The 53332-nt window shown below is 69.7% G+C and carries 59 protein-coding genes (2 of these 59 only partly in view); 35 read left to right on the top strand and 24 right to left on the bottom strand.

The features are described 5' to 3' along the window. From AVS7_RS16780 to AVS7_RS16765, 4 genes are all read left to right on the top strand, one after another. On the top strand, positions 1 to 115 hold the 3' portion of the coding sequence (locus tag AVS7_RS16780) for a 3-oxoacid CoA-transferase subunit B (RefSeq protein WP_020230763.1). The gene continues 530 nt to the left of window position 1, outside the view; only the last 115 of its 645 coding nucleotides appear in the window; the start codon falls outside the window, past its left edge; it ends in the stop codon at positions 113 to 115. Between the two features lie 76 nt (positions 116 to 191). Continuing rightward, positions 192 to 1394: a 3-oxoadipyl-CoA thiolase gene (gene pcaF / locus AVS7_RS16775; RefSeq protein WP_020230762.1), complete on the top strand. Its 1203-nt coding sequence runs from the start codon at positions 192 to 194 to the stop codon at positions 1392 to 1394. An 82-nt stretch (positions 1395 to 1476) separates the two neighbouring features. Next, entirely contained in the window at positions 1477 to 2190 is a 714-nt protein-coding gene (locus tag AVS7_RS16770; protein WP_020230761.1) for an SDR family oxidoreductase, read from the top strand. 33 nt (positions 2191 to 2223) lie between these two features. Continuing rightward, positions 2224 to 3207: a tripartite tricarboxylate transporter substrate binding protein gene (locus AVS7_RS16765; RefSeq protein ID WP_020230760.1), complete on the top strand. Its 984-nt coding sequence runs from the start codon at positions 2224 to 2226 to the stop codon at positions 3205 to 3207. Between the two features lie 58 nt (positions 3208 to 3265). Here the strand turns inward: AVS7_RS16765 and kefC are convergent, their stop codons facing one another. Beyond that, complete coding sequence (gene kefC, locus AVS7_RS16760; RefSeq protein ID WP_020230759.1) at positions 3266 to 5101, bottom strand: glutathione-regulated potassium-efflux system protein KefC; 1836 nt, start codon at positions 5099 to 5101, stop codon at positions 3266 to 3268. 84 nt (positions 5102 to 5185) lie between these two features. Here kefC and AVS7_RS16755 point away from each other — a divergent pair, with 84 nt between their 5' ends. The 3 genes from AVS7_RS16755 (at position 5186) to AVS7_RS16745 (ending at position 7049) form a co-directional block, all read left to right on the top strand. Next, on the top strand, positions 5186 to 5824 hold the full coding sequence (locus tag AVS7_RS16755; protein WP_020230758.1) for a LysE family transporter: 639 nt from the start codon (positions 5186 to 5188) through the stop codon (positions 5822 to 5824). Between the two features lie 81 nt (positions 5825 to 5905). Further along, entirely contained in the window at positions 5906 to 6532 is a 627-nt protein-coding gene (locus tag AVS7_RS16750; protein ID WP_020230757.1) for a ParA family protein, read from the top strand. Between the two features lie 49 nt (positions 6533 to 6581). Next, positions 6582 to 7049, top strand: a complete 468-nt coding sequence (locus AVS7_RS16745; RefSeq protein ID WP_020230756.1) for a MaoC family dehydratase — start codon at positions 6582 to 6584, stop codon at positions 7047 to 7049. A 4-nt stretch (positions 7050 to 7053) separates the two neighbouring features. On the opposite strand, the gene AVS7_RS16740 is transcribed toward AVS7_RS16745, so the two are convergent. Both AVS7_RS16740 and AVS7_RS16735 read right to left on the bottom strand, forming a co-directional pair. Further along, entirely contained in the window at positions 7054 to 7545 is a 492-nt protein-coding gene (locus tag AVS7_RS16740; protein WP_020230755.1) for a tRNA (cytidine(34)-2'-O)-methyltransferase, read from the bottom strand. Positions 7546 to 7617: 72 nt separating this feature from the next. Further along, a complete protein-coding gene (locus tag AVS7_RS16735) occupies positions 7618 to 8337 on the bottom strand; it encodes a ComF family protein (RefSeq protein ID WP_020230754.1) in 720 nt (239 codons plus the stop codon). 35 nt (positions 8338 to 8372) lie between these two features. Between AVS7_RS16735 and AVS7_RS16730 the strand changes: the two genes are divergently transcribed. The 7 genes from AVS7_RS16730 to AVS7_RS16705 all read left to right on the top strand — a co-directional run bounded on the left by AVS7_RS16730 (position 8373) and on the right by AVS7_RS16705 (position 14532). Continuing rightward, the gene (locus AVS7_RS16730; protein ID WP_020230753.1) at positions 8373 to 9281 is read left to right on the top strand and encodes a hypothetical protein; all 909 of its coding nucleotides are present in this window, start codon (positions 8373 to 8375) and stop codon (positions 9279 to 9281) included. Between the two features lie 493 nt (positions 9282 to 9774). Then, entirely contained in the window at positions 9775 to 10944 is a 1170-nt protein-coding gene (gene coxB / locus AVS7_RS16725; RefSeq protein WP_020230752.1) for a cytochrome c oxidase subunit II, read from the top strand. Positions 10945 to 10977: 33 nt separating this feature from the next. Next, a complete protein-coding gene (ctaD, locus tag AVS7_RS16720; RefSeq protein WP_020230751.1) occupies positions 10978 to 12615 on the top strand; it encodes a cytochrome c oxidase subunit I in 1638 nt (545 codons plus the stop codon). A 27-nt stretch (positions 12616 to 12642) separates the two neighbouring features. Next, positions 12643 to 12753, top strand: coding sequence for a cytochrome oxidase small assembly protein (locus AVS7_RS25235; protein ID WP_020230750.1), 111 nt, complete (start codon positions 12643 to 12645; stop codon positions 12751 to 12753). A 13-nt stretch (positions 12754 to 12766) separates the two neighbouring features. Beyond that, positions 12767 to 13387, top strand: a complete 621-nt coding sequence (locus AVS7_RS16715; protein WP_024001724.1) for a cytochrome c oxidase assembly protein — start codon at positions 12767 to 12769, stop codon at positions 13385 to 13387. Positions 13388 to 13395: 8 nt separating this feature from the next. Next, positions 13396 to 13608, top strand: a complete 213-nt coding sequence (locus tag AVS7_RS16710) for a DUF2970 domain-containing protein (RefSeq protein WP_034691783.1) — start codon at positions 13396 to 13398, stop codon at positions 13606 to 13608. Between the two features lie 42 nt (positions 13609 to 13650). After that, on the top strand, positions 13651 to 14532 hold the full coding sequence (locus AVS7_RS16705; RefSeq protein ID WP_020230747.1) for a cytochrome c oxidase subunit 3: 882 nt from the start codon (positions 13651 to 13653) through the stop codon (positions 14530 to 14532). A 75-nt stretch (positions 14533 to 14607) separates the two neighbouring features. On the opposite strand, the gene AVS7_RS16700 is transcribed toward AVS7_RS16705, so the two are convergent. Beyond that, positions 14608 to 14835, bottom strand: a complete 228-nt coding sequence (locus AVS7_RS16700; protein ID WP_020230746.1) for a twin transmembrane helix small protein — start codon at positions 14833 to 14835, stop codon at positions 14608 to 14610. Positions 14836 to 14884: 49 nt separating this feature from the next. Here AVS7_RS16700 and AVS7_RS16695 point away from each other — a divergent pair, with 49 nt between their 5' ends. From AVS7_RS16695 to AVS7_RS16675, 5 genes are read left to right on the top strand one after another with little or no spacing between them, the layout of a single operon-like run. Beyond that, positions 14885 to 15589, top strand: coding sequence for an SURF1 family protein (locus tag AVS7_RS16695; protein WP_369799119.1), 705 nt, complete (start codon positions 14885 to 14887; stop codon positions 15587 to 15589). Next, positions 15540 to 16286: a hypothetical protein gene (locus AVS7_RS16690; protein WP_020230744.1), complete on the top strand. Its 747-nt coding sequence runs from the start codon at positions 15540 to 15542 to the stop codon at positions 16284 to 16286. The genes AVS7_RS16695 and AVS7_RS16690 overlap by 50 nt, the downstream gene beginning before the upstream one ends. Further along, complete coding sequence (locus AVS7_RS16685; RefSeq protein WP_020230743.1) at positions 16283 to 17443, top strand: heme A synthase; 1161 nt, start codon at positions 16283 to 16285, stop codon at positions 17441 to 17443. The genes AVS7_RS16690 and AVS7_RS16685 overlap by 4 nt, the downstream gene beginning before the upstream one ends. Then, positions 17440 to 18354: a heme o synthase gene (gene cyoE, locus AVS7_RS16680; RefSeq protein WP_020230742.1), complete on the top strand. Its 915-nt coding sequence runs from the start codon at positions 17440 to 17442 to the stop codon at positions 18352 to 18354. Before AVS7_RS16685 ends, cyoE begins: the two co-directional genes overlap by 4 nt. After that, a complete protein-coding gene (locus AVS7_RS16675; RefSeq protein WP_049696953.1) occupies positions 18354 to 18965 on the top strand; it encodes an SCO family protein in 612 nt (203 codons plus the stop codon). The genes cyoE and AVS7_RS16675 overlap by 1 nt, the downstream gene beginning before the upstream one ends. A 41-nt stretch (positions 18966 to 19006) precedes the next feature. On the opposite strand, the gene AVS7_RS24520 is transcribed toward AVS7_RS16675, so the two are convergent. Next, entirely contained in the window at positions 19007 to 19795 is a 789-nt protein-coding gene (locus tag AVS7_RS24520) for a hypothetical protein (RefSeq protein ID WP_024001721.1), read from the bottom strand. A 230-nt stretch (positions 19796 to 20025) separates the two neighbouring features. Here AVS7_RS24520 and AVS7_RS16665 point away from each other — a divergent pair, with 230 nt between their 5' ends. Together AVS7_RS16665 and AVS7_RS16660 are read left to right on the top strand one after the other, a co-directional pair. After that, entirely contained in the window at positions 20026 to 21594 is a 1569-nt protein-coding gene (locus tag AVS7_RS16665) for a methyl-accepting chemotaxis protein (RefSeq protein ID WP_020230739.1), read from the top strand. After that, positions 21591 to 23348 (top strand): bifunctional diguanylate cyclase/phosphodiesterase, encoded by a 1758-nt coding sequence (locus tag AVS7_RS16660; RefSeq protein WP_020230738.1) that lies wholly within the window; start codon positions 21591 to 21593, stop codon positions 23346 to 23348. Before AVS7_RS16665 ends, AVS7_RS16660 begins: the two co-directional genes overlap by 4 nt. Positions 23349 to 23391: 43 nt before the next feature. On the opposite strand, the gene AVS7_RS16655 is transcribed toward AVS7_RS16660, so the two are convergent. The 3 genes from AVS7_RS16655 to rpoH form a co-directional block, all read right to left on the bottom strand. Next, on the bottom strand, positions 23392 to 24096 hold the full coding sequence (locus AVS7_RS16655) for a Crp/Fnr family transcriptional regulator (protein ID WP_024001720.1): 705 nt from the start codon (positions 24094 to 24096) through the stop codon (positions 23392 to 23394). Positions 24097 to 24190: 94 nt separating this feature from the next. After that, positions 24191 to 25162, bottom strand: coding sequence for a tripartite tricarboxylate transporter substrate binding protein (locus tag AVS7_RS16650; RefSeq protein WP_020230736.1), 972 nt, complete (start codon positions 25160 to 25162; stop codon positions 24191 to 24193). 67 nt (positions 25163 to 25229) lie between these two features. Continuing rightward, on the bottom strand, positions 25230 to 26168 hold the full coding sequence (rpoH, locus tag AVS7_RS16645) for an RNA polymerase sigma factor RpoH (protein ID WP_020230735.1): 939 nt from the start codon (positions 26166 to 26168) through the stop codon (positions 25230 to 25232). A gap of 167 nt (positions 26169 to 26335) precedes the next feature. Between rpoH and cutA the strand changes: the two genes are divergently transcribed. Next, a complete protein-coding gene (gene cutA / locus AVS7_RS16640; protein WP_020230734.1) occupies positions 26336 to 26659 on the top strand; it encodes a divalent-cation tolerance protein CutA in 324 nt (107 codons plus the stop codon). Here cutA and AVS7_RS16635 read toward each other — a convergent pair. Beyond that, positions 26656 to 29301, bottom strand: a complete 2646-nt coding sequence (locus tag AVS7_RS16635) for an EAL domain-containing protein (protein WP_020230733.1) — start codon at positions 29299 to 29301, stop codon at positions 26656 to 26658. The genes cutA and AVS7_RS16635 overlap by 4 nt on opposite strands. Before the next feature lie 27 nt (positions 29302 to 29328). Continuing rightward, a complete protein-coding gene (gene ftsY / locus AVS7_RS16630) occupies positions 29329 to 30441 on the bottom strand; it encodes a signal recognition particle-docking protein FtsY (RefSeq protein WP_020230732.1) in 1113 nt (370 codons plus the stop codon). Between the two features lie 29 nt (positions 30442 to 30470). Between ftsY and AVS7_RS16625 the strand changes: the two genes are divergently transcribed. The 4 genes from AVS7_RS16625 (at position 30471) to coaD (ending at position 34347) form a co-directional block, all read left to right on the top strand. Next, a complete protein-coding gene (locus AVS7_RS16625) occupies positions 30471 to 31898 on the top strand; it encodes a pitrilysin family protein (RefSeq protein ID WP_020230731.1) in 1428 nt (475 codons plus the stop codon). 2 nt (positions 31899 to 31900) lie between these two features. Further along, positions 31901 to 33247: a pitrilysin family protein gene (locus tag AVS7_RS25230; RefSeq protein WP_234450029.1), complete on the top strand. Its 1347-nt coding sequence runs from the start codon at positions 31901 to 31903 to the stop codon at positions 33245 to 33247. Beyond that, a complete protein-coding gene (rsmD, locus tag AVS7_RS25225; protein WP_020230729.1) occupies positions 33244 to 33804 on the top strand; it encodes a 16S rRNA (guanine(966)-N(2))-methyltransferase RsmD in 561 nt (186 codons plus the stop codon). Before AVS7_RS25230 ends, rsmD begins: the two co-directional genes overlap by 4 nt. Before the next feature lie 63 nt (positions 33805 to 33867). Next, complete coding sequence (coaD, locus tag AVS7_RS16610; RefSeq protein ID WP_020230728.1) at positions 33868 to 34347, top strand: pantetheine-phosphate adenylyltransferase; 480 nt, start codon at positions 33868 to 33870, stop codon at positions 34345 to 34347. Positions 34348 to 34360: 13 nt separating this feature from the next. Here the strand turns inward: coaD and AVS7_RS16605 are convergent, their stop codons facing one another. The 6 genes from AVS7_RS16605 to AVS7_RS16580 form a co-directional block, all read right to left on the bottom strand. After that, a complete protein-coding gene (locus tag AVS7_RS16605; RefSeq protein ID WP_024001718.1) occupies positions 34361 to 35461 on the bottom strand; it encodes a putative zinc-binding metallopeptidase in 1101 nt (366 codons plus the stop codon). Between the two features lie 83 nt (positions 35462 to 35544). Then, complete coding sequence (locus AVS7_RS16600; protein WP_020230726.1) at positions 35545 to 35859, bottom strand: BON domain-containing protein; 315 nt, start codon at positions 35857 to 35859, stop codon at positions 35545 to 35547. Positions 35860 to 35957: 98 nt separating this feature from the next. Beyond that, on the bottom strand, positions 35958 to 36506 hold the full coding sequence (locus AVS7_RS16595) for a bacterioferritin (protein WP_020230725.1): 549 nt from the start codon (positions 36504 to 36506) through the stop codon (positions 35958 to 35960). 52 nt (positions 36507 to 36558) lie between these two features. Then, on the bottom strand, positions 36559 to 36951 hold the full coding sequence (locus tag AVS7_RS16590; RefSeq protein WP_020230724.1) for a hypothetical protein: 393 nt from the start codon (positions 36949 to 36951) through the stop codon (positions 36559 to 36561). A gap of 51 nt (positions 36952 to 37002) precedes the next feature. Beyond that, positions 37003 to 37167 (bottom strand): DUF1328 domain-containing protein, encoded by a 165-nt coding sequence (locus tag AVS7_RS23955; RefSeq protein WP_020230723.1) that lies wholly within the window; start codon positions 37165 to 37167, stop codon positions 37003 to 37005. A 150-nt stretch (positions 37168 to 37317) separates the two neighbouring features. Continuing rightward, positions 37318 to 38655, bottom strand: a complete 1338-nt coding sequence (locus tag AVS7_RS16580; protein WP_020230722.1) for a CHASE3 domain-containing protein — start codon at positions 38653 to 38655, stop codon at positions 37318 to 37320. Positions 38656 to 38805: 150 nt separating this feature from the next. On the opposite strand from AVS7_RS16580, the gene AVS7_RS16575 reads away from it, so the two are divergent. Further along, positions 38806 to 39438, top strand: coding sequence for a response regulator transcription factor (locus AVS7_RS16575; protein ID WP_020230721.1), 633 nt, complete (start codon positions 38806 to 38808; stop codon positions 39436 to 39438). Positions 39439 to 39481: 43 nt separating this feature from the next. On the opposite strand, the gene AVS7_RS16570 is transcribed toward AVS7_RS16575, so the two are convergent. The 4 genes from AVS7_RS16570 to gpmA form a co-directional block, all read right to left on the bottom strand. Next, entirely contained in the window at positions 39482 to 39883 is a 402-nt protein-coding gene (locus AVS7_RS16570; RefSeq protein WP_020230720.1) for a response regulator, read from the bottom strand. A gap of 108 nt (positions 39884 to 39991) precedes the next feature. Then, positions 39992 to 40741: a molybdopterin-synthase adenylyltransferase MoeB gene (locus tag AVS7_RS16565; protein ID WP_020230719.1), complete on the bottom strand. Its 750-nt coding sequence runs from the start codon at positions 40739 to 40741 to the stop codon at positions 39992 to 39994. 64 nt (positions 40742 to 40805) lie between these two features. Next, positions 40806 to 42242, bottom strand: a complete 1437-nt coding sequence (locus AVS7_RS16560; protein WP_020230718.1) for a S41 family peptidase — start codon at positions 42240 to 42242, stop codon at positions 40806 to 40808. Between the two features lie 64 nt (positions 42243 to 42306). Continuing rightward, complete coding sequence (gene gpmA, locus AVS7_RS16555; protein WP_020230717.1) at positions 42307 to 43050, bottom strand: 2,3-diphosphoglycerate-dependent phosphoglycerate mutase; 744 nt, start codon at positions 43048 to 43050, stop codon at positions 42307 to 42309. Between the two features lie 78 nt (positions 43051 to 43128). Between gpmA and AVS7_RS16550 the strand changes: the two genes are divergently transcribed. The 4 genes from AVS7_RS16550 to AVS7_RS16535 all read left to right on the top strand — a co-directional run bounded on the left by AVS7_RS16550 (position 43129) and on the right by AVS7_RS16535 (position 45459). Beyond that, a complete protein-coding gene (locus tag AVS7_RS16550) occupies positions 43129 to 43536 on the top strand; it encodes a rhodanese-like domain-containing protein (protein WP_020230716.1) in 408 nt (135 codons plus the stop codon). Between the two features lie 51 nt (positions 43537 to 43587). Continuing rightward, complete coding sequence (gene grxC / locus AVS7_RS16545) at positions 43588 to 43845, top strand: glutaredoxin 3 (RefSeq protein WP_020230715.1); 258 nt, start codon at positions 43588 to 43590, stop codon at positions 43843 to 43845. Between the two features lie 107 nt (positions 43846 to 43952). Beyond that, entirely contained in the window at positions 43953 to 44408 is a 456-nt protein-coding gene (gene secB / locus AVS7_RS16540) for a protein-export chaperone SecB (protein WP_020230714.1), read from the top strand. A 55-nt stretch (positions 44409 to 44463) separates the two neighbouring features. Beyond that, positions 44464 to 45459, top strand: coding sequence for an NAD(P)H-dependent glycerol-3-phosphate dehydrogenase (locus AVS7_RS16535; protein ID WP_034691771.1), 996 nt, complete (start codon positions 44464 to 44466; stop codon positions 45457 to 45459). Positions 45460 to 45661: 202 nt separating this feature from the next. On the opposite strand, the gene panC is transcribed toward AVS7_RS16535, so the two are convergent. Continuing rightward, a complete protein-coding gene (gene panC / locus AVS7_RS16530; RefSeq protein ID WP_020230712.1) occupies positions 45662 to 46504 on the bottom strand; it encodes a pantoate--beta-alanine ligase in 843 nt (280 codons plus the stop codon). Positions 46505 to 46533: 29 nt separating this feature from the next. After that, positions 46534 to 47415: a 3-methyl-2-oxobutanoate hydroxymethyltransferase gene (gene panB, locus AVS7_RS16525; protein ID WP_020230711.1), complete on the bottom strand. Its 882-nt coding sequence runs from the start codon at positions 47413 to 47415 to the stop codon at positions 46534 to 46536. A gap of 68 nt (positions 47416 to 47483) precedes the next feature. On the opposite strand from panB, the gene nadC reads away from it, so the two are divergent. The 4 genes from nadC (at position 47484) to AVS7_RS16505 (ending at position 52466) form a co-directional block, all read left to right on the top strand. After that, entirely contained in the window at positions 47484 to 48368 is an 885-nt protein-coding gene (nadC, locus tag AVS7_RS16520) for a carboxylating nicotinate-nucleotide diphosphorylase (RefSeq protein ID WP_024001717.1), read from the top strand. Beyond that, positions 48365 to 49474, top strand: a complete 1110-nt coding sequence (nadA, locus tag AVS7_RS16515) for a quinolinate synthase NadA (protein ID WP_020230709.1) — start codon at positions 48365 to 48367, stop codon at positions 49472 to 49474. The genes nadC and nadA overlap by 4 nt, the downstream gene beginning before the upstream one ends. 59 nt (positions 49475 to 49533) lie before the next feature. Then, a complete protein-coding gene (locus AVS7_RS16510; protein ID WP_020230708.1) occupies positions 49534 to 51321 on the top strand; it encodes a chorismate-binding protein in 1788 nt (595 codons plus the stop codon). Between the two features lie 119 nt (positions 51322 to 51440). After that, a complete protein-coding gene (locus AVS7_RS16505; RefSeq protein ID WP_024001716.1) occupies positions 51441 to 52466 on the top strand; it encodes a porin in 1026 nt (341 codons plus the stop codon). Between the two features lie 103 nt (positions 52467 to 52569). On the opposite strand, the gene AVS7_RS16500 is transcribed toward AVS7_RS16505, so the two are convergent. Both AVS7_RS16500 and nadB read right to left on the bottom strand, forming a co-directional pair. Further along, positions 52570 to 52929, bottom strand: coding sequence for a 5-carboxymethyl-2-hydroxymuconate Delta-isomerase (locus tag AVS7_RS16500; protein WP_020230706.1), 360 nt, complete (start codon positions 52927 to 52929; stop codon positions 52570 to 52572). A 37-nt stretch (positions 52930 to 52966) separates the two neighbouring features. Beyond that, positions 52967 to 53332: the end of an L-aspartate oxidase gene (gene nadB / locus AVS7_RS16495; RefSeq protein WP_020230705.1), read on the bottom strand. The gene runs 1215 nt beyond the window's last position; 366 of the gene's 1581 nt are visible here — the last part of the coding sequence; its start codon lies off the right edge, out of view; its stop codon occupies positions 52967 to 52969.

Here is a 53332-nt window from a genome sequence, read left to right as displayed (position 1 = left end):
CACCGACCTGTGCACGCTGGAATGCACGCCCCAGGGCCTGCGCCTGATCGACACCGTGCCCGGCCTCACGCATGTGGAGCTGGAACGCATCCTCGGCCTGCCCATCCAGCAATAAGCATCGAATCGACCTCCAGCGCTTGCTGAGTAAGCGCTGGCAGCTCACTTTTTCATAGTTCCTGCCAGGAGACACCATGACCCAAGCCTTCATCTGCGACGCCGTGCGCACCCCCTTCGGCCGCTACGGCGGCGCGCTGGCCGGCGTGCGCGCCGACGACCTCGGCGCCGTGCCCATCCGTGCGCTGATGCAGCGCAACAGCGGCGTCGACTGGGCGGCCGTGACCGACGTGCTCTACGGCTGCGCCAACCAAGCCGGCGAAGACAACCGCAACGTGGCGCGCATGTCCGCGCTGCTCGCGGGCCTGCCCATCGACGTGCCCGGCGCCACCATCAACCGCCTGTGCGGCTCGGGCCTGGACGCCGTGGGCTCGGCCGCGCGCACCATCAAGGCCGGCGAGGCCGGCCTGATGATCGCCGGTGGCGTGGAGAGCATGAGCCGCGCCCCGTTCGTCATGCCCAAGGCCGAAAGCGCCTTCAGCCGCAGCAACGCGGTGTACGACACCACCATCGGCTGGCGCTTCGTCAACAGGCTGATGAAGGCCCAGTACGGCGTGGACTCCATGCCCGAGACGGCAGAGAACGTGGCCGACGACTTCCGCATCGAACGCGAGGCGCAGGACCGCATGGCCCTGGCCAGCCAGCAGAAGGCCGCCGCCGCCATCGCCGCGGGCCATCTCGCCCAGGAAATCGTGCCCGTCACCATCGCCCAGAAGAAGGGCGACCCCATCGTGGTGAGCCAGGACGAACACCCGCGCGCCACCACGCTGGAGGCGCTGGCCAAGCTCAAGGGCGTGGTGCGCGAAGGCGGCACGGTGACGGCGGGCAATGCCAGCGGCGTGAACGACGGCGCCTGCGCGCTGCTGCTTGCCAGCGAAGAAGCCGCCAGGCAATACGGCCTGACACCGCGCGCCCGCGTGGTGGGCATGGCCACGGCCGGCGTGGCGCCGCGCATCATGGGTTTCGGCCCCGCGCCCGCCGTGCGCAAGGTGCTGGCACTCACGGGCCTGACGCTCGACCAGATGGACGTGATCGAGCTCAACGAAGCCTTCGCGGCGCAAGGCCTCGCCGTACTGCGCGATCTGGGCATTGCCGACGACGACAAACGCGTGAACCAATGGGGCGGCGCCATCGCCCTGGGCCATCCGCTGGGCGCCTCCGGCGCACGCCTCGCCACCACGGCCGTGAGCCAGCTCCACACGCTGGGCGGCCGCTACGCGCTGTGCACCATGTGCATCGGCGTGGGCCAGGGCATCGCCGTCATCCTGGAGCGCGTATGAAACAGAGCCCCCACGCTTCCTCGCTTCGCGTAGTCCGCTGCCCCCCGAGGGGGCCGCTTTTTCATCTTGGGGCGGCCCGGCGATGAAAAAAGAACGCGTCCTCATCACCGGCGGCGGCGCGGGCATCGGCGCCGCCACGGCCGAGCGCTGCCGTGCCGACGGCTACGAGCCCGTGGTGATCGACCGCGCGGTCGATCACGTGCCCGGCGGCATCCAGGCCGACCTCTCCAACCCTGCCGAGACAGCGCGCGCGCTGGAGCAGGCGCTGGCCGGCGGCCCCATCACGCGCCTCGTGAACAACGTGGGCATCGTGGTGCCCGCCGAGGCCGGCGAGCAGACGCTCGCGCAGTTCGACCTGGCCGTGGCGCTCAACCTGCGCTGCGCGCTGCAGTGCATGCAGGCGCTGCTGCCGGGCATGCGCGAAGCGGGTTTCGGGCGCATCGTCAACATGTCCTCGCGCGCCGCGCTGGGCAAGGAGCTGCGCACCGCCTACTCGGCCACCAAGGCCGGCCTGATCGGCATGACGCGCGTGTGGGCGCTGGAGCTGGGGCGCCACGGCATCACGGCCAACGCCATCGGCCCCGGCCCCATTCGCACCGAACTGTTCGACAAGGCCAACCCGCCGGGCGCGCCGCGCACCCAGGCCATCATCGACGCCGTGCCCGTCAAGCGCGTGGGCACGCCCGAGGACATCGCGCACGCCGCGTCCTACCTGCTCGATGCGCGCAGTGGCTTCGTCACCGGCCAGGTGCTCTACGTCTGCGGCGGCATGACCGTCGGCGTGGCCGGCGTCTGACCCCATCCCCCTTTTTCAGAAACAGGAAACGCCATGAACTCCACCTTCCGCACCGCACGCCGCGCCCTGCTGGCCGCCGCCATCGCCGCCACCCTGCCGCTGGGCGCCGCCGCGCAGAACTATCCCGCCAAGCCCATCACCATCGTCGTGCCGTTCTCGGCCGGCGGCACCACCGACATCCTGGCGCGCATCGTCGGCCAGGCCTTGACGACCGAGCTGGGCCAGTCCGTGGTCGTGGACAACAAGCCCGGCGCGGGCGGCAACATCGGCGCGTCGCTCGCGGCCAAGGCGCAGCCCGACGGCTACACGCTGTTCATGGGCACCGTGGGCACGCACGCGATCAACGAGGCGCTCTACAAGAAGATGCCCTTCAATCCGATCAAGGATTTCGCGCCCCTCTCGCGCGTGGCCACCGTGCCCAACCTGCTCGTGGCCAACCCCAAGCAGCCGTACAAGACCGTGCAGGAGTTGATCGCCTACGCCAAGGCCCATCCGGGCGAGGTGAACTTCGGCTCCTCGGGCAGCGGCAGCTCTATCCACCTGTCGGGCGAGCTGTTCAAGAGCATGGCCAAGGTGGACATGGTGCACGTGCCCTACAAGGGCAGCGCCCCGGCCGTGACCGACCTGCTGGGCAACCAGATCCCCATCATGTTCGACAACATGCCCTCGGCCATCCAGCACGTGCGCTCGGGCAAGCTGCGCCCCATCGCCGTGACCACGGCCAAGCGCTCGCCCGAATTGCCCGACGTGCCCACCATCGCCGAGGCCGGCGTGCCCGGCTACGAGGCCACCTCGTGGTTCGGCATGTTCGCCGTGGCGGGCACCCCGAAGCCCGTGCTCGACAAGCTGCACGCCGCGCTGGCCAAGGTGCTGAGCCAGCCCGACGTGAAGAAGAAGATCGCCGATCAGGGCGGCGACGTGGTGGTGGAAACGCCCGAGCAGTTCGCCGCCTTCATCAAGGCCGAGACGGCCAAGTGGGGCAAGGTGGTGAAGGAGTCGGGCGCGACGGCCGACTGACAGGTGCTATCTGAAAAATAGCTGCCAGCGCTTGGTGGACAAGCGCTGGCAGCTTTTTTTATGCTGAATCGCCTCGCGCGGCTTCCTGCGCCTGCATGCGCTCCTGCCGCTCCTTGGCCATCTGCTCGATGAGCTGGCGGCGGCCCTGCTTGGCCACGGCGATCATGGCCTCGCGGTCGTGGTGGTGCTCGTACATGAGGTCGGACAGGTGGATGTTGTGGGCGCGGAAGCGCTCGGCCAGGAACTGGGCCTCCTGCGCGGGCACGCCCGAGAGTTCGAGCACCGTGCGCGCGGTGCGCAGGCTGGACTCGAACAGCTCGCGCTGCACGTGCGTCACGCCCAGGTCGCGCAGCGCGTGCCAGTGCGTCACATCGCGCGCGCGGGCCACGATCTCCAGCTGCGGGAAATGCTTGCGCGCGAGCTGCACGATCTTGAGCGACTGCTCGGGCGCGTCCACCGCCACCACGAGGATGCGCGCGTGCTCTGCGCCGGCCATGCGCAGCAGGTTCACGCGCGTGGCGTCGCCATAGAAGACGCGGTAGCCGAAGGTGTGGGCCACCTCGAGCATCTCCACGCTGTGGTCGAGCACCGTGGCGGGAACGCCCTGCGCGAGCATCATGCGCGCCACGATCTGCCCGTAGCGGCCGAAGCCCGCGATGATGACGGGCGCGGTCTGCGGCTCGGCCATCGCGTCGGCGTGCTGGGGCTCGGCCTTGAGCGTGGCGTGGCGCTTGAGCAGCGCGCGGTCCAGCCACACCAGCAGCAGCGGCGAGAGCAGCATCGACAGCGCCACCGCGCCGATGAGCAGCGAGGCCATCTCCGCCTCGATGGCGCGGAAGCTCACCGCGCTCTGGAACACCACGAACGCGAACTCGCCGCCCTGCGCGAGCAGCAGCGTGAACACCGGCCGCTCTTGGTAGGGCATGCCGGTCGCGCGCGCGAGCAGCCAGATCACCACGGCCTTGGCGGCGAGGAAGCCCACGACCAGCGCGAGCATGGTGAGCGGCTGGCGCAGGATCACGCCGAAGTCGATGCTCATGCCCACGGCGATGAAGAACAGGCCCAGCAGCAGGCCCTTGAAGGGCTCGATGTCGGTCTCCAGCTCGCGGCGGTACTCGCTGTCGGCCAGCAGCACGCCCGCGAGGAAGGCGCCCAGCGCCATGGACAGGCCCACCGACAGCATCAGCATGGCGATGCCCACCACGAGGAAGAGCGACGCGGCGGTGAAGATCTCGGGCGTATTGCTCCCGGCGATCCAGCGCAGCAGCGGGCGCAACAGCAGCCGCCCGCCGAGCACGATGGCGCCCACCACGCCGACGATCCGCAGCGCCTCGGGCAGCAGATCCTGCGCGCCGTGCGCGTGCGCCGGACCACCCACGCCCAGCAGCGGCAGCAGCGCCAGGATGGGAATGGCCGCCACGTCCTGGAACAGCAGGATGGAGAACGCCTTCTGCCCGCTGTCGGTGCCCATGAGGTTGCGCTCGGCGATCACCTGCAGCGCGATCGCGGTGGACGACAGCGCCAGTCCCAATGCGCCCACCAGGCCGACGCGCCACGGCAGCCCCCAGGCCCATGCGGCAGCCCATAGCAGCGCGGCGCAGCCCAGCACCTGCGCCGTGCCCAGGCCGAAGATGGGGCGGCGCATGCTCCACAGGCGGCTGGGCTGCAGCTCCAGCCCCACGAGGAACAGCATCAGCACCACGCCGAACTCGGCGAAGTGCAGGATGTCCTGCACGTTGCTCACCAGCCCGAGGCCCCACGGCCCGATGGCGATGCCCGCCGCGAGGTAGCCGATGATGGAGCCGAGCCCCAGCGCACGCGCGATGGGCACGGCTATGACGGCCGCGGCGAGGTAGGTGAATCCGTAGGTGAGCCAGACGGGGGCGTGGGCCATGGTGGAGAAGGGGCGGGGCAGCGGGGGAGCCGGAAATTTTGCACCGATAGAATCCCGCCTTCGTTTTCGTAGGACTCTCTCCCGATGGACTGGCATACCTGGATGGCTTTCTTCGCGGCATCGTGGGTGATCGCCATCTCGCCCGGCTCGGGCGCGGTGCTGTCGATGATCCATGGCCTGTCGTACGGCGTGCGCAAGACGGGCGCCACCATCCTGGGGCTGGAGCTGGGGCTGCTGCTCATCCTCGTCGTGGCGGGCGCGGGCGTGGGCTCGCTGCTGATCGCGTCGGAGTTGGCCTTCAACGCCGTCAAGGTGCTCGGCGCCTGCTACCTCATCTACCTGGGCTGGTGCCAGTGGCGCGCCGGTGCGAAGGGCACGCTGGGCGGCGACCTCGTGGCCGCGCCCGCGGGCTGGCGCCGCCGCGTGCTCACGGGCCTGCTGACCAATGCCACCAACCCCAAGGGCATCCTCTTCATGGTGGCCGTGCTGCCGCAGTTCCTGACCGACGCGCGCCCGCTGTGGATCCAGCTGCTGGTGATGGCCGTTACCATGCTCTCGGTGGACCTGATCGTCATGAACGGCTACGCTGCCAGCGCCAGCGCGCTGCGCCGCCTGATGCAAAGCGCCAGCGCCATGCGTGCGCAAAACCGCGTGTTCGGCGGCCTGCTGATGCTGGTGGGGGCGGGGCTGTTCTTCGTCAAGCGCGGCACGCAGCACGGCTGATACTATTGAAAAGAGAGCTGCTCGCGCTTGCTGGATAAGCGCCAGGGCCCATTTTCATTGTCATCAATGTTGGAGGCACGCATGCCGGTGGTCGCAGTCGCAAATCCCAAGGGCGGCGTGGGCAAGTCCACGCTGGCCACCCAGATCGCGGGCTATTTCGCCAGCCGGGGCCACACGGTGGTGCTGGGCGACGTGGACCGCCAGCAGTCTGCGCGGCTGTGGCTGCAGCAGCGCCCGGCGGCGGCGCGGCCCATCGGGCTGTGGGACGTGAACTCCGACTGGATCGGCAAGCCGCCCAGGGAGGCGACGCACGCCGTGCTGGACACGCCTGCGGGCCTGCACGGATGGAGGCTCAAGGACGTGCTGCGGCTGGCCGACCGCATCGTCGTGCCCTTGCAGCCCAGCGTGTTCGACATCTTCGCCACGCGCCAGTTTCTCGACGACCTGGCCGAGCACCGGCTGGGCGGCCAGGCGCAGGTCGGCATCGTGGGCATGCGCGTGGACGCGCGCACCCTTGCCGCCGACAAGCTGCATGCCTTCGTGGACAGCCTCGGCCTGCCGGTGCTGGGCTACCTGCGCGATACGCAGAACTACATCCACCTGGCCGCGCACGGGCTGACGCTGTTCGACCTGTCGCCCGGCCGCGTGGCGCGCGACCTGGAGCAGTGGCAGGGCATCTGCGCCTGGCTGGACGGCGCCGGTGCCTGATGTCGCTTGCCGGACAAGGACCGCACGGCCCGCTGGCTACAGTCGCCGCATGAAAACCTTCCGCAGCTATTCCGAGGTGGCCGCCTGCATCGGGCAGGAAGTGGCCGTGACCGACTGGATCGAAGTCACCCAGGCGCAGGTGAACCTGTTCGCCGACGCCACGGGCGACCACCAGTGGATCCACACCGACCCGCAGCGCGCGGCGCAGGGGCCGTTCGGCACCACCATCGCCCACGGCTTCCTGACCCTGTCGCTGCTGCCGCGCTTCATGGAGGCGGCGTTCGCCATCGAAGGCGCGCGCATGGGCGTCAACTACGGCCTGAACCGCGTGCGCTTCCCGGCGCCCGTGCCCGTCGGCAGCCGCCTGCGCGGGCGCCTGACGCTGGCCGCGGCCGAACCGGCGCCGCCGGACGGCCTGCAGATGGCCTGGGAGGTCACCGTGGAGCGCGAGGGCGGCGACAAGCCCGTGTGCGTGGCCGAGGCGCTGGTGCGCAGCTACGGCGCGCCTGCCGGCTGACCGGTCAGGGTTGCGCGGCGGCGGCCGGCGCGGGCGTGAGGAAGCTGTTCTGCCGCCAGGCCTCGTACACCGTAACCGCCACCGCGTTCGACAGGTTCAGGCTGCGCTGCGTGGGCAGCATGGGCAGGCGCAGGCGTTGCGCGGGCGGGAAGGTCTCGCGCAGCTCGGCCGGCAGGCCGCGTGATTCGGCGCCGAACACCAGCCAGTCGCCCGGCAGGAAGCCGGTGTCGTAGACGGACTGCGTGGCGTGCGTGGTGAGCGCGAACATGCGCGAGAGGTCAGGCTCCTCGTCGCGCAGCAGCGCCGTCCAGCCGCCGTGGCGGCGCACGTCGGCGTACTCGTGGTAGTCCAGCCCCGCGCGGCGCATGAGGCGGTCTTCCATCGAAAAGCCCAGGGGCTCCACCAGGTGCAGCATGCAGCCGGAGTTGGCGGCCAGCCGGATCACGTTGCCGGTGTTGGGCGGGATCTCGGGCTCGACAAGGACGATGTGGAACATGCGGCTATTGTCGGCGGCGCGCGGGCAGGCGGGGGCGCTCGTCGTAAAGAAACGTATCGCCGCCGGCCCGCGTCACTCCGTGCGCGCCAGCACCAGCGCCGACACGTGCCGCGCGCCCGCCTCGCGCACCAGTGCGGCTGCGGTGTGCAGGGTGGCGCCCGTGGTCATGACGTCGTCCACCAGCACCACCTGCGTGCCCGCCAGCAGCGGCGCGGCCTGGGGATCGAGCGCGAAGGCGCCGCGCAGATTGCGCAGGCGCTGCGCGCGCGGCAGGCCGCTCTGGGCTTCGGTGGCGCGGCTGCGCAGCAGCACGCCGGCGTGCACGCGGGGAGCCGCCAGCGCGCGGGCCAGCAGCAGAGCCTGGTTGTAGCCGCGCTCCTGCAGCCGCGCCCGCGACAGCGGGACGGGCAGCACCCAGCGTGCCTGGGCCAGCGTATCGCGGGCGCCCGGGGCCTCCCGCATGAGGCCGGCCAGCGCCTGCGCCCAGCCGGGGTCTGCGCGGAACTTGAACTCCGCCAGTGCGCCGGCCCAGGGGTAGCCATAGGGCACGGCGGCGATGCAGGCGTCCAGCGGTGGCGGATGGGCCAGGCATTCGCCGCAGCGGGCCAAGCCCTCGGGCACGGTGCGCGCGCAGGTGGCGCAGCGCGCCTGCGCCGGGACGAACTGGCCGCGGCAGGCCGCGCACACGCGCTGCGCGGGCCATGCGCGGCAGACGGCGCACTGGCTCGGCAGCAGGGCCGCAAGGTGGTCGGCCCAGGGCCGCGAAATCCCCGTGGAGCGCGTGAAACGCATGGGCTCAATATACTCGCGGCCATTTGCGGCCCCCCATGTCCGAACATCTCCCGCCCACCATCGACCCGGCCGCCGCGGCCCGCTGGCACGCCATGGTGCCGCAGGCGTCGCCGTGGCTCCACGAAGAGGTGGCGCGGCGCATGCAGGACCGGCTGCAATGGATCGTGAAGCCCCCTGCCGCGTGGTGCGACTGGGACCCCGTGCGCGGCGGCATCGAGGGCCATGCCCTCGTGGGCCAGCGCTTCGCGCAGGCCGCCAGCCACATTGCGGAAACGTCCTCGCCCGCCGGCGAGGCGGCCGCCCAGGCGCATTTCGGCAAGGCCTGGTGGAGTCCGGCGCGCTGGTCTTCGGCCGCGCCGCGCTTCGGCGTGCCGCCCGATGGCGGCGTGCAGATGCTGTGGTCCAACATGGCGCTGCACATGGCGGCCGACCCACAGGCGCTGATCGCGCGGTGGTACAAGGCGCTGGCCGTGGATGGCTACCTGATGTTCTCCTGCCTGGGGCCGGACACGCTGCGCGAGCTGCGGGCGCTCTATGCCGCGCTGGACTGGCCCGCGCCCGGGCATGCGATGACCGACATGCACGACTGGGGCGACATGCTGGTGCAGGCTGGTTTCGCCGAGCCCGTCATGGACATGGAGCGCATCGTGCTCACCTTCGCCACGCCCGCGCGCCTGCTGCAGGAGCTGCGGGGGCTGGGGCGCAACCTGCATCCGCAGCGTTTTCCCTCCTTGCGCGGGCGGCGCTGGCATGCGAACCTGGAGCAGACCCTCGCCGAGAGGCTGGCCGATGCGCGCCAGGGCGGGCAGCTCGCGCTGACTTTCGAGATCGTCTACGGCCACGCCTTCAAGCCCGCGCCCCGCGTGCGCATGGAGGGCAGCAGCGCAGTGGCGCTGCAGGACATGCGCGACATGCTGCGTGCCGGCAGGCACAGGGAGCGCTGAGCGGCGCACGTGCCATTCGCGCTGTCAATGATTTCCCTCAATGCGCGCTACAATTCTTGGCGATTGCGGATTCGGAACTCTCTTGGGTTGCTGCAGCGCCTGCGCTGCCCAGCCGTCGCATCTCCTGAGGCCCTGAAGGCGCGCTGGCGCCGCCGGGTCTTCTGCCTGCGTCACTCCTCGGCCGCCTTTCCTTGGGACTAATGCGTATTGCCGCTGGGTCCGGGGCTGGGCATGCTGCAAGAGATCGGGAGAGTCCGTGGCGGGGTGCAAGCCCCGCCGATGGATTGCGGAGACAACAGGCTGCCAGGAATGCGGTCTGGACTGATTGGTAAGCCGGGTTCATGGGAACCCAGGCGGGCCTCGGGCAACGCGCGGCGTAGCCGCCGTCCGGGCTGGTCTGGGGGAGGGATTCGCATGGCTTTGCGCGCTGCTGACCCCACGCAGGGGCGCGCTGAGGGATTGGTCAATTGGAGCTTAGAAGTAAGTGAGAACTATGAAGAGCATTTCCAACAAGCTGGCTTCTTCGCTGCTGGTGGTCGGGGCATGGCTGGGCTCTGCGGCCCATGCGGTCCAGGACCTGCCTGGCGGTCCCGCGGTGAACCAGCTCAACCTGCACCCCCCCGTCACCAAGATTGCCGAGGAGCAGCACTTCCTGCATTGGATGATGCTGGTCATTTGCACGGTGATCTTCATCGGCGTGTTCGCGGTGATGTTCTATTCCATCTGGAAGCACCGCAAGTCGCGCGGCGCCCAGGCGGCGAACTTCCATGAGTCTGTGACCGTGGAAGTGGTCTGGACCATCGTTCCCTTCATCATCGTGATCCTCATGGCGCTGCCGGCCACCAAGGTGCTGGTCGCGCAGAAGGACACCACCAACGCCGACCTCACCGTCAAGGTGACCGGCTACCAGTGGAAGTGGGGCTACGACTACATCTCCGGCGAGGGCGAAGGGCTGGCCTACATCTCCACGCTGGATAGCAGCCACCGCCAGATGTCCGACAGCGGCAATGTCTCCCAGGCGCCGGCCGACTACCTGCTGAAGGTGGACAACCCCCTGGTGGTGCCCGTCGGCAAGAAGGTGCGCGTGATCACCACGGCCAACGACGTGATCCACGCCTTCATGGTGCCGGCCTTCGGTATCAAGCAGGACGCCATCCCCGGCTTCGTGCGCGACACCTGGTTCCGCGCCGAGAAGGTGGGCGACTACTACGGCCAGTGCGCCGAGCTGTGCGGCAAGGAGCATGCCTACATGCCCATCCACGTGAAGGTCGTCTCCGCACAGGACTACACGCAGTGGGTCGATGCCGAGAAGAAGAAGGCCGCCGCCAAGCAGGACGACCCCAACAAGGTCTGGACGCTGGAGGCCCTGCTGCCCCGCGGCGAGAAGGTCTATGCTGCCAACTGCGCTGCCTGCCACCAGGCCAACGGCAAGGGGGCGGGCCCGATCAAGCCGCTCGACGGCTCGGCCCTGGTCAAGGACGAGGACCATGCCAAGCAGATCCAGATCGTGCTCAAGGGCGCGGCCAACGGCGCCATGCCTGCCTGGGCGCAGCTGAGCGACACCGACCTCGCCGCCGTGGTGACCTACACCAAGAACGCCTGGTCCAACAAGACGGGCCAGCTCGTGCAGCCCGCGGAAATCGTGGCCCAGCGCGGCAAGTAAATCGCAAGCCCCACGTTATTTGAGGATTCGACAATGAGCGCAGTTCTGGACAACCACGGGCACGCCGGCGGACACGCACACGGCCACGACGACCATCACCACCACGGCCCGACCGGCTGGCGGCGCTGGGTGTTCGCCACCAACCACAAGGACATCGGGACGCTGTACCTGCTGTTCTCGTTCACCATGCTGATGATCGGCGGCGTGCTCGCGCTGCTGATCCGCACCGAACTGTTCCAGCCCGGCCTGCAGCTGGTGAACCCCGAGCTGTTCAACCAGCTCACCACCATGCACGGCCTGATCATGGTGTTCGGCGCCATCATGCCGGCCTTCGTGGGCTTCGCGAACTGGATGATCCCGCTGCAGATCGGCGCGTCCGACATGGCGTTCGCGCGCATGAACAACTTCAGCTTCTGGCTGATGATTCCCGCAGCCATCATGCTGGTCAGCTCGTTCTTCATGCCCGGCGGCGCGCCTGCTGCGGGCTGGACGCTCTATGCGCCGCTCACGCTGCAGATGGGCCCGTCCATGGACGTGAGCATCTTCGCGATGCACGTGCTGGGCGCCTCGTCCATCATGGGTTCGATCAACATCATCGTCACCATCCTGAACATGCGCGCGCCCGGCATGACGCTGATGAAGATGCCCATGTTCTGCTGGACCTGGCTCATCACCGCCTACCTGCTGATCGCCGTGATGCCCGTGCTGGCCGGCGCCATCACCATGACGCTGACGGACCGCCACTTCGGCACCACGTTCTTCAATCCCGCCGGCGGCGGCGACCCGGTGATGTACCAGCACATCTTCTGGTTCTTCGGCCACCCCGAGGTCTACATCATGATTCTGCCGGCCTTCGGCATCATCAGCCAGGTCGTGCCGGCCTTCAGCCGCAAGAAGCTGTTCGGCTACGCGTCGATGGTGTACGCCACCTCGTCCATCGCCATCCTGTCGTTCATCGTGTGGGCCCATCACATGTTCACCACCGGCATGCCGGTGACGGGCCAGCTCTTCTTCATGTACGCCACCATGCTGATCTCCGTGCCCACGGCCGTGAAGATCTTCAACTGGGTGGCCACCATGTGGCGCGGTTCCATGACCTTCGAGACGCCCATGCTGTTCGCCGTGGGCTTCATCTTCGTGTTCACGATGGGTGGCTTCACCGGGCTGATCCTGGCCATGGCGCCGATCGACATCCAGCTGCAGGACACCTACTACGTGGTGGCCCACTTCCACTACGTGCTGGTGGCCGGCTCGCTGTTCTCGATGTTCTCGGCCTACTATTACTGGGCGCCGAAGTGGACGGGCGTGATGTACTCCGAGACGCGCGGCCGCATCCACTTCTGGGGCTCGCTGATCACGTTCAACATCACGTTCTTCCCCATGCACTTCCTGGGCCTGGCCGGCATGCCCCGCCGCTACGCCGACTACCCGATGCAGTTCGCCGACTTCAACGCGCTGGCCTCCATCGGCGCCTTCGGCTTCGGGCTGATGCAGGTGTACTTCTTCCTGTTCATCGTGGTGCCCGCCATGCGCGGCCAGGGCGAGAAGGCGCCCCAGAAGCCCTGGGAAGCCGCCGAAGGCCTGGAATGGGAAGTTCCCTCGCCGGCCCCCTTCCACACCTTCGAAGTTCCGCCCAAGCTCGACGCCTCCGCCACGCGTGTGATCGGCTGAAGCGGTCCCATGCCTGGAACACCCACAATGACCACTCCCGAGCAGAAGAAGTCCAACCTGCGCATGGCGCTGGTGCTGGCATCGGTGGCGCTGGCCTTCTTCATCGGGTTCATGGTCAAGATGGCCTGGCTGCATTGACGGGGCAGAGGCCATGAGTCGGCGCGGCGACAATCTGAAGATGGTGGGCAAGCTGGCCGTGGTGTCGGCCGGCATGTTCGCGTTCGGCTACGTGCTGATCCCCATCTACAAGCACATCTGCGAGCTGACCGGCATCAACATCCTGTCGCTGTCGGAGCGGCAGGTGCCGGGCAACGGCGTGGCCGGGCGGGACGTGAAAGTGCCCGCCAACACGCAGGTGGACCGAAGCCGCACCATCACCGTCGAATTCGACGCCAACGCGCGCGGCCCGTGGGACTTTAAGCCCGCGCAGCGCTCGGTGAAGGTGCATCCGGGCGAACTCACCACGGTGATGTACGAATTCCAGAACGTGCAGGGCCGCCGCATGGCCGCGCAGGCCATTCCCAGCTACGCGCCGCGCCAGGCCGCCGCGCACTTCAACAAGCTGGAGTGCTTCTGCTTCAACCAGTACACGCTGGAGCCGGGCGAGAAAAAAGAATGGCCCGTGGCCTTCGTGATCGACCCGCGCCTGTCCAAGGACGTGACGACGATCACGCTGTCCTACACCTTCTTCGAGGTCGGCGGCAAGACCCCGCCCGCGCCGCAGTCCACTGCCACAGCGCCCGCGGCCTATGCCCTGGAGGCAGGATCGTGAGCCATGCCATGAACGAGCCGCAACGCACCCCACCCGCCCGCAAGGGCTCGCTGCTGCGCACGCTGCGTGCGGTGGCCTGGTCCCTCATCGGGCTGCGCAAAGGCTCGGAATACCAGGCCGACCAGGAGAAGCTGCAGCCGCTGCACATCGTGTTCGTAGGGCTGGTAGCGCTCTTCGCGCTGGTGCTGCTGCTGATCGGGCTGGTGAACTGGGTCGTGTGACCGCCAAGAGACAACTGAGAAATCTGAGAACGAGGAGCTGAAATGAGTGCATCTACCCACGGCACGACGCCTTACTACTACGTTCCCGCGGAGTCCCGGCACCCCGTGCTGGCGGCTGCCGGGCTGTTCTTCGTGATCCTGGGCGCGAGCCAGTGGATCAACGGCCACGGCTGGGGCAAGTATTCGCTGGCCTTCGGCCTGGCCTGGTGGCTGTTCGTGCTGTACCAGTGGTTCCGCGACGCTGCGCACGAGAGCGAGGGCGGCCTGTACGGGCGCAAGATCGACATCTCGTACCGCTGGAGCATGAGCTGGTTCATCTTCTCCGAGGTGATGTTCTTCGGCGCCTTCTTCACGGCCTTGTGGTGGGCGCGCGCGCACTCCGTGCCGGCCCTGGGCAGCCTTGACAATGCGCTGCTGTGGCCCGACTTCAAGGCCGTCTGGCCCAGCATGGCCGCTGGCGTCACTGCCTCGCCCGCGGGCATCGTGGAGCCGTTCCAGACCGTAGGCCCCTTCTGGCTGCCCACCATCAACACGGCGCTGCTGCTCACCTCGGGCGTGACGCTCACCATCGCCCACCACGCGCTGCGCGAAGGCCACCGCGCCAAGACCATCGGCTTCATGTGGGTCACGGTGGTGCTGGGCTTCGTCTTCCTGTGCGTGCAGGGCTACGAGTACTACCACCTCTACACCGACCTGAACCTCAAGCTCAGCTCGGGCGTGTTCGGCTCCACCTTCTTCATGCTTACGGGCTTCCACGGCTTCCACGTGTTCGTGGGCATGCTGATGCTGTTCTTCATCACGCTGCGCCTGCAAAGCGGCCATTTCACGGCCGAGCGCCACTTCGGCTTCGAGGGCGCGGCATGGTACTGGCACTTCGTGGACGTGGTGTGGCTGGGCCTGTACATCCTGGTGTACTGGATGTGAGGCTGCCGCCTTGCGATGGAAAAAGCGCCGCGAGGCGCTTTTTTTACGCGGGCGGCGCTCCTGTTTCAGGGCGCGTCAGCGCGGCGTGGCAGGCAGGCCCGTCGGTTGGATGTACCCTAGATTCCAGGCCGCCAGCAGGCACAGGAAGAGCACGACGGACAGCCCCACGCGCAGCGCCAGGGCGCGCGCCATGCGCTTGCTGCGCTGGGCGTCGTCGCCGCGGCTGCCGCGCATCATGAAAAAGAGCGCGGAGCCCAGGCTTGCGATGATGGCGAGGAACGCCAGAGCCACCAGGATCTTCATGCGACCCATTATCCAACGACCTTTCGGCTTGCGCTTCTGGCTGATCACGATGGCTGCCCTCGCGGCGATGGCGGTCACCGCCTCGCTCGGGCGCTGGCAACTGTCGCGCGCAGCGCAGAAGCTGGCGCTGCAGGCCGCCATCGACGAGCGCAAGGCCCTGCCGCCCTTGGCGCCGGGCGAACTGCTGCAGGGCGGAAGCGACGACGACGTGCTGCTGCACCGCCGCGTGGTGCTGCGCGGCCAGTGGCTGCCCGAGGCCACGGTGTTCCTGGACAACCGGCAGATGCAGGGCCGGCCCGGCTTCTTCGTCTTCACCCCGCTGCGCCTGGAGGGCCGGCAGGCCGTGGTGCTGGTGCAGCGCGGCTGGGCGCCGCGCGACTTCCAGGAGCGCACGCGCCTGCCACAGGTCGCCACGCCGCAGGGCAGCGTGGAGGTGGCCGGCCGCGTGGCCGGTGCGCCCGCGCGGCTGTACGACTTCGCGCCAGCCGGGGAGGGCGAGGGGTCTTCGCGCATCCGGCAGAATCTCGACTTGGCCGCCTACGGGGCCGAGTTCTCCCTGGTGCTGCCGCCCCTGACCGTCGTGCAGACGGGCGATGCCAGCGAGGGGCTGCGGCGCGACTGGGCGGCGATAGACAGCGGCGTCGACAAGCATTACGGCTACGCATTCCAATGGTTCGGGCTTTGCGGCCTGGTGGCAATCCTCTATGTCTGGTTCCAAATCGTCCGACGCTTCCCTGGCCGCGCGCGCGCCTGAAGGCCAGCAGCCGCTGGGCCTCACCGTGCACAGCCTGCCGCCCGCGGGCGACGCGGTGGCGGCGCTGCAGCGCTCGCGCAGCGGCCGCTGGCAGATGTTGGCCGTGCTGGCGGTGTGCGCCGCGCCGGTGATCGCCTCGTACTTCACCTACTACGTCGTGCGCCCCGAGGGCCGGCGCAACTACGGCGAGCTGGTCGAGCCGCAGCGCGCCATCCCCCCCCAGGCGTCCGCCCGCACGCTGGGCGGCGCACCGCGCGCGCTGGAAAGCCTGCGCGGCCAGTGGCTGCTGGTCAGCGTGGCGCCCGGCGCCTGCGCCGACGCCTGTCGCAACCACCTGTACCTGCAGCGCCAGCTGCGCGAGAGCATGGGCCGCGAGAAGGAGCGCCTGGACTGGGTATGGCTGGTGTCCGATGATGCGCAACTGCCCGACGACATCGCCCCCGCGCTGGGCCAGGCCACCGTGCTGCGCGTGGACCCGGCCACGCTCGGCGCATGGCTGCAGCCCGCTGCGGGGCAGGCGCTGGCGGACCACCTCTACGTGGTGGACCCCATGGGCCACTGGATGATGCGCTTCCCCGCTCATATGGACCGCGCCGGAGCCGCCAAGGCCAAGCGCGACCTGGAACGCCTGCTGCGCGCCTCGTCGTCCTGGGACCAGCCCGGCCGCACGGACGGGGCGGGGCAGGAGCAGCCATGACCGACGCCCAGCCGCTCTACGACCTGGCGCCGCTCATCGAGCTGATGGCGCTGGGCGTGGTCATCGCCCTCGGGCCGCTGGCCTGGGTGTGGTGGCGCGGGCGCGGCAGCACGCCCGTGCGGCGGCTGCAGGCGCTCACGGTGCTCACGCTGTTCCTGACCTTCGACCTGGTGCTGTTCGGCGCCTTCACGCGCCTGACTGACTCGGGCCTGGGCTGCCCCGACTGGCCCGGCTGCTACGGCAACGCCAGCCCCGTGGGCGCGCATGCCGAGATCTCCGCCGCGCAGCAGGCCATGCCCACCGGCCCGGTCACGCACGGCAAGGCCTGGGTGGAGATGATCCACCGCTACCTCGCCACCGGCGTGGGCGTGCTCATCATCGCGCTCACCGTGGGCGCATGGCGTCAGAGTCGCCGCGGCCAGCCGCTGGCGCACAGCCCCTGGTGGCCCACGGCCACGCTGGCCTGGGTGTGCCTGCAGGGCGCGTTCGGCGCGCTCACCGTCACCATGAAGCTGTTCCCCGCCATCGTCACACTGCACCTCATCGGCGGCGTGGTGCTGCTGGCACTGCTGTGCGTGCAGGCCGTGCGCCAGACGCTGGCCGCGCGCGGCGCGGCGCCCGTGGCCCTGCCGCGCGCCCTGCGCACGCTGCTGGCAGTGACAGTGCTGCTGGTCGCGGCGCAGGTCGTGCTGGGCGGCTGGGTTAGCACCAACTACGCGGTGCTGGCCTGCACCACCTTCCCGCAATGCCAGGGAAGCTGGTGGCCCGACATGGCCTTCGGCGAGGGCTTCCAGCTCTGGCGCCCGCTGGGTCTGCTGCAGGACGGCAGCCACATCAGCTTCGCCGGGCTCACCGCCATCCACTATGCGCACCGGCTCGCGGCCTACTTGGTGCTGCCGCTGCTCGCGTTGCTGGCCTGGCGCCTGGTGCGCGCGGGCGCGCTGCGCGACCCGGCGCGCTGGCTCGCGGGCCTGGCGTTGCTGCAATTCGCCACCGGCCTGTCCAACGTGGTGCTGGACTGGCCGCTGGTCGCGGCCGTGCTGCACACCGGCGGCGCCGCCGCGCTCGTTGTGGTGCTGACCTGGGCGCTGGCCGCCAGCTGCGCCGTGGCCCATGCCGCACCGGCGCCCTCCATTGCAAGGAGAGTTTCCGCATGAGTGCCGCCCCCGCACCAGCACATCCGCCGTCGCACGCCCTGCCGTCGCGCTTCTCGCAGTTCTATGCGCTGACCAAGCCGCGCGTGGTGCAACTCATCGTGTTCTGTGCCTTCATCGGCATGGTGCTGGCCGTGCCCGGCCTGCCCAGCGGCCCGCAGTGGGCGCTGATGGCCGTGGCCTGTGCAGGCATCTGGCTCGTGGCCGGGGCTGCGGCCGCCTTCAACTGCCTGGTGGAGCAGGGCATCGACGCCCGCATGAAGCGCACCGCCTGGCGGCCCACGGCCAAGGGCGAGCTGTCCAACACGCAGACGCTGCTGTTCTCCGCCGCGCTGTGCGCGGCCGGCTCGGCGCTGCTCTACGTGTGGGTGAACCCGCTGACCATGTGGCTCACCTTCGCCACCTTCGTGGGCTACGCGGTCATCTACACCGTCATCCTCAAGCCGCTCACGCCGCAGAACATCGTGATCGGCGGCGCCTCGGGCGCCATGCCGCCCGTGCTGGGCTGGTCCTCCATGACCGGCGAGGTGGGCCCCGAGGCGCTGATCCTGTTCCTCATCATCTTCCTGTGGACGCCGCCGCACTTCTGGGCGCTGGCGCTCTACCGCGTGGAGGACTACCGCAAGTCCGGCCTGCCCATGCTGCCCGTCACCCACGGCAACGAGTTCACGCGGCTGCAGGTGTTCCTCTACACGCTGATCCTGTTCGCCGGCTGCCTGATGCCCTTCGTCTACGGCATGAGTTCGTGGATCTACCTGGCCGCCGCCATCGTGCTGGGCGCGGGCTTCTGCCTGTACGGCTTCTGGCTGTGGCGCGATTACTCCGACCAGCTCGCGCGCAAGACCTTCCGCTTCTCCCTCATCCACCTGAGCCTGCTGTTCGCGGCCCTGCTCGTGGACCACTACGTGCTGTGATGCAAAAACGTGATGCTCTTAAAAGAATAGCTGCTGGCGCTTGCCTGGTAAGCGCTACGGCCATTTTTTCTGCCTGCTCTCCCCAGGCACCCACGTTCCAGGGCGTGGACGTGACGGGCGCGGAGTACGCCCGGGACCTGCCGCTCACCGACCACAACGGCCAGCCGCGCCATCTGCGCGACTTCGCCGGCAAGGTGGTGGTGGTGTTCTTCGGCTACACGCAGTGCCCGGACGTGTGCCCCACCTCCATGTCCGAGCTGGCCGAGGTCAAGCGCGCCTTGGGCGACCAGGGCGGCAAGCTGCAAGGCATCTTCGTCACCGTCGATCCCGAGCGCGACACGCCCGAGGTGCTCAAGGCCTACATGGCCAACTTCGATCCCAGCTTCCTCGCGCTGACCGGCACGCCCGAGCAGCTGGCTGCCGTCGCCAAGGACTTCAAGATCTACTACAAGCGCGTGGAGGGCCAGACGCCCACGAGCTATACCATGGACCATTCCGCCGGCAGCTACGTCTACGACCCTGCCGGCCGCCTGCGCGTCTACCACCGCTACGGCAGCGGGGCGCAGGCGCTGGCCTCCGACGTGCGCGCGCTGCTGAACGAAGCGCCATAGGTAGTTATTTCATCCGACCTGCCTGACGCTGCACGCCATGGCTAGAACCCGCCGTCGAAGGCAACGAAGTGGGTTACGTCTTCCCCGACAGGCCCTGGCGTGCGCAGGACCGACGCTTCCATCGCTTGGTTGGCGTACGGGAAGATGCTGTCGACCAGGAAGTTCACTGCACCCGATTGCACGATTGTGGCGCTGGTGTCGGTTTCCTCTACCAGGTCAGCCGACAGCATTGCCCACGCGGGATTGGCTGCATGGCGCTCCAGTGTCACACGGACCCAGTACTTGATGCCTTTGCGTAGCGTAAACGATGTGGGCGTAAGGTAGCCATTCGGATCGTAGGAAGATGACAGGCATAGGTTATTGGTCGCGCCTACGGTAACTCTATAGGCGCAGCGGTTGTGAAACTGGTCCCAGGAGTGGGCATCCGGCGGATCATCGTGCAAGCCGGGCTGGTTTCGATCATTGCGGAACCAGAGTTCAAGAGAGAGACCTTTTTCACCTACGAACGCGCCTGCCCCGTGGGTCCATAGAAGCTCGTTTGAGGCGTTCCTCCAGTAGGTGGGATCTCCCTTTTGGGTGAAGGCAACCACGGCATGCTGCTCTGTGCCGACAGGTTCATTCATGGTACCTGCCCATATGAAGCGTGCCTGCAGCTTGACCTTGGCACCGGGATGCAGCGCAGACAGCGGCTTGGATAGGGCGGCTGGATAATAGAAGTCGAACCCATAGTTGACCGCAGGCCGGCTTGTCAAAGTTCCGGCATAGGAGCCTCCATACGTGGCTGCGGACAGGGGGAGTGAGCACACGATTGCGAGCAGATGTTTGATCATGAGGCCTCCTGAAGGTTGCGGAGCGGCGCCGACACTCTAAAACAAAGGCGCAATGATGCAGGGAGCGGAGGATGCGCAGCGTGTGAATGATATTGAAGCCGGCGGCCCGTCGAAATCGCGAAGCGCGTCACATTCGGATGCGATAGCCTCGTGGTGCAAGGCTTGCGCGGTGGCGCGCAGTGATGTGAATCCCTAGAGTGGCGGCGCCACTGTCCAAGGAACCCGCACCCATGCGCCGAAATGAGCCCACCACGCAGCGCGAATACGCCCTGGGCGAGGACGAGACGCTGCTGTCCGTCACCGACCTCAAGGGCCGCATCGTCTATGCCAACGATGCCTTCATCCGCGTCAGCGGCTTCGGCCAGGAGGAACTCTACGGCCATGCCCACAACGTGGTGCGCCATCCCGACATGCCGCCCTCGGCCTTCGCCGACATGTGGGCCACGATCCAGCGCGGGCTGCCCTGGACGGCCCTGGTGAAGAACCGCCGCAAGAACGGCGACCACTACTGGGTGCGCGCCAACGCGAGCCCGCTGCGCCGCGGCGGCGCGGTGGTGGGCTACCTGTCGGTGCGCACCAAGCCCTCTGCGCGCGAAGTGAGCGAGCACGAGGCGGTCTACCAGCGCATCAACGCCGGCGTGGGCCACCTCGCGCTCTACCGCGGCTTCGTGGTGTTCAGCCGCGGGCTGCGTTCCTGGCTAGCGGGGCTGCGCTTCCTGGGCGTGGGCACGCGCCTGTCCGCGGCCGTGGGAGCGCTGGCGGGGCTGGGCGCGCTGGGCATGCTGGCCGTGGCCGCCCAGGCGCATGCCGGGGCGTCCGCCTTCGCTCCGGCGCTGGCGCTGTGGCTCGCGGCCAGCGCGGCCCTGGCCTGGTGGCTGCACCGCAGCGTCGCGCGGCCGCTGGGCGCGGTGCTGGAGCAGGCGCGCGCGGTGGCCAGCGGGCAGCGGGCGCGCCCGCTCTACGCGGGGCGCGGCGACGAGATCGGCGAGCTGATGCGCAGCCTGCAGCAGGCGGGGCTCAACCTCATGTCGCTGGTGGACGACATCCAGGGCAAGGCCGGCGCCGTGCGCGCCTGCGCACAGGACATGGAGGAGGGCAATCAGCACCTGTCCGGGCGCACCGAGGCCGCCGCCGCCAGCCTGGAGCAGGCCGCCGCGGCGACGGAGGAGCTCTCGGTGGCCATCCGCGCCAACAGCGACAAGGCCGGCCACGCGGCCGACTGCGCCGCCTCGGGCCTGGCGGCCGCGAGCGAGGGCGTGCAGGCCATGGCGCGGCTGGGGCAGGGCATGGAAGGCATCGCCCAGGCCAGCCGCCGCGTGTCGGAGATCAGCACCATGATCGACGGCGTGGCGTTCCAAACCAACCTGCTGGCGCTCAACGCCGCCGTCGAGGCCGCGCGCGCGGGCGCGCAGGGGCGTGGCTTCGCCGTGGTGGCCGCGCAGGTGCGCGAGCTGGCGCAGCAGAGCGCGCAGTCGGCGCACGACATCAAGGCGCTGATCGAGGCCTCGCAGGCCCAGGTGCGCGGCGGCTCCGAGGCCGCCGACCGCGCGGGCCGCACCATGCAGGACGTGGTGGATGCCATGCAGCGGCTGGCCGCGATCGTGCAGGACATCCGCCACGCCAGCCAGGAGCAGGCCGACGGCGTGGGCCAGATCCACCAGGCCATGGCGCAGCTCGAGGAAATGACCCAGAACAACGCGGCCCTGGTGCGCCATGGCGTGGACCTGGGCCGCACCCTGGCGCAGCAGGCCGTGCGCCTGGACGCGGCGGCCTCGGTCTTCCAGACAGACGCGGCATGACGGGGCGCTACGCCGAACCCTTCGGCTCCCACGGCCTCGTGCGGCTGGACGCGGACGCCGCGCTGGTGCGCGCCGCCATGGATGCCGCACCCGACGGCATCGTGCTCGTGCAGCACGATGGCGCCATCCTCTACGCCAACGCCGCCATGGCCGCGATCTCGGGGTATGCGCTGGCCGAGCTGCTGGGCACGTCCGTGCACCGGCTGCTGCCGCGCAGCCACCGGATGCGGCACGCGGAGCAGATGGCCGACTATTTCGACGGCCCCTCGCGCCGGCCCATGGGCATGGGGCGGGACCTGTGGCTGGAGCGCAAGGACGGCAGCCTGATCCCCGTGGACGTGGCGCTGGGCCACACCGAGCAGGGCGGCGGCGCGGCCGTGGCCTTCGTGCGCGACATCACCGAGCTGCGCCGGCTGGAGGCGCGCATGCACTACCAGGCCACGCACGACACGCTGACGGGCCTGGTCAACCGCTGGCAGTTCGGCCAGCGGCTGGAGCAGGCCATCGCCGAGTCGGCGCGCCAGGGCGAGCCGTTCGCGCTGCTGCTGCTGGACCTGGACGACTTCAAGGCCATCAACGACGGCTACGGCCACGCGGCGGGCGACCAGGTGCTGGTGGAGGTGGCGCGGCGCCTCAAGGGCGCGCTGCGCGCGAGCGACACGCTGGCGCGCCTGGGGGGCGACGAATTCACGGTGCTGCTGCAGCCGCTCGCTGGTCCCGAGGAGGCCGAGCAGCGCGCGGCCGAGCTGCTGCAGGTGCTGTGCCAGCCCTGCCGCATGCACGGCTTCGAGCTCAACTTCGGCGCCAGCTTGGGGCTGGCCCTGTGCCCCGCCGACGCGCGCGACGCCGCCACCCTGCTGCGCTACGCCGACATGGCCATGTACCAGGCCAAGGAACGCGGCCGCGCCAACTTCGCGTTCTACACCGACTACATGGGCCGCCGGATGGCCGAGAAGATCCTGCTGCACGACCGCCTCAAGCTCGCGCTGTCCTACGGCGGGCTGGCGCTGCACTACCAGCCGCAGGTGTGCGTGGCCACGGGGCGCGTGCAGGCCGTGGAGGCGCTGCTGCGCTGGAGCGACCCGGAGCTGGGCGACGTTTCGCCCGAGCGCTTCATCCCCGTGGCCGAGGCCACGGGCCTCATCCTGGCGCTGGGCGCCTGGGTACTCGACGCCGCCTGCCGCCAGACCGCGCAGTGGGCGCGCGCGGGCCTGGCGCTGCGCGTGGCGGTGAACCTGTCGGCCCAGCAGCTGCGCCAGACCGACCTGGTGGACCAGCTGCGCGGCAGCCTGGCCGTGCACGGCACGCCGCCCGGGCTGCTGGAGTTGGAGGTGACCGAGTCCGAAACCATGGCCGACCCCGAGCAGGCGCGCCAGGTGCTGTGCAACCTGCAGGCGCTGGGCGTGGGCGTGGCGCTGGACGACTTCGGCACCGGCTATTCCTCGCTGGTGCACCTCAAGCAGCTGCCGGTATCGCGCATCAAGATCGACCGCGAATTCATCCGCCCGCTGTTGCACAGCGAGGCCGACGCCACCATGGTGCGCGCCATCATCGGGCTGGCCCGCACGCTGGGCCTGCACGTGGTGGCCGAGGGCGTGGAGGCGGTCGAGCAGCTGCGTTTCCTGGAGCAGCACGGCTGCGAGGCCTACCAGGGCTGGCTGTATTCCAAGGCCGTGCCCGCGGCGCAGGTGCTGGCCCTGCTGCGCAGCGCGGGCACCCAGGAGGACAGCGTGCCCGCCGCGCTCACGGAATAAGAGCCAAAAACGGCTCCAGCGCTTTCAGGGAAAGCGCGAGCAGCTATGTTTTCCGAAGCGGCGGGTTGCCAGCCGCGAGCACGAGCAGCCGCGCGCGGTGGATCTCGCAGTGCCAGCGGTCGTGGCGCACCACGCACTGCTGCTCGCCGAGCTGGCGCAGCGTGCGCGCGATGGTCTCGCGCGTGGTGGCCAGCAGCGTGGCCAGCACGGTGTGGCTGGGCAGGCGCACGAGCGTGCTGCGCTGCAGGCTCGCCAGCTGCAGCAGCGCCCCCGCCAGTTGCCCGGCGGTGCTGCGGATACGCACCACGCGCGCCCAGTCGGCCAGCTGCGCGTTGATGTCGGCGCATTCCCAGGCCAGGGCGAACAGGAATTCCGCATCCGCCAGCGCCTGTGTGCCCACGGCGGCCACGGCCACCTCGCACACGCGCCCGGCCGACAGCGCCTGGCACGACAGCGCCTCCGGCCGCTGCAGCAGCGCCATGCCGCCGAGCAGCTGGCCCCCGCCGAACATGCCCACGGGGCGCTCCACGCCGTCGTCCCCGCTGCGCAGTGCGAGCACCGTGCCCACCTTGATGACCTGGAAGGTGGCGGCGGCCCGGCCCTGCTGCTGCAGCCGGTCGCCCTTGTGGAAGGAGCGCTCCGCCACATGCGGGCTCCAGCGCTGGCGCACGGCTTCGCGCTGGCGGCCCAGCAGGCATTGATTCTGGCAGGCGCAGGCCAGGCAGCCCAAGGGACGTTCGACGGTCATGGCGGGGGTGGATCGCTGTGGTCGGGAAACCCGCGATCATTGCCGCCTCTTTGCTGCATTGCAACAAAATGTAGCGCTATCCCGCGCCCTGGAGTCACTCCGCCTTGATCTGGCGCAAGCGAATGATCTCGCCCAGCGCCCGGGTGTCGGCCTGGATGCGGTTGGCCAGCCCCTCAGCGGAGGAGCCTACCGCCTGCCAGCCCTGCTGGAACAGCTTGGTGCGCACCTCGGGGCTGCGGGCGATGCCGCCGATCAGCGCCGCCAGGCGCGCGCGCATCGGCGCGGGCATGGCCGCGGGTGCCGCGAAGGCGTTCCACATCTCGAGCTGCACGCCTTGCACGCCGGCCTCGGCCAAGCTGGGCACGCCGGGCGCGAGCGTGCTGCGGCCTGCGGAAGTGACGCCGATCAGCCGCAGCCGGCCCGCGCGCTCCTGCGCCAGCGCCAGCGCTGGCGGCAGCAGCGCCATCTGCAGCTGCCCGCCCAGCATGGCCGTGGCCACCTGCGGATAGCCGGGGTAGGGCACGTGCACGGGGTCGATGCCCGTGCGCGCCTTGAGCAGTTCCATGCCGAGATGGCCCACGGTGCCCACGCCGGGCGTGCCGTAGCTCCAGCGGTCGCCGGCCTGGCGCGCCGCCGCGAGGAAGGCGCGCGCGTCGCCGGCCGCAGGCACGCCGTCCTGCCCCACGGGTGCCGTCAGCAGCAGCGGAGAAGTGCCGAGCAGCGACAGCGGCGCCAGGTCCCGGGCGGGGTCGTAGGGCAGCTGCGGGTTGAGCAGCTTGGCGATGGTCAGGTTGCCGTTGATGAACAGGCCCACCGTGTGCCCGTCCCGCGCCTGGGCTACTGCATGGGCGGCGATGTTGCCGCCCGCGCCCACCTTGTTCTCCACCACCACGGGCTGGCCCAGCGCCTGCGCCAGCGGCTCGGCGAAGGTGCGCGCCGTCAGATCGGGCGAGGAGCCGGGCGGAAAGCCGACGATGATGCGCAGCGGCCTGGCGGGCCAGGCGTCTGCGAAGGCGCTGGGAAGGGCGAGAGCCGGGGCCAGGGTCAGCAGGGTGCGGCGTTGCATGGCGCGTTCTGGGGGGAGCAAAGAAAAACGCGCAGCCTGAGGGGCTGCGCGTTCGGTGGGAAGCAGGTCAGGCGTATTCGGCCAGCGCCTTCTTCATCTTCTTCATGGCCGCGACCTCGATCTGGCGGATGCGCTCGGCGCTCACGCCGTACTCGGCCGCCAGCTCGTGCAGCGTCATGCCGCCGGAGCCGTCGTCCTGCACGTTCAGCCAGCGCTCCTCGACGATGCGGCGGCTGCGCGCGTCCAGGCTTTCCAGCGCGGTGGCGATGCCGTCGGTCGCCAGCATGTCGCGCTGGCGCGTCTCTATCATCGCGGTGGGTTCGTGCGCCGCGTCGGCCAGGTAGGCGATGGGGCCGTAGGCCTGCTCGCCATCGTCGCCGGGCGTGGGGTCCAGCAGCACGTCGCCGCCCGACAGGCGCGTTTCCATCTCGATGACTTCCTCGCGCTTCACGTTCAGCTGCTCGGCCACGAGGTCGATCTCATGGTCGGACAGCGTCTCGCGGTGCGTGTCGGCATCCAGTGCCTCGGCCTTGAAACCCTGCTTCATCGACCGCAGGTTGAAGAACAGCTTGCGCTGGGCCTTGGTGGTCGCCACCTTGACCATGCGCCAGTTCTTGAGGATGTATTCGTGGATCTCCGCCTTGATCCAGTGCATGGCGTAGCTCACCAGGCGCACGCCCTGGTCGGGGTCGAAGCGCTTGACGGCCTTCATCAGGCCCACGTTGCCCTCCTGGATGAGGTCGCCGTGCGGCAGGCCGTAGCCGAGGTATTGGCGCGAGATCGACACCACCAGACGCAGGTGCGACAGCACCAGGCGGCCGGCGGCCTCGACGTTGCTGTCTTCCTTGAGCTGCCGCGCATAGCGCTGCTCCTCCTCCTGCGTGAGCAGGGGGATGCGGTTGACGGCGGAGATATAGGCGTCCAGATTGCCCAGCGGGGGAACCAGGGCCCAGGGGTTGGCGGGCGCCAGCGTGGTCGTCGCGGTGGGTGCAGTCTGGAAGGCCATACCGGGAGTCCTTTCTTGCATGGGGTTCATATTAGCACTCCGTTAGAGGGAGTGCTAAAGGCGGAGTTCCCGTGTGGATGCAGGAAATCGCCCACAGAGGGAAATAAGGTAAAAAGCGGCTCCAGCGCTTATCCATAAAGCGCAGGCAGCTATCAAATTGGAAGTCCATGACCACCACCATCGCCGTCGTCACCACCACCGTCGCCAGCGCGGCTGATGCCCGGCGGCTGGCCTCGGGGGCCGTGCAGGCGCGGCTGGCCGCCTGCGTGCAGGTGGAGTCCATCGCCTCACACTACGTCTGGCAGGGCGCGCAGCATGAGGACGCCGAGTGGCGCCTGGTGTGCAAGACCCTGCCCGAGGCGGCGCCCGCCCTGCGCGCCTGGCTGCGGGCGCAGCATCCCTACGAGGTGCCGCAGCTGCTGACCCAGGCCATGGAGGCAGAGGTGGATTACGCGCAGTGGGTGGCCGGGCAGGTGGCCGGCGGGCTCTAGGTCGCTTGCGGCACCGACGCGCGCGCGGCCTGCTCGAACTGCGCCAGCTCCATCGGCCGCCCGAACAGGTAGCCCTGGAATGCGGTGCACCCGTGTTCCAGCAGGAACTGGTGGTGCGCGGCGGTTTCCACGCCCTCGGCGATGACCTGAAGCCCCAGGCTGCCGGCCAGCGCGATGATGGTGCGCGCGATGGCGGCGTCGCGCGGGTCCTGCAGCACGTCGCGCACGAAGCCCTGGTCGATCTTGATCTGCGCGAGCGGCAGGCGCTTGAGGTAGCCGAGCGAGGAATAGCCGGTGCCGAAGTCGTCCAGCGAGAAGCCCAGGCCGTGGGCCTGCAGCGCATGCATGGTGGCGATGGCGCCGTCCACGTTGTGCAGCAGCAGGCTTTCGGTCAGCTCCAGCTTGATGCGCGCCGGGTCTGCGCCGGTGGCCTGCAGCAGCGCGGCGACCTGGTCCACGAAATCTTCCTGCAGGAACTGGCGGGCGCTCACGTTGATGGCCAGGTTCAGGTGCCGCAGGGCCGGGTCGTTCCGCCACAGGGCCTGCTGGCGCAGCGCCGTCTCCATGACCCAGCGGCCCAGCGGCAGGATCAGGCCCGTCTGCTCGGCCAGCGGGATGAATTCGGCGGGCGAGACCATGCCCTGCTCGGGGTGGCGCCAGCGCACCAGCACCTCGGCGCCGGTCACCCGCCCGCTGCTTTCCACCTGGGGCTGGTAGAGCAGCAGGAACTGCGCCTCGCTCAGGCCGTGGTGCAGCTCGGCCTCCAGCAGCGCGCGGCGGTTGACGGCCTGCTGCATGTCGGGGTCGAAGAAGCGCAGCGTGTTGCGCCCGGCGTCCTTGGCGCGGTACATGGCCATGTCGGCCTGCTTGAGCACCTCGTCCACCGAGTCGGGCACGTGGGCCAGCAGCGTCACCCCGATGCTGGCGGCGCCGTGGTAGGCGTGGCCGTCCAGGTCGTAGGGCTGGCGCAGGCGGTCCAGGAAGTGCTCGCACAGCTCGCGTGCCTGGGCGGCGGCCTCGTGCGCATCGGTGCCCAGGTGCTGCAGCACGATGACGAATTCGTCGCCGCCCAGGCGTGCCACGGTGTCCTGAGCGCGCACGGCGTCGGACAGGCGCTGGGCGGCCTGGCGCAGCAGCAGGTCGCCCACCTCGTGGCCCTGGGTGTCGTTGAGGGTTTTGAAGTTGTCCAGGTCCACGAACAGCACAGCGGTGGTCTGGCCCGCGCGCGCGCCGCTGGCCAGCACCTTGCGCAGCCGCTCGGCCAGCAGGCGGCGGTTGGGCAGGTGCGTGAGCGCGTCGTGGAACGCCAGGCGGTGGGCCTCCTCCTCGGCGGCCTTGCGGCCGGAGACGTCGATGTCGATGCAGAATATCTCCGGCGGCTGGCCGGGCACCTGGATGAAGGCGTGGCTGGAGAAGACGTGGACCGGCGCGCCACCCTTGCGCTGCAGCTGCAGCTCGCCCGAGGGGATGGGTACGCCGGTGGCGAACATGCGCGCCATCTCCGCGCGCACGCCATCGTGCATCGGCGGCGGGATGATCAGCTCCAGCAGGCTGCGGCCCAGCGCTTCGTCCTGCGTGTAGCCGTAAATTTGCTCGGACGCCTGGTTCCAATAGGTCGTGGTGCCGTCGGCCCGGTAGCCCTGCACCGAGATGGAGGGGATGTTGCGCAGCACCGTGCGAAAGCGCAGTTCCGATTCGCGCAGGGCGCTTTCGGACTGCTTGCGCTCGGTGATGTCGCGGGCCAGAAAGACGGCGGACGTGGCATCCATGCGCTGGGCGCGGCCCTCGAAATAGCGCAGGCCCGCGCGCGTCTCCAGCGCGTACTCGATGCCCAGCGTGCGGCCGGTGCGCAGGGCTTCGCGGATCAGTGCCAGGCCGCTGTCTGCCAGCGTCGCGGGCAGCACGTCGTGCAGGCGCTGGCCAATGGGGGCGTGCGCCTCTGCGGCCAGTAGCGTGTCGTCAGGAGAGAGCACGTCCATGCAGCGCCCTTCATCGTCGATCACCAGCAGCAAATCGGGAATGGCCTGGGTGATGGCATGCAGGCGCGCCGCCGTGGCGCGCAGGGTCTGCTCGGTGGCCAGGCGTTTCTCCGCGTCGCGCAGCAGCAGGCCCAGCGCCACGGTGGCGGCGGTGAAGGTGAGCAGGAAGGGGAGGGCGACGGTCTGGTTGAGCTCGCGCACCACAGAAGCGGGCAGCGCCTGCAGCAGCGCCAGCACCGCCGCGTGCACCAGCAACCCGAAGACGGCCAGCGTGCCGAGCCCCACTCCGAGCAGGCCGCGTGCGCGGGCCTGGCGGTAGGCCAGCCCCGCCAGCGTGCACACCAGGATCACCTGCACGCTGGTCGCCGCCCCGGCGCCGCCCAGCGACAGCCGCCCGGCGATGGCCATGGCCGCCGCGATGGCCGCCACCAGCGGCCCGCCGAACAGGCCCGCCATGCTGAGCACCACCGAGCGCGCGTCGATGATCACGCCCGGCGCCACCGTCACCGGCGCCAGCATGCCCACCACGCAGATGCCGCCGAAGATCAGGCCCGAAACCGCCTGCCCCACCAGGGGATGGCTGCGCCACAGGCGCACATTGAATGCGTGCAGGAAGCACAAGGCCAGCAGGAGCGCGAAGCCTTTGGCGAGTTCGATGAACATGGGCTGCGCGCAGTGGGGCGTGGGCGGTCAGGCCAGCAGCGCCTGCGCGAATTCGCGCGCGCTGAACGTCTCCAGGTCTTCCACGCGCTCGCCCACGCCGATGAAGTAGACGGGAATGGGCCGCTCCTGGGCGATGGCGGCCAGCACGCCGCCCTTGGCCGTGCCGTCGAGCTTGGTGACGACGAGGCCCGTGAGCTGCAGCGCGTCGTCGAACGCGCGCACCTGCGCCAGCGCGTTCTGCCCGGTGTTGCCGTCGATCACCAGCAGCACCTCGTGCGGCGCGCCGGCGTCGGCCTTGGTGATCACGCGCTTGATCTTCTGCAGCTCCTGCATCAGGTGGAGCTGCGTGGGCAGGCGCCCGGCCGTGTCCACCAGCACCACGTCCTTGCCGCGCGCGCGGCCGGCGGTAACGGCGTCGAAGCTCACGGCCGCGGGGTCGCCCCCCTCCTGGCTGATGATCTCCACCGTGTTGCGCGTGGCCCAGACGCCGAGCTGCTCGCGCGCCGCGGCGCGGAAGGTGTCGGCCGCGGCCAGCAGCACGCTCTCGCCGTGGTCGGCCAGGTGCTTGGTGAGCTTGCCGATCGAGGTCGTCTTGCCCGCGCCGTTCACGCCCGCCACCATGATCACGGTGGGCTGGTGCTCGCCGATCACCAGCGGCTTCTCCAGTGGGCGCAGCAGGTCGGCCAGCGCATCGGCCAGCAGGCCCTTGACGGCGGCGGGCTCGGTGGCCTTGGCTTCCTTCACCCGGCGCTTCAGGTCGTCCAGCAGGTGCTGCGTGGCCTTCACTCCGGTGTCGGCCATGAGCAGGGCCTCTTCCAGCTCGTCGTACAGCGCGTCATTGATCTGCGTGCCGGTGAAGACGGTGGCGATGCTGGTGCCGGTCTTGCGCAGGCCCGTCTTGAGCCGGTCCATCCAGCCCTGGCGGGCGGCTTCGGGCGGCTGCGGCTTCGGGGTGGGCTCTGGCGCAGCCGGCTGAGGCGCGGCCGGCTCGGGTGCGGGGGAAGCGGTATCCGCCGGGGCGCCGAAAGGATTGCGCAGCCAGCCGAACGCGCCGCTCTTGTCCGCGGCGGGCGCCTCGGCGGCCGGTTCTGCGGGGGCCGGGGTGTCGAGTGGGGGTTTTTTCTTGAAGAAACTGAACATTGGCGGGTTCTTAGAATCGGAGCCATTCTATGAAACGCGCCATTTCACTCCTGGCCCTTGCGGCCTGCCTGCACGCGGGCGCGCAGCCCGCCCCCCTTCACCCCCCCGCCGCCGCGCCCCAGGCCGCCACGGCCACGGGCGCGCAGCAGTTCACCTTGAAGAACGGCATGCAGCTCATCGTGCAGCCCGACCGGCGCGCGCCCACGGCGGTGCACATGGTCTGGGTGCGCGTGGGCTCCATGGACGAGGTGGACGGCACCTCCGGCGTGGCCCACGTGCTGGAGCACATGATGTTCAAGGGCTCCAAGGCCGTGCCGCCGGGCGAGTTCTCGCGCCGCGTGGCGGCGCTGGGCGGGCAGGAGAACGCCTTCACCAGCCGCGACTACACCGGCTACTACCAGCAGATCCCGGCCGAGCGGCTGGCCGACGTGATGCAGCTCGAATCCGACCGCTTCGCCCACAACCAGTGGCCCGACGAGGAATTCAAGAAGGAGATCGAGGTGGTCAAGGAGGAGCGCCGCATGCGCACCGAGGACCAGCCGCGCGCCGCGCTCATCGAGCAGCTCTATGCGGTCACCTTCATCGCCTCGCCCTACCACCGCCCCGTGGTGGGCTGGATGAGCGATCTGGACGCCATGACGCCCGATGATGTGCGCCAGTTCCACCGCCACTGGTACATGCCGCGCAACGCCGTCGTGGTGGTGGCGGGCGACGTCGACCCCGAGCAGGTCCGCCAGCTTGCCGAGAAGACCTATGGCGCCATCCCCGACCGCGCCGTGCCCGCGCGCAAGCCGCGCACCGAGCCCGCGCAGAAGGGCCTGCGCCGCATCGCCTTCAAGGCCCCGGCCGAGCAGAGCTACGTGGCCCTGGCCTTCCGTGTGCCCGGCGTGGAGCGCATCGACGCCATGCAGGACACCGACCGCGACGGCCTGGCGCTGCTGGTGCTGTCGGCCGTGCTCAGCGGCTACGACGGCGCGCGGCTGGAGCGCGCGCTCACGCAAGGCGCGGACCGCGTGGCCGACGGCGCGGACAGCCAGGCCTCGGTGTTCGGCCGCGGCCCCGCGCTGTTTTTGATGACCGGCGTGCCCGCCGCGGGCAAGACCGCCGCCCAGGTGGAAGAAGCCCTGCGCGCCGAGGTGGCCCGCATCGCGCGCGAAGGTGTGAGCGAGGCTGAGCTGTCGCGCGTCAAGACGCAGTGGGCTGCCTCCACCATCTATGCGCGCGACTCGCTGCAGTCGCAGGCCAGCGACCTCGGCAGCAACTGGGTGCAGGGCCTGCCGCTCGACGCGGACGACCGCATCCTGAAGCTGCTGCGCGGCGTGACCCCCGCGCAGGTGCAGTCCGTGGCCGCGCGCTACTTCGGCGACGACCAGCTCACCATCGCCACCCTGCTGCCCCAGCCCGTGGCGCCGGGCGCGCAACGCGCCGCCCCCGCTGCCGGCGATCGGATGCACTGATGATGAAAACTCTCAAAACAATAGCTGCTCGCGCTTTACTGGTAAGCGCTGGAGCCATTTTTTATGCGCAAAGCGCCTGGGCGCTGCTGCCGATCCAGCACTGGACGGAGGGCAGCGGCGCGCGTGTCTGGCTGGTCGAAAGCAAGGCCATTCCCATGGTGGACGTGCAGATCGACTTCGACGCCGGCAGCCGCCGCGACCCCGCCGCGCAGGCGGGCCTGGCCGCAGCCTCCGCGCTGATGAGCGCCAAGGGCGTGCGCGCCACCGCCACCGGCGATGCCGCTATGGACGAGAACGACCTGGGCGAAGCCTGGGCCGACCTGGGCGCCAGCTTCGAGGCCGGCGCCGAGCGCGATGGCCTCGTGTTCACGCTGCGCTCGCTCACCGAACCCGACCTGCTGGAGCGCGCCGCCCGCCTGGCCGCGCGCCAGCTTGGCGAGCCGAGCTTTCCCGCCCCCGTCTGGCAGCGCGAGCGCGCGCGCTGGGAGGCCGGCATCAAGGAGGCCGACACGCGCCCCGGCACCGTCGCCTCCAAGGCTTTCTCCACCGCCGTGTACGGCACGCATCCCTATGGCCAGCGGCCCACGGCCGAGACCCTGGCACGCATCGGCGTGGAAGACCTGCAGGCCTTCCACACGCGCTACCAGCGCGCCTGCCGTGCGCGCGTGGCCATCGTCGGCGCGCTCGACCGCGCCCAGGCCCAGGCCCTGGCGCGCACGCTGCTCGCGCGCCTGCCCCAGGGAGAATGCACGCCGCTGCCGTCCGTGCCCGAGGTGCAGCCGCTGGCCCAGGCGTCCGAGCAGCGCATCCCCTTCGCATCGGCGCAGGCCCACGTGCTCGTCGGCCAGCCCGGCTTCGTGCGCCGCGATCCGGACTTCCTCGCGCTGCTGGTGGGCAACCACATCCTGGGCGGCGGCGGCTTCACCTCGCGACTGACCAACGAGGTGCGAGAAAAGCGCGGCCTCTCGTACAGCGTGGGCAGCGGCTTCTCGCCCGGGCTGAACGCGGGCGCCTTCGTGGTCGGCCTGCAGACGCGCCCCGACCAGGCCGCGCAGGCCCTGCAGGTCACGCAGGACGTGCTGGCGCGCTTCGTCGCCGAAGGCCCCACCGAGGCCGAGCTGCGCGCCGCCAAGGACAACCTCATCGGCGGCTTCGCGCTGCGCATCGACAGCAATCGCAAGCTGCTGGCCAACGTGGTCAACATCGCCTGGAACGACCTGCCGCTGGACTACCTGGAGCACTGGACCGACCGCGTCGAGGCCCTCACCATGGCCGACATCCGCGCCGCCTTCCAGCGCAAGCTGCAGCCCGGGCGCATGGCCAGCGTGGTGGTCGGGGGCCAGCCTTGACCGTGAAGAAGCCTGTGGGCGAGGTCCGCATCATCGGCGGCCAGTGGAAGCGCACCCGCCTAGCCGTGCCCGACCGCCCCGGCCTACGCCCCACGCCCGACCGGGTGCGCGAGACGCTGTTCAACTGGCTGGGCCAGGACCTGACCGGCTGGCACTGCGTGGACGCCTTCGCGGGCACCGGCGCGCTGGGCCTGGAGGCCGCCTCGCGCGGCGCCGCGCAGGTGCTGCTGGTGGAGCAGGACCCGGGCCTGGTGGCGCAGCTGCAGTCGCACCAGCGGCGCCTGAAGGCCGACGCCGTGCGCGTGCAGCGCGGCGACGGCATCGCCGCCCTGCGCCAGTGCGCGCCGCGCAGCCAGCACCTCGTCCTGCTCGACCCGCCGTTCGGCGCGGCGCAGCTGTTCGCCCCCGCCCTGCAGGCCGCACGGCATGCCGTGGCCGAGGGGGGCTTCATCTACCTCGAAGCGCCCGCCGCCTGGAGCGCGGACGACAGCGGCCTGGTGCTGCACCGCCACCTCAAGGCGGGCACGGTCCACGCTCATCTGCTACAGGTTCAATAGCTGCCCGCGCTTGCTGGATAAGCGCCAGAGGCCAAATTAGATACAAATCGAGAGGAGACCCCTATGCCCCACGTCATCGCCGTCTACCCCGGCACCTTCGATCCCATCACCCTGGGGCACGAAGACCTGTTGCAGCGCGCCACCCAGCTGTTCGACGAGGTCATCGTCGCCGTGGCCGTGGGCCACCACAAGAAGACGATGTTCACCCTGGACGAGCGCATGGCCCTGGTGCGCGAGGTGGTCCGGCCGTGGCCCCAGGTGCGCGTGGAGAGCTTCGACGGGCTGGTGCGCGACTTCGTGCGCGCCCACGGCGCCAAGGCCATGGTGCGCGGCGTGCGCAGCGTGACCGACTTCGACTACGAGCGGCAGCTCGCCGGCATGAACCGCCACCTGATGCCCGACGTGGAAACCGTCTTCCTCATGCCCAGCGACCAGTTCGCGCACCTCTCCAGCAGCTTCGTGCGCGAGATCCACACGCTGGGCGGCGACGTGCAGGCGCTGGTGTCGCCCGCCGTGCTGCGCGCGCTGGCGGCCAAGAGCTGACGGGGCCGCGCTCTTATGCCGTGCGGCTGGCAATGAGCTCGTGCACGAAGCGCAGCTTGGCCAGCGCGCCGGGCGAAGGAGCGAACGGGTAGGCGTCCTGCTGGCCCAGGCTGCGGTTCAGGCTGTTGAGCAGCAGGGTGAGCGGAGCCCAGTCGTGCACCATGGCGTCGAAGCCGGGGCGGGGCTGGGAGAACGGGTCGTGCACCTGCTGGCGCTGCGGGGCCATGGCGTGGGGTACGGTGACGGCGGTCTGGTAGCTGGCGGCGGTCTCCAGCAGGTCCACCATGTGCAGGTAGTGGGCCCAGGTCTCGGCCCAGTCTTCCCAGGGGTGGGCGGTGGCATAGGCGCTCACGTGGCCGGCCTGCCAGTCGGCGGGCTGCAGCGGCGTGCGTGCGTAGTGCGCGCGCAGGGCCTCGGCATAGTCCGCACGTTCGTCGCCGAACACGTCGCGGAAGGCCTGCAAGTGGCCGCCGCGCAGCACCAGCGCATCCCAGAAGTAGTGGCCGCACTCGTGGCGCAGGTGGCCCAGCAGCGTGCGGTAGGGCTCGTGCAGGGCCAGGCGCCGCCGCGCGCGTTCGTCGTCGTCGGCTTCGGCCACGTTGAGCGTGATCACGCCCTGGGCATGCCCCGTCATCACGGGAGGGGCGCCGGGCAGGTCGGCCAGGAACTCGTACACCGGCCCCTGCTCGCCGGGCAGCCGGTCCAGCCCCAGGCGCGCCAGCGTGTAGAAGAGCCACCGCTTGGCGGCCTCGATCTGCGTCCAGCGGCGCTGGTTCCCCGGCACCGACAGGTCAGGCAGCACGCGGGTCTGCCGGCAGGAGACGCACAGTTGGTCAGGCGCGTCCCCCGCATCGGAGGGCAGGGTGAAGTTGCAGGCACCGTGCGTGCCGCGATGGCCGCACAGGCGGTAGTAGCGGCCGGGCGGCTGCGGCGCCTCTGCGCGTGCAGGGCGCTGCGTCCACAGGCCGCTGCGGCCCGCTTCGCCGCCCGCGGGCTCCAGGGCCAGCATCGCCATCGCATCGGGATCGAAGGCCAGGGCGCTGCCGCAGTGCACGCACTGGAAGCTCTCGAAGAACACGACGAAGCCGCAATGGCTGCAATGGAAGAGTTGCATGCGCGCCGATTCTGCCGCAGGACGTGAAAAGGCCACGCGGCCTTTGAAAAGGGCGGCGTGGCCGGGTTAGCGGACGTCGCAGCTTACGGGCGCACCACGATGCTGTTGCGCACTTCCCGCACGTGCTTGGTGTTGCGGGCGATGGCTTCGGCGCGGTCCTTCTCGGTCTGCGACTTCGCGAAGCCCGAGAGCTGCACGGTGCCGTTGAGCGTTTCCACGCTGATGGAGGTGGCCGACACGCTCTTGTCTTCGGCCATCTTGGCCTTGACGGCGGTGGTGATGCCTGCGTCGTCCATGTACGAGCCCACGGTTTGCTGCTGGCGCGCGACCGAGCAACCCGTGGAGACGATCGTGGCGCCTGCGAGCATGGCAAAAGCGATGGCACGTGCGTATTTCATGGTTGTTTCCTTTGTGGATGAAAAAACACGGGTGCGTGGATGACCTGCTGCGACCTGTTGCACCCTCCGCTGGCCGAGCAGTTTGGAACGGGGTGGGATCAGCGGTGCAGCCAGTCCTTGAGTTCGTCGGCGTGCTCCTCCTCGTCGGCCAGGATGCCTTCGAGCATGCGCCGCGTGGTGGGGTCCTTGTCGCCGATCAGCTGGATCATCTGACGGTACGACTCCACGGCGATGCGCTCCGCCACGAGGTTGGCGCGCACCATGGCCCGCAGGTCCGACGACTCGTCGTAGTCCGCGTGGCTGCGCTGCTCCAGGGTGGCGGGCGCGAAGTCCGGCGAGCCCCCGAGCTGCACGATGCGCTGCGCGATGAGGTCGGCGTGGGCCGATTCCTCGTTGGCATGAACCAGGAATTCGGCGGCGATCGCGGGAGACTCCATGCCGTCGGCGGTGAAGTAGTGGCGCTTGTAGCGCAGCACGCACACCAGTTCGGTGGCGAGCGCGTCGTTGAGCAGCTTGACGATGGCGTCGCGGTGGGGGCCATAGGCCGGTGTCACGGCGCCTTCGTCGAGATCCGCCGTGGCGGCCTTGTGCAGCGCTTGCTCGTCGAGCACCAGGCTGTCGCTGGATGGTTGGTTGCTGTCCGGCATGGGTTTTCTCATCGTGGTGTAGGGGACCTGGATCAGTGCGCGGCGGGCCGGCTCAGTACCTGTCGGAGCGGCGGCGGCTCATCATCATGGCGGCCGCGAGAGCAGCGCCGGCCGCGGCGGCGAGCAGCAGGGACTTGCCCGGCTGGTCGGCCACGTAGCGGGTGGTGACGTCGGCGGCCTGGTTGAGCTGGCGCCGTGCGCGTTCGCTGGCTTCGGCGCAGTAGGAAATGCTGCGGCTGGCCAGATCCTGGGCGCGTGCGGCCAGATCGTCGATCATGGGATCAACTTCCTCGCGCACGCGGCGCACGCCCTGCTCGGCCTTGTCGAGGGAGTTGTTGGCGGCACTGCGCGTGGACTTCACGGCGTCGCTGGCGGTGGAGAGCACGTCGTCGGCGACCTGGTGGGCGGTATCGGCGGCTTTCTGGGTGGCGTTTTGGATGCTCATGGTGACCTTTCAGGGCAGAGGTGGAACGGAAGGGCGCAGAGGCGGCTGGCATCAGCCCCGCTTGATGAGGCCCAGTACGAAGGTGACCACGGCCATGATCACGAACACGAAGAACAGAATCTTGGCGATGCCCACGGCGCCTGCGGCGATGCCGCCAAAACCGAACAAAGCGGCCACCAGGGCAATGACCAGAAATACCACTGCGTAATGCAACATAGCCATCTCTCCTTGCGTGGGCCGGCGGGGCGGCCCGGTTGGGGGAAGCACCGTTGAGGGTGCATGGCTGCACTGTAGGGCGGGGTGTGCGGGCGAAGTGCCGGTGGCTGGCGCGCACCGGTGTAGGACGCTACCGATCGGGCAAACGGCTCAGGGATGGGGCAGCACGGCGCTAACCAGCGTGCCTTCGCCCGGCGTGGAGGTGACCGTGAGCCGCCCGCCGGCGGCCTCCACGCGGTGGCGCATGCCGAAGAGGCCGTGCGCGTCGGGCGAGACGTTGTCCACGTCGAAGCCGGCCCCGTCATCGCGCACCTGCACGCAGACATGGTTGGGGTAGTCGTGGACGGACACGAGCACCTTGCGGGCGTTGGCGTATTTGCCGATGTTGGTGAGCGATTCCTGCACCAGGCGGTAGACGGTGAGCTGCGCGGCGTCGGACAGGCGCACGGGCTCGAAGCACGACTGCACCTGCAGGCCGCTGCGCTCGGCGAAGTCGCGCGTGAGGATTTCCAGCGAGGCGGTGAGGCCCAGGTTGGACAGCGAGGACGGGCGCAGGTCCTCGATGATGCGGCGCTTGAGGGCGATGCCGCTGTTGAGCGTTTCGGTGAGGTGCTGCAGGCGTTCCGCGGTGTCGGGCACCTGCAGGTCGAGCTTGGACTTGAGCCGCGCCACGTCGAGCTTGGCCGCGGTGAGCAGGGCGCCCAGTTCGTCGTGCAGTTCGCGCGCCAGGTGGGCGCGCTCTTCCTCGCGCACCTGCTGCAGATGGTTGGCCAGCTCCGACAGCGAGGCCGTGCGGTCGCGCACCAGTTGTTCGAGGCGGTCGCGCTCGCGCGCCAGCACTTCCTGCTCGCGCTCGAGCGCCGTCTGCAGGGCGCTGCTCTGGCGCAGGTACATGTAGAACGCCAGCAGGCCGATCATGGCCACCGTGGCGATGCCGACGCGCGAGAGCATCAGCGAGTGCAGGATCTCCTGCGTGCTGCGCTGTGTCTGATCCGCGCTGCGCGCGATCAGGCGCGCGGCGGTCGCGCGGATGTCATCCATGTCCTTCTTGCCCACATCGGTGGACAGCACGAATTTCCAGGCGTCGTCGTTGTTCTGGCGGCGCAGGCCCAGGCTCAGGTCCAGCTCGGACATCTTGCGCGCGATCTGCTGTGACAGCTGCGAGAAATCGGCCTCGTCCTCGGGCGACTGGTGGAAGGTCTGGCCCAGCGCGTCGAGATTGCGCTGGAGCGTGGACACCGATTTCTCGTAGGGCTGCAGATAGCTTTCATCGCCCGTGAGCAGGTAGCCGCGCAGGCCGGTTTCCGCGTCCAGCATGTCCTGCATCACGCGGTCGAGTGCGGCGCGCGTGTCGTGCGAGCGCGCCAGCGCGCCCACCGCCTCGTGCGAGCGCAGGTAGCCCGTCTCGTTGATGCCGACGAGCACACACACCGCCAGCAGCGCCAGCGGCAGGCTGATGGCCATCTTGCGGACCTGGGACCAGTTCATGGGTGGCTTCTTTCAGGAACCTGCGGGCGAACTGCATAATGCATGTTTTCTGCCTACAGCTCCATGCTAGCGGCAATGCGCGCTGGATGAGCGGGTCGAAACCATATCTCACACGGGCGCGCGAAGCACCCCCTTGCGAAAGAAGGCTCAATGATCAAGATCGGCATTGTGGATGACCATGCGATAGTCCGCTCCGGGCTCAAGCAGTTTCTCTCCGAGCATGTGGACCTGCGGGTGGTCGGCGAAGCCGCCAACGGCAGGGAAGCCATCGACCTCGTGCGCATGAACGAGATCGACGTGCTGGTGATGGACCTGTCCATGCCCGGCCAGAGCGGGCTGGATGCGCTGGCCATGCTGCGGGCCAAGGCGCCCGACATGGGCATCCTCATCCTGAGCGGCTATCCCGAGGAGCACTACGCCATCAACCTGATCCGCCAGGGCGCGAGCGGCTACCTCAACAAGGAATGCGAGCCCAAGGAGATCGTGGAGGCCATCCGCACCATCTCCCTGGGCCGGCGCTACCTCACGCCGGCGGTGGCCGACCTGCTGGCGCAGCAGCTCAACCGCAAGGACGATGCTCCGCCGCACGAACAGCTGTCGGAGCGGGAATTCCAGGTGTTCCTCAAGCTCGCCAAGGGCGAGACGGCGGGCGAGATCGCCAAGTCGCTGTCGCTGTCCGTGAAGACCGTGAGCACCTACCGCACGCGCCTGATGGAGAAGATGGGCCTGTCCTCCAACAGCGACCTCACGTACTACGCGCTCAAGAACAAGCTCATCGATTGAAAAGCAGCAACGGGCCATCCGCAATGGATGGCCCGGCGGGGCCTTACCCTGCCACCGGCTTGGCCACCGCGCGCCGGGCCCCGTGCGCGATGCAGTAGTCCACCAGCGCATCGATCTCATTGGATTTGTCGAACACGGCGTCCACGCCCAGCTGCGCGCAGCGCATGCGCACGTCGGGCGTCGCGTAGTTGCTGAGCACTACCATCTTCTGGTCGGCCAAGCGGTCGCGGCATGCTGCCAGCACGCCCAGGCCGCTGCCTTCGCGCAGGAAGAGGTCCACGATCGCCAGGTCCCACTGCGACCCATGGCTGGCCAGCCACTCCTTGCCTTCGGACTCGGTTTCCGCGACGCCAATGGTTTCCACTGCGGCCAGTTCTTCCAGGGTCCCGATCAGGTTTTCGCGAATGGTGGCGTTGTCTTCGACGATGTATGTGCGCAATTTCACGGGCATTCCTGTTCGGGCCCCCGTCGGGAAGGCGGCCTCGACCTGACTGTAGGGGCGAGGGTGGCGCGATTCTGCCAGCAGCTTCGGGCTGCCTGCGTAGGAGTATTCCTACCGGGTGCCGCAGACGGCGCAGTGGGGGTCGCGCTGCGTGCGCATTTCGGTCCACCGCATGTCCCGCCCGTCGACCATCAGCAGACGGCCAGCCAGCGGCGTGCCCACCTGCGCGATGAGCTTGAGCGCTTCAGCGGCCTGCATGGTCCCGATGATGCCCACCATGGGCGCGAATACCCCCATGGTGGAGCATTGCACTTCCTCGAAGGCGGCATCCGGAGGAAACAGGCAGGCGTAGCAGGGCGTGCCGCCCCGGCGCGGGTCGTACACCGAGACCTGTCCGTCGAAGCGGATGGCAGCGCCTGCCACCAGGGGCTTGCCGGCGTGCACGCAGGCCGCGTTGATGGCCTGGCGCGTGGCGTAGTTGTCCGTGCAGTCGAGCACCACGTCGGCCGCGGCCACCAGGCGCTCCAGCGCCGCCGGGCCCACGCGTTCGCGCACGGTGTGGAGCTGCACGTGCGGGTTGATGGCGCGCACCGCCTGGGCGGCCGATTCGACCTTGGCGCTGCCCACGCGGTCCGTGGTGTGGGCGATCTGGCGCTGCAGGTTGGTGAGGTCCACCACGTCATCGTCCACCAGCGTGAGCGTGCCCACGCCGGCCGAGCCGAGGAACAGCGCCGCAGGCGAGCCCAGGCCGCCCGCGCCCACGATCAGCACGTGCGCGGCCAGGATGCGCTCCTGGCCTTCGATGCCGATCTCGTCGAGCAGGATGTGGCGCGAATAGCGCAGCAGTTGGTCGTCGTTCATAGGGGCCATGAAAAAGGCCGGGCCTCGGGGGAGGGCCGGCCTGGGACCGAGCGCGGCGGCGCGCTCAGTCGTCCTTCTTCTCTTCCTTGCGCTCGGTCAGCGTCTTGCTGACCAGCACCGGCTGGCCCTTGAGCTGCTGCAGCGCCTGGGCGAGCTGGAAGTCCTTGTCGCTGCCGAACTCGGGCAGCTTGCGGTCGGCGCTGGGCTTCTTGGCTTCTTCTTCGAGGCGCTTGCGGGCTTCCTCGCGGGCCTTCTCGCGCGCTGCGTCCTTGACCTCGTCGCCCTGGCCGCTGGTCAGGTGCTTCTCCAGGTCGGCCTCGCGCATGCGCAGCGAGGCGAAGAGGTCGCCCTCGGCGGTCTCGTCGATCATGACGTCGGGCACGATGCCCTTGGCCTGGATGGACTTGCCGCTGGGGGTGTAGTAGCGCGCCGTGGTGAGCTTGATGCCCGTGTCCGGGCCCAGCGGCCGCACGGTCTGCACCGAGCCCTTACCGAAGGTCTGGCTGCCCATGATAGTGGCGCGCTTGTGGTCCTGCAGCGCGCCGGCCACGATCTCGCTGGCCGATGCGGAGCCCTCGTTGACCAGCACCACCAGGGGCACGGTCTTGATGCCGGCCGGCAGGCGCTTGAGCGGGTCGCCGCTGCCGCGGCGCTGGTAGAACTCGGGCGCGGCCTTGAAGGTGGCCTTGCTCTCGGCCAGCTGGCCGTTGGTGGAAACCACGGTCACGTTCTCGGGCAGGAAGGCGGCGGACACGGCCACGGCGGCGTCCAGCAGGCCGCCCGGGTCGTTGCGCAGGTCCAGCACCAGGCCCTTGAGGCGAGGCTCCTGCTTGTAGACCTCCTCGACCTTGCGCACGAAGTCGTCCACCGTGCGCTCCTGGAACTGCGACAGGCGGATCCAGGCGTAGCCGGGCTCGACCACCTTGCCCTTGACGGACTGGGTCTTGATCTCCTCGCGCGTGATGGTCACGGGGAAGCTGCGGCTTTCGTCCTTGCGGAAGATGGTCAGGGTGACCTGCGTGTTCGGCTCGCCGCGCATCTTCTTGACGGCGTCGTTGAGCGACAGGCCTTTGACGGCCGTGTCGTCGATCTTGGTGATGAGGTCGCCCGTCTTCAGGCCTGCGCGGTCGGCGGGCGAGCCTTCGATGGGCGAGACGACCTTGACGAGGCCGTCCTCCTGCGTGATCTCGATGCCCACCCCGACGAAGCGGCCCGTGGTGCCCTCGCGGAATTCCTTGAACGACTTCTTGTCGAAATACTGGGAATGCGGATCGAGGCTGGCCACCATGCCCGAGATGGCGTCGGTGATGAGCTTCTTGTCGTCCACGGGTTCCACGTAATCCGTCTTGACCAGCCCGAAGACGGCCGACAGCTGCTGGATCTCCTCCAGCGGCAGCGGCGTCATCGCGCCGCGCGCCACGGTCTGCAGCGATACCGTGGTCAGCGCCCCGGCCAGGGCGCCGGCCGACACCCAACCCGCAATTTTCAGTTTGTGGCCCATGGAAACACCTTTGTCGCTTCAATATACACCTTGGAGGGCGCCGGCCCGGGGCGGTTCCCCAGGCTCAGGCCTTGCCTTGCGAGGCCACGGCCGCCGCGGCCTTGGCTGCGGCCTCGGCGTCGCCCAGGTAGTAGTGGCGCAAGGGCTTGAGGTCGGCGTCCAGCTCGTACACCAGGGGGATGCCGTTGGGGATGTTCAGGCCGACGATGTCCTGGTCGGAGATGCCGTCCAGGTACTTGACCAGCGCGCGGATGGAGTTGCCGTGCGCCGCGATCACCACGCGCTTGCCGGAGCGGATGGCCGGGGCGATGGCCTCGTTCCAGTAGGGCAGCACGCGCGCCACGGTGTCCTTGAGGCATTCGGTCAGCGGAACCTGGTCGGCGGGCAGGCCCGCGTAGCGGATGTCGCCGCGCTCGCTGCGCGGGTCGGCAGCTTCCAGCGCCGGCGGGGGCGTGTCGTAGCTGCGGCGCCAGACCAGCACCTGCGCGTCGCCGTACTGCTTGGCCATGTCGGCCTTGTTCAGGCCCTGCAGCGCGCCGTAGTGGCGCTCGTTCAGGCGCCAGCTGTGCTCCACGGGCAGCCAGGTGCGGTCCATCTCGTCCAGGCAGTGCCACAGCGTGCGCGTGGCGCGCTTGAGCACGCTGGTGAACGCCAGGTCGAACTCATAGCCCTCGGCCTTGAGCAGGCGGCCGGCGTTCTTGGCCTGTTCGATGCCGGTGGGGGTCAGGTCCACGTCGGTCCAGCCGGTGAAGCGGTTCTCGAGGTTCCAGGTGGATTCGCCGTGGCGGATCAGAACGAGTTTGTGCATGGTGGCCCTAGAGCAGTCAGGTCAAAAACCCGACATTCTAGAATTGCAGGTTTGCATTTCCGCTGAAGGCCCCTCGCTGTGAATTTCATTCTCGACAACTGGTATCTGATCTTCCTGGCACTGGCCTCCGGCGCCATGCTGCTGGTGCCCCTGCTCAAGGGCGCCGGCATGGGCGGCGTGAGCGCGGCCCAGGCCGTGCAGCTCATCAACCGCGAGAAGGCCGTGGTCATCGACGTGTGCGAGCCCGAGGAGTTCGCGGCGGGCCACGTGGGCGGCGCCAAGAACGTGCCGCTGGGCCAGCTGCAGGAGCGCCTGCCGCAGGTCGCCAAGAACAAGGCCGTGCCGGTGATCCTGGTGTGCGCCAAGGGCGCGCGCGCGCAGCGTGCCGTGGGCATCGCCAAGGGCCTGGGCTACGACAAGGCCCAGGCGCTCGCCGGGGGGCTCGCCGCGTGGAAGGCCGCCAGCATGCCGGTTGAAAAGGCCTGATCCGCCCCCATCTGCCGGAATCTTCCAGAAACAACGCGAAAGGCCCGCCCCATGCAAGCCGTGAAGATGTACACCACCGCCGTCTGCCCCTACTGCATCCGCGCCAAGCAGTTGCTCAAGCTCAAGGGGGTGGAGCAGATCGAGGAGATCCGCGTGGACACCGACCCCGCCGCCCGCCAGCACATGATGGACATCACCGGCCGGCGCACGGTGCCGCAGATCTTCATCGGCGACACCCACGTGGGCGGGCACGACGACCTCGTGGCCCTGGACGGGCGTGGCGGCCTGGCGCCGCTGCTGGCGGGCTGACGCCCCCGCCCGGCGCTGCATAATGCACCCCCAAGTGCCCGCTGCGGGAGCGATTCCCGGGCGGGCTTTGTTTTGTCGCTTCGTTTTTGCCTTGAAAGATTGACACCATGGCCGACCAAGAAAACCCCGTGTTCCAGATCCAGCGCGTGTACCTGAAGGACCTGTCGCTGGAGCAGCCCAACTCGCCCGCCATCCTGCTGGAGCAGGAGCAGCCGAGCGTGGACATCCAGCTGGGCGTGGAAGCCACGCCGGTGGCCGAGGGCATCTTCGAAGTGGCGGTGACGGCCACCGTGCAGACCAAGATCCAGGACAAGACCGTGTTCCTGGTCGAGGCCAAGCAGGCCGGCATCTTCGAGATCCGCAACATCCCCGAGGAGCAGATGGGCGCCGTGATCGGCGTGGCCTGCCCGCAGATCGTCTATCCCTACCTGCGCGGCAACGTGGCCGACACCATCACGCGCGCAGGCTTCCCGCCCGTGCACCTGGCCGAAATCAACTTCCAGGCCATGTACGAGCAGCAGCAGGCCGCCGCAGCCGAGGCCATCAACGCCACGGCGCAATAAGCGAGGCTCATAGCCTTTTTGGCCTCTAGCGCTTGCCAGGCAAGCGCGAGCAGCTATGAAAATAGTAGTTCTCGGCGCAGGGGCTTGGGGCACCGCCATGGCCATGAGCGCGGCGGCCCACCCCGCGGGCCATGCCGTGACCCTGTGGGCGCGCGACCCCGCGCAGGCCGCGGCCATGCAGGCCGCGCGGGAGAATGCCCGCTACCTGGCGGGCCAGGTATTTCCGCCCGCGCTCTCCCTGAGCGCGCAAGGCGACGTGGTGGCGCTGGCGCGCGCGGCCGACCTGGTTATCGTCGCCACCCCCATGGCCGCGCTGCGGCCCATGCTCACGCTGCTGAAAGACGTGCGCGTGCCTGTGGCCTGGCTGTGCAAGGGCTTTGAATCCGGCACCGGGCGCATGGGCCACGAAGTCTGCGCCGAGGTCGCGCCCCTGCTGCCCAGCGGCGTCCTCAGCGGGCCCAGCTTCGCGCTGGAAGTGGCGCAATCCCGTCCCACCGCACTGGTGGCCGCCAGCGCCCAGCCGGCCGTGCGGGAGACGCTGGTCGCCGCGTTCCACAGCCCGGCGCTGCGCGTCTACGCCAACGACGACGTGGTGGGCGTGGAAGTGGGAGGGGCGGTGAAGAACGTGCTGGCGATCGCCACGGGCCTGTGCGACGGCCTGGCGCTGGGCCTGAACGCGCGCGCCGCGCTGGTGACGCGCGGGCTGGCCGAGATGACCCGCCTGGGCGTGGCCCTGGGCGCGCGGCGCGAGACCTTCATGGGCCTGTCGGGCATGGGCGACCTGGTGCTCACCGCCACGGGCGACCTGTCGCGCAACCGGCGCGTGGGCCTGCTGCTGGCGCAAGGCAAGACGCTCGAAGAAGCCACGGCCTCGCTCGGGCACGTGGCCGAAGGGGTGTACTGCGCACGCACTGTCGTGGAGCGCGCGCGGGCCCTGGGCGTGGAAATACCCATCGCGCAGGCCGTGGTGGGCCTGCTGGACGGGCATGTGAAGCCGAGCGACGTGGTGGCGGCCCTCATGGGGCGCGACCCCGCCGTGGAAGCGGGCTGATCCGCGCCTGCCTTTTACACGATGCCGAACAGCATCAGCAGCAGCACGATGGACAGTGGAACACCGAGAAGCCAGAGAATGATGGGCATGGAGGTCTCCTGGGGAGTGGTTGAAGCGATGGCTTGACCATATCCAGGCCCCCGCGGCCCCAGTGTGCGACGGAGCGGCGCGCCGCTGTAGGCGAGCGCCGATGCGCGTGCAGTCAGAATTCCAGGTTGTCGATGAGCCGCGTGCTGCCCAGCCGCGCGGCGCCCAGCGCCACCAGGGTGCCGGGCTGCACGGCGCCCGCGGGCGGCAGCAGGTCGCTGCGCTGGCGCACCGTGACGTAGTCGGGCTGCCAGCCGCGCGCGCGCAGCGCGTCCATGGCCTGCGCTTCCAGCGCCGGGAGGTCCGCGCCCGGCGCGCTGGCGGCCTGTGCCAGCGCGCGCAGCGCCTGGCTCAGCTGCACGGCCTCGGCGCGCTCGGCGGCGCTCAGGTAGCCGTTGCGCGAGCTGAGCGCCAGGCCGTCCTCGGCGCGGCAGGTGTCGCCCGCGACGATCTCGATGGGCAGAGCGAACTGGCGCACCATCTGGCGGATCACCATCAGCTGCTGGTAGTCCTTGCGCCCGAACACGGCGCTGCCCGCGCCGCCGCTGAACACGCAGGAAAAGAGTTTCATCACCACCGTGCTCACGCCCACGAAGAACCCGGGACGGAAGTGCCCCTCGAGGATGTCGGCGATCTGCGGATCGGGGTGCACCTTGAAGGTCTGCGGCTCGGGGTACAGGTCGTGCTCGCGCGGCGCGAAGAGCACGTCGCAGCCGGCGGCCTCCAGCTTGGCGCAGTCGGCGTCCCAGGTGCGCGGGTAGCTGTCGAAGTCCTCGTGCGGCAGGAACTGCAGCCGGTTCACGAAGATGCTGGCGACGGAGATGTCGCCCAGCCGCGTGGCCTGGCGCATGAGCGAGAGGTGGCCGTCGTGCAGGTTGCCCATGGTGGGCACGAAGGCGGGGCGCCCGCGCCCGGCAAGGGCGGCGCGCAGGTCGGCGATGGAATGGGCGATGTGCATGGCGTGGAGCGGAAAGGAAAGAAAGGGGATTACCAGGCGTGCAGCGCGTCGTCGGGGAAGCGCCCCTGCTTGACGGCCTGCACATAGGCCTCGATGGCGCCGCGCACGCTGCCGGCGTCCTGCATGAAGTTGTGCACGAACTTCGGGTTCTTGCCCAGGTTGACGCCCAGCATGTCGTGCATCACCAGCACCTGGCCCGCCGTGCCGCTGCCCGCGCCGATGCCGATGGTGTGGCAGTGCGCCAGTTCTGCCGTGAGCGCGCGCGAGAGCGGCGCGGGCACCATCTCCAGCACCAGCATGGCGGCGCCCGCGTCCTGCAGCTCGGCCGCGTGGGCGCGCAGCTGGCGCGCGGCGGCCTCGTCCTTGCCCTGCACGCGGTAGCCGCCCAGGGCGTGCACCGTCTGCGGCGTCAGGCCCAGGTGCGCGCACACGGGCACGCCGCGCTCCACGAGGAACTGCACCGTGGGCGCCGTCCAGCCGCCGCCTTCCAGCTTGACCATGTGGGCGCCGGCCTGCATGAGCTGGCAGGCGCTGCGCAGGGCCTGTTCGCGCGATTCGTGGTAGCTGCCGAAGGGCAGGTCAGCGATGAGCCAGGCCGTGCCCTGCACCCGGTGCAGGCCGCGCGCCACGCTGGCCGTGTGGTAGGCCATGGCCTCCAGCGTCACGCCCACGGTGCTGGGCAGTCCCTGGCAGACCATGCCCAGCGAGTCGCCCACCAGGATGCACTCCACGCCCGCTGCGTCGGCCACGGCCGCGAAGGTGGCGTCGTAGGCCGTGAGCATGGTGATCTTCTCGCCCGCCTCGCGCATCTGCGCCAGGCGCGGCAGGCTGATGGGCTTGCGCTGGGGCAGCGGCGATGCGGGGGGCAGGGTGCCGTAGGGCGTGCCGGCAGTGACGGGGGCGTGGGTCATGGAGGCAGTCCGCGGAGCGGGGGTGAAAAGTCCGGCGAGTCTATGCGATGCCGCTATGCTTGCCGCCCATGACGACCCTGAGCAATGTGATGGATGGCGCGGCGCTGGCGGCCCTGGCCCGCGAGGATGTGGACCGCGCGCTGCGGGAGGACGTGGGCGCGGGAGACCTCACGGCCGGCCTGATCGATCCCGCGCGGCGCGCCCGCGCGCGCGTGCTGGCGCGCGAGGCGGCCGTGGTCTGCGGCGCGCCGTGGGTGGAGGCGGCGCTGCGCGCGCTCGACCCCGCCGTGCAACTGCGCTGGCACGTGACCGAGGGCCAGCGCTGCGCCCCGGACCAGGTGGTGCTGGAGATCGAGGGCAACGCCCGCGCGCTGCTGTCGGGCGAGCGCACGGCGCTCAACTTCCTGCAGTTGCTGTCGGCCGTGGCCACCAAGACACGCACCTACGTGGACACCGTGGCAGGCACGCGCGCCCGCATCGTGGACACGCGCAAGACGCTGCCGGGCCTGCGCCTGGCGCAGAAATACGCCGTGCGCACGGGCGGGGGCACCAACCACCGCATCGGCCTGCACGACGCCGTGCTCATCAAGGAGAACCACATCGCCGCCGCCGGCGGGGTGACGGCCGTGCTGCGCGCCGCGCAGGCCGTGGCCGCGCAGGCCGTGGCCGCGCAGGCGCAGTTCATCGAGATCGAGGTGGAAACGCTGGAGCAACTGGCCGAGGCACTGCAGGCCGGGGCCACCATGGTGCTGCTGGACAACATGCCGCTGCACACGCTGCGCGAGGCGGTGCGCATCAACGCCGGCCGTGCGGTGCTGGAAATCTCGGGCGGCGTCACGCTGGACGGCCTGCGCGCGCTGGCCGAGACGGGCGTGGACCGCATCTCCATCGGCACGCTGACCAAGGACGTGAAGGCCACCGACTTCTCCATGCGCCTGCGGGAGCTGGCATGAGCGCCGTGATCGACGTCGAGTACGAGCAGCCCGCCGAGGGCGCCGCATGCGCCACGCGCCATGCCTGGGCGCGCGTGCCGCCCGAGCCTTCCGCGCCCGAGCGTGCGGCGCTCAAGGACAGGATCCGCCGCCTGCTCAAGGAAAAGAACGCGGTCATGGTGTCGCACTACTACGTGCACCCGGACCTGCAGGACCTGGCCGAGGACACCGGCGGCATCGTCAGCGACTCGCTGGAGATGGCGCGCTTCGGCCGCGACCACGAGGCACAGACCCTGGTGGTGAGCGGCGTGCGCTTCATGGGCGAGACGGCCAAGATACTCAGCCCCGAGAAGACCGTGCTCATGCCCGACCTCGACGCGACCTGCTCGCTCGACCTGGGCTGCCCCGCCGATGCGTTCAGCGCCTTCTGCGGCGCGCATCCTGACCGCACCGTGGTCGTCTACGCCAATACCAGCGCCGCAGTGAAGGCGCGCGCCGACTGGCTGGTCACGTCGAGCTGCGCGCTGGACATCGTGGGCGCGCTGAAGGCCGCGGGCCACAAGATCCTCTGGGCGCCCGACCGCCACCTGGGCGCGTACATCGAGCAGCAGACGGGCGCGGACATGGTGTTCTGGAACGGCGCGTGTATCGTGCACGACGAGTTCAAGGCGCTGGAGCTGGAACTGCTCATCAAGGAGCACCCCCGCGCGAAGGTGCTCGTGCACCCCGAAAGCCCCGCCGAGGTCGTGGCCCTGGCCGACGCGGTGGGCTCCACCAGCGCCATCCTCAAGGCCGCGCGCGAGATGGATGCGCAGGAATTCATCGTCGCCACCGACAACGGCATGATGCACAAGCTGCGCATGCTCAACCCCGGCAAGACCTTCTACGAAGCCCCTACCGCCGGCAACAGCGCCACCTGCAAGAGCTGCGCGCACTGCCCCTGGATGGCCATGAACGGCTTGGCCGACGTGGCCCGCGTGCTGGAGACGGGAGCGAACGCCATCCACGTCGATCCGGCCCTGGTCCCGCGCGCGTGCCAGCCCATCGACCGCATGCTCGCCTTCACGGCCGCGCTCAGGAACGGCCAGGCGCCGGGCGCATTGGTGCCGCACTTCGGCGCGGCCTGATGCCGCTGCTTTTGTTTTGATAGCTGCTGGCGCTTTCTGGATAAGCGCTGGAGGCCAATTTGACTGAAACCGCCCTGATCGACTTCGCCGACCCGCGCGACCCCGCCGGGCCGCGCCTGCGCCACGCCTTCGGCCCGCCGCGCGCCGTGCTCGCGGCCCGCGCGCTGCACGAGGTGCGTCCCGTGCTGCAGGCCGTGGAAGCCGCCGCGCGCGCCGGCGCCTGGGTGCTGGGCTGCCTGCGCTACGAGGCCGCGCCCGCGTTCGACACGGCATTCGCCACCCATGCGACCGACGGGCCGCTGGCCTGGTTCACCGTGCACGATGCGCCGCTGCCCTGGCCCGAGGCCGGGCCGCAGGGGGAGGCCACGGTGCATTGGCACACGCTGCCCGGCCGCGCCGCGTTCGACGCCGCGCTGGCGCGCATCCAGCAGGCCATCGGGGAGGGCGTGCTCTACCAGGTCAACCACACCGCGCCCTTGCGCGGTCGGCTGGAGGGCGACGCCCGCGCGCTGTTCGACGCGCTGCTGCGCGCGCAGCCCGGCGGCTACGCGGCGTGCATCGACGGCGGCGACGGGGCGCGGGTGCTCTCGGTCTCGCCCGAGCTGTTCTTCGACTGGCGCGCCGGGCCGCAGGGCACGGGCGAGATCCTCGCGCGGCCCATGAAGGGCACCGCCTCGCGCGGTGCCACGCCTGGCGACGACGCGCTGCAGGCCGAGCGGCTGCGCGCCAGCGCCAAGGAGCGCGCCGAGAACGTGATGATCGTGGACCTGCTGCGCAACGACCTCTCGCGCATCGCCGAGCCGCACAGCGTGCGCGTGCCGGCCCTGTTCCACACCCAGCCGCTGCCCACCGTGTGGCAGATGACCTCCGACGTGGTGGCGCGCACCCGTGCGGGCACGGGGCTGGCCGACGTGTTCGGCGCGCTGTTCCCGTGCGGCTCCATCACCGGCGCGCCCAAGGTGCAGGCGATGCGCATGGTCCGGGCGCTGGAGGACGCGCCGCGCGGCGTGTACTGCGGCGCCGTGGGCGTGGTGCGGCCCGATGAGGCGGGGGGCATCGCCGCCACGTTCAACGTGCCCATCCGCACCGTGGAGCTGCGCGGCGGGGAGGCGCGCTGCGGCATCGGCAGCGGCATCGTCTGGGGCGCCGACCCTGCGGCCGAATGGCGCGAATGGGCCGCCAAGCGTGCGTTCGTGGAGCGCGCCAGCCAGCCCTTCGACCTGCTGGAGACGTTGGGCCTGCACGGCGGCCGGTTCCGCCACCAGGGCGAGCACCTGGCCCGCATGCAGGCCGGCGCCGCGCATTTCGGCTACCCGTGGGACGCACCGCGCGTGCAGGCCTGCCTCGATGCCCTGGCCGCGTGCCACCCGCAGGGCGCATGGCGCGTGCGGCTGCTGCTGGACAGGCACGGCCAGCCGCGCGCCGAGGCCTTCGCGCTGCAGGACACCGCCGTGCCCGTGCGGCTGGCGCTGGCGGACAGGCCCTTCGCCGAGGCGCAGGGCGAGTTCACGCGCCACAAGACCACGCGCCGCGCGCACTACGCGGCCTTCGCCCCGGCGGCGGGCGCGGGCGTGTTCGACACCGTGCTCTACAACGAGGCGGGAGAGATCACCGAATCCACCTTCGGCAACCTCGCCATGCGGCTGGACGGCCGCTGGGTCACGCCGCCGCTCTCGTGCGGCCTGCTGCCCGGCGTGGGCCGGGCCGTGGCGCTGCGCGAGGGGCGCATGGCGGAGGCCGTGGTGCGCCTGGCCGACGTGCCGCGCGTGGAGCAATGGGCCTTCGTGAACAGCCTGCGCGGGTGGCTGCCGGCCACGCTGGCGTCGGCAAAGGCCGGCACGGCCTAGGGTTGTCCCTGATTTGTAACGTACGGTTCGTCTAATGGTTCCAGCCCCTCGCAGGGGGGCCGGGCCGCAGGCGGCATGGCCGCCTCGCGGCTCTTCCTCCATACGAACCAACGAACAGCATGAAACGACTACTCCTCGCCCTGGCCGCCGCGGCTGCCGCCTCCGCCTCGGCCCAAAGCACCAGCAGCGTGACCCTTTTCGGCGTGGCGGATGTGTCCGTCGCGCACCTCTCCACCTCCGGCAAGAACGTGACCGGCCTGGCCAACGGTGGCAACGCCAGCAGCCGCCTGGGCTTTCGCGGCGTGGAAGACCTGGGCGGCGGGCTCAAGGCAGGCTTCTGGCTGGAAGGCGGGATCAACGTGGATGACGGCGGCTCGGGCTTCAAGTTCGATCGCCGCTCCACCGTGAGCCTGCTGGGCGACTTCGGCGAGCTGCGCCTGGGCCGCGACAAGACGCCCACGTACCTGAACCTGGAGACCTTCCACGCCTTCGGCGACACCGGCATGGGCGGCATCAACGGCCACAGCCTCATCAGCGGCTCCGCTGCGGGCACGGCCGAGGGCTCGTCGCCCAAGCGTATGTCCAACGGCATCAGCTACCTGCTGCCCAAGATGGGCGGGCTGTATGGCCAGGTGGCCCATTCCTTCGGCGAGGAAGCGGGCAATACCAGCCTCAAGAGCGCCACCGGCATGCGCCTGGGCTACGCCAGCGGTCCGCTGGACGTGGCCGTGGGCTACGGCATCACGCGCGGCGGCACGGCGGCCGATGGCGTGAACTACAAGGCCATGAACGTGGGCGCGTCCTACAAGCTGGGCGGCTTCACGCCCATGCTGCTGATCGCCTCGGAGCGTGGCAACGGCGCGCGCGTGGACCTGTACAGCGTGGGCCTGAAGATGGCGCTGGGCAACGGCGAGCTGCGCGCCGCCTACACCCAGTATGAAGACAAGAAGAGCGACAACGACTCGCAGCGCCTGGCGCTGGGCTATGGCTACAAGCTCTCCAAGCGCACGGAGCTGTACGGCGCGGTGGCCCGCCTGTCCAACGACGGCCAGGCCGCACGCAAGCTGGCCTCGTCGCTGAGCCCGACGCCCGCCAAGGGCAAGGACATCACGGGCTACGAGGTCGGCATCCGCCACACCTTCTAAGAACGTCCCGCAACGGCTCGGTCCACCTGGTGGGGAAGCGAGCGGGCCGGGCGCGGTGCGCAGGCCGCTGAGGGGTGCGTCCCCGCAGCGGCTTTTTGCGTGCCTACAGCCGTTCCTTCACGTAGGACGGCCGGTCCATGTCCACGATTTCCACGCTGAGCTGCACCAGCACCCCCGCGGGCCGGGGCGTGAGGCGGCGCAGCACGTCGGCCACGCGGCCGGCCAGCTCCTTCTTGGTCTCGGGCGAACGGCCCGACAGCAGGCGCAGCTGCGCGTGCACGAAGGCCCGCTGGGCCGGCGCGGTGCCGATTTCGAAGCTGCCGGCGCGTACGAAGCGGGTCTTCAGGTCGGCCTCGTCCAGCACCTCGGGGCTGGCGCAGACGGCGGCGTTGAGCGCGGCGAGCGCTTCGGCCTCCGGGTAGGAGGGCAGGTTGGGGCTGTACTCGACGATCAGGTGCGGCATGGTGGTCTCCTGGGAGTGGGGGGGGAAATCGGGGGGCTCAGCGCACGGGTGGCACGAGGATGGTGGGCGCGGCGGGGGCGGCCAGCGCGGGCCAGTCGCGGCTGAAGTGCAGGCCGCGGCTTTCGCGGCGCATCTGGGCGCTCCTGACGATCAGCTCGGCCACCTGCACGAGGTTGCGCAGCTCCAGCAGGTCGCGCGTGACGTGGAAGTGGGCGTAGAACTCGTGGATTTCGCCTTGCAGCAGCGCGATGCGGTGCGCGGCGCGCTCCAGGCGCTTGTCGGTGCGCACGATACCCACGTAGTCCCACATGAAGCGGCGCAGCTCGTCCCAGTTGTGCGAGATGACCACGCATTCGTCGGCGTCGGTCACCTGGCTGTCGTCCCACGGCGGCAGCGCGGACAG

It is taken from the genome of Acidovorax sp. MR-S7, assembly GCF_000400995.2.
Taxonomy (GTDB): domain Bacteria; phylum Pseudomonadota; class Gammaproteobacteria; order Burkholderiales; family Burkholderiaceae_C; genus MR-S7.
This window is presented reverse-complemented; position numbering and strand designations above follow the sequence as displayed.

Excerpts from the sequence above, each read along its gene's own strand:
- ftsY (WP_020230732.1), bottom strand. The coding sequence starts at position 30,441 with ATGTTCAGTTTCTTCAAGAAAAAACCCCCACTCGACACCCCGGCCCCC.
- AVS7_RS16750 (WP_020230757.1), top strand. The coding sequence starts at position 5,906 with ATGCCGGTGGTCGCAGTCGCAAATCCCAAGGGCGGCGTGGGCAAGTCC.
- AVS7_RS16665 (WP_020230739.1), top strand. The coding sequence starts at position 20,026 with ATGCGCCGAAATGAGCCCACCACGCAGCGCGAATACGCCCTGGGCGAG.
- AVS7_RS16740 (WP_020230755.1), bottom strand. The coding sequence starts at position 7,545 with ATGTTCCACATCGTCCTTGTCGAGCCCGAGATCCCGCCCAACACCGGC.
- AVS7_RS16625 (WP_020230731.1), top strand. The coding sequence starts at position 30,471 with ATGAAACGCGCCATTTCACTCCTGGCCCTTGCGGCCTGCCTGCACGCG.
- AVS7_RS16660 (WP_020230738.1), top strand. The coding sequence starts at position 21,591 with ATGACGGGGCGCTACGCCGAACCCTTCGGCTCCCACGGCCTCGTGCGG.
- AVS7_RS16735 (WP_020230754.1), bottom strand. The coding sequence starts at position 8,337 with ATGCGTTTCACGCGCTCCACGGGGATTTCGCGGCCCTGGGCCGACCAC.
- coaD (WP_020230728.1), top strand. The coding sequence starts at position 33,868 with ATGCCCCACGTCATCGCCGTCTACCCCGGCACCTTCGATCCCATCACC.
- coxB (WP_020230752.1), top strand. The coding sequence starts at position 9,775 with ATGAAGAGCATTTCCAACAAGCTGGCTTCTTCGCTGCTGGTGGTCGGG.
- nadA (WP_020230709.1), top strand. The coding sequence starts at position 48,365 with ATGAGCGCCGTGATCGACGTCGAGTACGAGCAGCCCGCCGAGGGCGCC.
- AVS7_RS25235 (WP_020230750.1), top strand. The coding sequence starts at position 12,643 with ATGACCACTCCCGAGCAGAAGAAGTCCAACCTGCGCATGGCGCTGGTG.
- AVS7_RS16575 (WP_020230721.1), top strand. The coding sequence starts at position 38,806 with ATGATCAAGATCGGCATTGTGGATGACCATGCGATAGTCCGCTCCGGG.
- AVS7_RS16580 (WP_020230722.1), bottom strand. The coding sequence starts at position 38,655 with ATGAACTGGTCCCAGGTCCGCAAGATGGCCATCAGCCTGCCGCTGGCG.
- AVS7_RS16565 (WP_020230719.1), bottom strand. The coding sequence starts at position 40,741 with ATGAACGACGACCAACTGCTGCGCTATTCGCGCCACATCCTGCTCGAC.
- AVS7_RS16705 (WP_020230747.1), top strand. The coding sequence starts at position 13,651 with ATGAGTGCATCTACCCACGGCACGACGCCTTACTACTACGTTCCCGCG.
- secB (WP_020230714.1), top strand. The coding sequence starts at position 43,953 with ATGGCCGACCAAGAAAACCCCGTGTTCCAGATCCAGCGCGTGTACCTG.
- AVS7_RS16500 (WP_020230706.1), bottom strand. The coding sequence starts at position 52,929 with ATGCCGCACCTGATCGTCGAGTACAGCCCCAACCTGCCCTCCTACCCG.
- pcaF (WP_020230762.1), top strand. The coding sequence starts at position 192 with ATGACCCAAGCCTTCATCTGCGACGCCGTGCGCACCCCCTTCGGCCGC.
- AVS7_RS16700 (WP_020230746.1), bottom strand. The coding sequence starts at position 14,835 with ATGAAGATCCTGGTGGCTCTGGCGTTCCTCGCCATCATCGCAAGCCTG.
- cyoE (WP_020230742.1), top strand. The coding sequence starts at position 17,440 with ATGAGTGCCGCCCCCGCACCAGCACATCCGCCGTCGCACGCCCTGCCG.
- AVS7_RS16675 (WP_049696953.1), top strand. The coding sequence starts at position 18,354 with ATGCAAAAACGTGATGCTCTTAAAAGAATAGCTGCTGGCGCTTGCCTG.
- AVS7_RS16730 (WP_020230753.1), top strand. The coding sequence starts at position 8,373 with ATGTCCGAACATCTCCCGCCCACCATCGACCCGGCCGCCGCGGCCCGC.
- kefC (WP_020230759.1), bottom strand. The coding sequence starts at position 5,101 with ATGGCCCACGCCCCCGTCTGGCTCACCTACGGATTCACCTACCTCGCC.
- AVS7_RS16755 (WP_020230758.1), top strand. The coding sequence starts at position 5,186 with ATGGACTGGCATACCTGGATGGCTTTCTTCGCGGCATCGTGGGTGATC.
- ctaD (WP_020230751.1), top strand. The coding sequence starts at position 10,978 with ATGAGCGCAGTTCTGGACAACCACGGGCACGCCGGCGGACACGCACAC.
- nadC (WP_024001717.1), top strand. The coding sequence starts at position 47,484 with ATGACGACCCTGAGCAATGTGATGGATGGCGCGGCGCTGGCGGCCCTG.
- AVS7_RS16765 (WP_020230760.1), top strand. The coding sequence starts at position 2,224 with ATGAACTCCACCTTCCGCACCGCACGCCGCGCCCTGCTGGCCGCCGCC.
- AVS7_RS16560 (WP_020230718.1), bottom strand. The coding sequence starts at position 42,242 with ATGGGCCACAAACTGAAAATTGCGGGTTGGGTGTCGGCCGGCGCCCTG.
- AVS7_RS16690 (WP_020230744.1), top strand. The coding sequence starts at position 15,540 with ATGTCTGGTTCCAAATCGTCCGACGCTTCCCTGGCCGCGCGCGCGCCT.
- rpoH (WP_020230735.1), bottom strand. The coding sequence starts at position 26,168 with ATGGCCTTCCAGACTGCACCCACCGCGACGACCACGCTGGCGCCCGCC.
- AVS7_RS23955 (WP_020230723.1), bottom strand. The coding sequence starts at position 37,167 with ATGTTGCATTACGCAGTGGTATTTCTGGTCATTGCCCTGGTGGCCGCT.
- AVS7_RS16590 (WP_020230724.1), bottom strand. The coding sequence starts at position 36,951 with ATGAGCATCCAAAACGCCACCCAGAAAGCCGCCGATACCGCCCACCAG.
- AVS7_RS25230 (WP_234450029.1), top strand. The coding sequence starts at position 31,901 with ATGAAAACTCTCAAAACAATAGCTGCTCGCGCTTTACTGGTAAGCGCT.
- panC (WP_020230712.1), bottom strand. The coding sequence starts at position 46,504 with ATGCACATCGCCCATTCCATCGCCGACCTGCGCGCCGCCCTTGCCGGG.
- AVS7_RS16650 (WP_020230736.1), bottom strand. The coding sequence starts at position 25,162 with ATGCAACGCCGCACCCTGCTGACCCTGGCCCCGGCTCTCGCCCTTCCC.
- AVS7_RS16595 (WP_020230725.1), bottom strand. The coding sequence starts at position 36,506 with ATGCCGGACAGCAACCAACCATCCAGCGACAGCCTGGTGCTCGACGAG.
- AVS7_RS16695 (WP_369799119.1), top strand. The coding sequence starts at position 14,885 with ATGGCTGCCCTCGCGGCGATGGCGGTCACCGCCTCGCTCGGGCGCTGG.
- AVS7_RS16745 (WP_020230756.1), top strand. The coding sequence starts at position 6,582 with ATGAAAACCTTCCGCAGCTATTCCGAGGTGGCCGCCTGCATCGGGCAG.
- AVS7_RS24520 (WP_024001721.1), bottom strand. The coding sequence starts at position 19,795 with ATGATCAAACATCTGCTCGCAATCGTGTGCTCACTCCCCCTGTCCGCA.
- AVS7_RS16635 (WP_020230733.1), bottom strand. The coding sequence starts at position 29,301 with ATGTTCATCGAACTCGCCAAAGGCTTCGCGCTCCTGCTGGCCTTGTGC.
- AVS7_RS16770 (WP_020230761.1), top strand. The coding sequence starts at position 1,477 with ATGAAAAAAGAACGCGTCCTCATCACCGGCGGCGGCGCGGGCATCGGC.
- AVS7_RS16600 (WP_020230726.1), bottom strand. The coding sequence starts at position 35,859 with ATGAAATACGCACGTGCCATCGCTTTTGCCATGCTCGCAGGCGCCACG.
- AVS7_RS16655 (WP_024001720.1), bottom strand. The coding sequence starts at position 24,096 with ATGACCGTCGAACGTCCCTTGGGCTGCCTGGCCTGCGCCTGCCAGAAT.
- AVS7_RS16605 (WP_024001718.1), bottom strand. The coding sequence starts at position 35,461 with ATGCAACTCTTCCATTGCAGCCATTGCGGCTTCGTCGTGTTCTTCGAG.
- AVS7_RS16710 (WP_034691783.1), top strand. The coding sequence starts at position 13,396 with ATGAACGAGCCGCAACGCACCCCACCCGCCCGCAAGGGCTCGCTGCTG.
- grxC (WP_020230715.1), top strand. The coding sequence starts at position 43,588 with ATGCAAGCCGTGAAGATGTACACCACCGCCGTCTGCCCCTACTGCATC.
- AVS7_RS16505 (WP_024001716.1), top strand. The coding sequence starts at position 51,441 with ATGAAACGACTACTCCTCGCCCTGGCCGCCGCGGCTGCCGCCTCCGCC.
- AVS7_RS16685 (WP_020230743.1), top strand. The coding sequence starts at position 16,283 with ATGACCGACGCCCAGCCGCTCTACGACCTGGCGCCGCTCATCGAGCTG.
- cutA (WP_020230734.1), top strand. The coding sequence starts at position 26,336 with ATGACCACCACCATCGCCGTCGTCACCACCACCGTCGCCAGCGCGGCT.
- AVS7_RS16715 (WP_024001724.1), top strand. The coding sequence starts at position 12,767 with ATGAGTCGGCGCGGCGACAATCTGAAGATGGTGGGCAAGCTGGCCGTG.
- panB (WP_020230711.1), bottom strand. The coding sequence starts at position 47,415 with ATGACCCACGCCCCCGTCACTGCCGGCACGCCCTACGGCACCCTGCCC.
- gpmA (WP_020230717.1), bottom strand. The coding sequence starts at position 43,050 with ATGCACAAACTCGTTCTGATCCGCCACGGCGAATCCACCTGGAACCTC.
- AVS7_RS16535 (WP_034691771.1), top strand. The coding sequence starts at position 44,464 with ATGAAAATAGTAGTTCTCGGCGCAGGGGCTTGGGGCACCGCCATGGCC.